Here is a 57671-nt window from a genome sequence, read left to right as displayed (position 1 = left end):
GTGGTGGTGTCGTGCGGCACGTGTTACGACCAGCTCGCCGGTTACGAATTCGAGAAGATCTTCCCGGGCTGCCGGATCATCGACATCCACGAGTTTCTGCTCGAGAAAGGCATCAAGCTCGAAGGCGTGAACGGCGTGCGCTATATGTACCACGACCCGTGCCACTCCCCGATCAAGACGATGGACCCGGTCAAGCTCGTCAATCAGCTGATGGGGTCGGAGAACGACGGCTACAAGATCGAGAAGAACGATCGCTGCTGTGGCGAATCCGGCACACTCGCCGTGACGCGTCCGGATATTTCGACGCAGGTCCGCTTCCGCAAGGAAGAGGAAATGCGCAAAGGCGCCGCGAAGCTGCGTGGCATTCCCCTCGTAGCCGAAGCGGGCGCGAATGGGATCAATACAGCCAATGCATCGGCCGGCGCGGCGGGTGCGCCGAACGGCTCCGTGCTCAAGGCCGGCGACGGCCCGCAACCGAACGGCGCCACCGACGTGAAGATCCTGACGAGCTGCCCGTCCTGCTTGCAAGGCCTGTCGCGCTATAACGAAGACGCGGGCACCGAGGCGGACTACATCGTCGTCGAAATGGCGCGTCACGTGCTGGGCGAAGACTGGATGGCGGATTACGTCCAGCGGGCGAACAATGGCGGAATCGAGCGCGTGCTGGTTTAATGGCACGACTGACGATTTTTGCCTGAGGACGACGATGGAATGCGTTTTTTGCCGTGAAGATGGCGGCGATGTGCTGTGGCAGGACGACACCCTGCGTGTCGTCCTCGCCGACGAACACGACTACCCGGGCTTTTGCCGGGTGATCTGGAACAGGCATGTCGCTGAATTTTCCGATCTCGCCGAGAGCGACCGCGATCGCGTGATGCAGGCCGTGTACGCGGTCGAACGTGCGATCCGGCGCATTCTCCAGCCGGTGAAGGTCAACCTGGCGAGCCTCGGCAACCAGGTGCCGCACGTGCATTGGCATGTGATTCCGCGTTTTTCGAACGACGCTCATTTCCCGCTGCCGATCTGGGCGCCGCGCCAGCGCACGGTGTCCGAAGCCATGCTGTCGTCGCGCCGCGCGCAAGCTACCCTGCTGCGCGAAGCGGTGCGGCAGGAAATCGAGCAGGCGTTTGGCTGAGCACCCCGAACCTGTCGCCTGGTGCCAAGCCTTCCGAGGGCATGTGAAAACCGGGAAAAGCCCGGCGTGACGATGAATGCCCCCGAACCTGTCGCTGCGCACCAGACCCCGAAGGGGGCGAAAACCTGGAGCGGCCCGGCGTTTTCTTTGTGAGGTCAATATGAGTGGACTGACTCGCGATACCCCGGTGCCGACCGGCGTGGTCTTGCATTCCAAATCGCGCGTGCTCGAATTGGAGTACGCAAATGGCGAAACGTATCGCCTGCCGTTCGAACTGCTGCGCGTGTATTCGCCGTCGGCAGAGGTGATGGGCCATGGGCCCGGCCAGGAGACGCTGCAATCCGGCAAGCGCGACGTCACGATCACGATGATCGAAGGCGTCGGCAACTATGCGCTGCAGCCGACTTTCTCCGACGGGCACGCCACCGGCATCTATTCGTGGGACCTGCTGCACGATATGGCCATCCGTCAGGATGAACTCTGGCGCGACTATCTCGCCAAACTGGCAGCGGCCGGCGTCGACCGTGATGCCCCAATGGCGCCAGCCGGGGCTGCGCACGGGCACTGTCACTGATACGATTCGCCCTGATCGCCGCACTGATGCGGCGCAACATATTTCAGAATACGCGAAAGGACGAGCGCGATGAGCAAAACCCACTTCGGCTTTCAATCGGTCGACGAACAGGAAAAAGCGCAGAAGGTGGCGGGCGTATTCCACTCGGTCGCCTCCAACTACGACTTGATGAACGACCTGATGTCAGGCGGGTTGCACCGGGCGTGGAAGATGTTCACGATCGCCCAGGCCAACGTCCGGCCGGGTTTCAAGGTACTCGATATCGCGGGCGGCACGGGTGATCTGTCGAAGGCGTTCGCCAGACAGGCGGGCGAAACCGGCGAAGTCTGGCACACCGACATCAACGAATCGATGCTGCGCGTGGGCCGCGACCGCCTGCTGGATAAGGGCGTGATCACGCCGGCGCTGCTTTGCGACGCCGAAAAGATCCCCTTTCCGGACAATTACTTCGACGTGGTAACCGTGGCATTCGGCTTGCGCAACATGACGCACAAAGATGTCGCGTTGGCCGAGATGCGCCGCGTGTTGAAGCCGGCAGGCCGTCTGCTGGTGCTGGAATTTTCGAAAGTGTGGGATCCGCTTAAAAAGGTCTACGACGTCTATTCGTTCAAGGTGCTGCCGTGGCTCGGCGACCGGTTTGCGAAGGACGCCGAGAGCTACCGCTACCTGGCGGAATCGATCCGGATGCATCCGGATCAGGAAACTTTAAAAACAATGATGGAACAAGCGGGCCTGGACGGCGTCAAATATTACAATTTGTCAGCTGGCGTGGTAGCTTTACATGTGGGGACCAAATACTAGGGTTCCTAACCCATCGTTTTTTAAAGGAAAGTACGAAAATGTCCGATTCAGGTGTGTTATCTCCCCGTAAGGTTAAGCGGTCGTTGGTGAGAAGAATCGGACTGATCGCGGTGGTCGGTCTGATCATGGCCGGCTCTCTCGCCTCGCTCGATGCGGAAGCCCGCCGCATGGGCGGCGGCCGTAGCATTGGCCGTCAGTCGAACACGGTTCAGCAACAGTCCGCTCCGTCGCAACCTTCCCAAAGCAACCAGGCCATGCAGCAGCGCGCGCAGCCGGCACCGGCGCCCGCGCCGACACCCGCCGCAGCGCCTAACCGCTCGCGCTGGCTTGGGCCGATCGCCGGTCTCGCGGCGGGCCTCGGCATCGCCGCGCTGTTGTCGCACTTCGGCCTGGGCGGCGCGTTTGCCGGTGCGATGGCCAACATCATCGTGATCGCGGTCATCGCGATGATCGGCATCTGGCTGATCCGTCGCTTCATGGGCCGCAAACGCGATACGGCGCAACCGGCGTACGCCGGCGGCTCGCCGTCGTTGAATGCGGGTGGGACCGGCTACACGCAGGAGCCGCGTTACACCGCTCCGCCCACTGGCTCGTACCTCGAACCGCAAGGCAACCCGCTGACCACGCCGTCCATCAACGCTGCTCCGGCCGTGCCGGCCGGCTTCGATTCGGAAGCGTTCCTGCGCAACGCCAAGGTGTACTTCGTACGCCTGCAAGCTGCGTGGGACGTCGGTAACACGGAAGACATCCGTGAATTCACCACGCCGGAAATGTTCGCGGAAGTGAAGGTCGATCTGTCGTCGCGCGGTGCCGAGTCCAATCAGACTGACGTGGTGCAGCTGAACGCGGAGTTGCTGGGCGTTGAAGAGCGCGCCACCGAATACTTCGCCAGCGTGCGCTTCTCCGGCCTGATCCGCGAATCCGCGGGTGCGGCGGCGGAGCCCTTCGTCGAGGTCTGGAACCTGACGAAGTCGAACCGCCCCGGCGAAGGCTGGTTGCTGGCCGGCATCCAGCAGGTGGCACAGCACTGAGGGAGCAACGGGGCTGGGCGGAAGCAGTCCTGCTCACGCTGACTTTGCACAAACCATTGGCCGTTCGGCATAGCAGGCCGCGAAGCGAACGGACGTTACAATAGGAACCCGCGCGGGCACCTCGCCCACGCGGGTTTTTTCTTGCCACTTTCAATGACCCTCGCCGCCAAGCCCTTCGCTGCTGCTGTCAATCATCTGCTCGCCCGCGAATCGTGGGCTCGCGAGCGCCTCGCTCCGTACGCGGGCAAGACCGCCAGACTCGCCTGTCCGCCCGTCGTGCTGATGCTGCTGGTACAACCGGATGGCTATCTGAGCGCGGTTGAGGAAGCCGAGGCGCAACAGTTCGACGTGACCATTTCGGTGCCGTCCGATGCTTTGCCGGCCTTCGTGCAAGGCGGCCAGGCCGCCGTGATGAAGCACGTGAAGATCGAAGGCGACGCCGAGTTCGCGACGGTGATCGCCAAGCTTGCCGAGCATCTGCGCTGGGAGCCGGAAGAGGATCTGGCGAAGCTGATCGGCGACGGTCCGGCGTGGCGGGTGGCGTCGGTCGTGCGCACGGTCGGTGAACATGCGCGGCGTACCGGGCGCAATCTGCTCGACACCGCCGCCGAATATCTGCTCGACGAAAACCCGCAACTGGTGCGGCGTGCCGCGCTGGAAGACTTCAATGTCGAACTGGCCCGCGCCCGCGATGCTTTGGCGCGCGTGGAAAAGCGTATCGAGCGTCTTGAACAGAAGGTCGAAGCCCGCGGCGCCAATGCGCCGGGCGGCGCCGCCACGTTGCGCGGCACGCGCTAGTCACCGGGCATAACTATGCGTTTTCTGCGTTTCCTCAAGATTTTCTTTACGGTCATCCGCTTCGGTCTCGATGAGATGATGCTTAGCCGCGTCAACGACCGGCGCGTGCGTCTGCTGCTGCGTATCACCACCATTGGCCGCAAGTTCGACGCGCCGCCGGGCGTGCGCCTGCGGCTCGCGCTCGAAAGCCTCGGGCCGATCTTCGTCAAGTTCGGCCAGGTGCTGTCCACGCGGCGCGATCTGCTGCCGGTGGATATCGCCAACGAACTGGCCAAGCTGCAGGACCAGGTACCTCCGTTCGATTCGGCGGTGGCGATCGGGTTGGTCGAGAAATCGCTCGGCGCGCCGGTCGACGTGCTGTTCGACGATTTCGAGCGGGTGCCGGTGGCGAGCGCGTCGATCGCGCAGGTTCACTTCGCGAAGGTGAAAGCCGGACAGCATGCGGGCAAGGCGGTCGCCGTGAAGGTGCTGCGGCCGAACATGTTGCCGGTGATCGACTCTGACCTGGCCTTGCTGCGTGACATCGCCGTGTGGGCCGAGCGCCTGTGGGCCGACGGCAAGCGCCTGAAACCGCGCGAGGTGGTCGCCGAATTCGACAAGTATCTGCACGACGAACTCGATCTGATGCGCGAAGCGGCCAACGGCAGTCAGCTGCGCCGCAACTTCGCCGGGCTCGATCTGTTGCTCGTGCCGGAGATGTATTGGGAGTTCTGCACGCCCACCGTGCTGGTGATGGAGCGCATGGTCGGCGTGCCGATCAGCCAGGTTGAGACGCTGCGCGCGGCGGGCGTCGATATTCCGAAGCTGGCGCGCGAAGGCGTCGAGATTTTCTTCACTCAGGTGTTCCGCGATGGCTTTTTCCACGCCGATATGCACCCGGGCAACATTCAGGTGAGCCTCGATCCAGCGCACTTCGGCCGCTATATCGCGCTCGACTTCGGCATCATCGGCGCGCTGTCGGACTTCGACAAGAACTACCTCGCGCAGAACTTCCTCGCTTTCTTCAAGCGCGATTACCACCGCGTCGCCACGCTGCATCTGGAGTCCGGCTGGGTACCGCCTGCGACTCGGGTCGAAGAACTGGAAAGCGCGATCCGCGCGGTTTGCGAGCCTTATTTCGACCGTGCGTTGAAGGATATTTCGCTCGGCCAGGTGCTGATGCGCCTGTTCTCGACCTCGCGCCGCTTCAATGTGGAAATCCAGCCACAACTGGTGCTGCTGCAAAAAACCATGCTGAACGTGGAAGGGCTCGGTCGCTCGCTCGATCCAGAACTGGATTTGTGGAAGACGGCCAAGCCTTATCTCGAACGCTGGATGAACGAGCAGATTGGTTTGCGTGGCTGGTACGAGCGGCTGAAGATCGAAGCGCCGCAGTGGAGCAAGACGCTGCCGCAGTTGCCACGTCTGATCCATCACGTGCTGGCTGCGCGTCACGACAATACGCGCGGCGCGAACGACGACATGATTCGCCAGATTCTGCTCGAACAGAAGCGCACCAACCGGCTGTTGCAAGGGCTGCTGTTGTTCGGCGTGGCGGTCGGTGTAGGCGCGGTGCTGGCGCGGGCGTTTCTGGCGTTCGCCTACGGCGGTTGATTCCGCTTTCCGCTGATCCCTACGAGGCTTCCCATGAGCGACCCGACCCAGCCATCCGTGCCCGATTTCACGACCCGCGATCCCAACTCGCCTGAGTTTTGGGACGAGCGCTTCGAACGCCATTTCATGCCATGGGATCAGGCGGGCGTGCCGGCGGCGTTTCAGTCGTTCACCAGCCGGCACAGCGGCGCCGCCGTGCTGATTCCCGGCTGCGGGAGTGCCTACGAGGCGCTCTGGCTGGCGCGGCAGGGCAATCCGGTCCGGGCGATCGATTTTTCACCGGCCGCCGTGGCGGCTGCGCGCGAGCAATTGGGCGAACAGCACGCGCAACTGGTCGAGCAGGCTGACTTCTTCACTTACGAACCGCCATTCACGCCGGCCTGGATCTACGAGCGCGCGTTCCTTTGCGCGCTGCCGTTGGCGCGCCGTGCAGATTATGCGCAACGAATGGCCGAGTTGTTGCCTGAGGGCGCACTGCTGGCGGGTTTCTATTTCATCGGTGCGACGCCGAAAGGACCGCCGTTCGGCATCGAGCGCGCTGAACTCGACGCGTTGCTCACGCCGTACTTCGATCTGATTGAAGACGAAGCCGTGAACGACTCGATTGCCGTCTTTGCCGGCCGCGAGCGCTGGATGACCTGGCGCCGTCGTGGCTGAGCGTGTCATGACCGGGTCCGTTGGTGGCCGCGATGTTTGCCAGCGGATCGGATTCGAGGAGCAAGCTGCGACGAGGAGGAATGAGCGTCAGCGTCCAGTCAGGGTGGCGCAGCCCGCACTTGATTCGATAGCGGTCGACCCAATTTAGGAAGACGGCGGCTGCGCCTGGCGTTTGTCCCCGAAATTCGCGGGTGACTAGCCATATACGGCTATAATTCAAGGCTTTGCAAGCGTTACAAGATTTCAGTAGGGAAAAGATTATGCCGATCTACGCTTATCGTTGCGAGTCATGCGGCTTCGGGAAGGACGTGCTTCAGAAGATGAGCGACCCCCAGTTGACGCAGTGTCCCGAGTGCGGGAAAGACACCTTTCGCAAGCAGGTGACTGCAGCCGGTTTCCAGTTGAAGGGTTCCGGCTGGTATGTAACCGATTTTCGCGGCGGCAACGGCGGCGCGAGCCCGCCGGCCAAGCCTGACGCGAATGGCGGCTCGAATGCGAATTCGGGCGAAAACGCCGCAGCCGGGAATAACGGCGCAGCGCAATCCGACACGGCTTCGGCCAACGGTACGGCCGCCGCTTCGTCGGGCGCAGCCGCAACGCCCGCTGCGCCTGCTGCCGCACCCGCCGCATCGGCGAGTTCGAGCGGCGCCGGCAGCGCCTAGTGGGACTGCCGCCCTCCGGGGCGGCGCACATGCCGCGTGCCGGATATCGGCTCGCGCGGCTTTCTGGCGGTACACATGACGACGAAAAAAACGACGCTCAAATCGGTGTTCCTGACTGGCCTGCTGGTGCTGGTGCCTCTGGCTATCACACTGTGGGTGCTCGGCCTGATCATCGGCACGATGGACCAGACGCTGTTGCTGCTGCCGGCCTCATGGCAGCCGGAGCGCGCGCTCGGCTTCCGTTTGCCGGGCCTCGGCGCGGTGCTGACGCTGGCGTTCATCTTTGTCGTCGGGCTGTTGACGCAAAACTTCATCGGGCAGAAGCTCGTGAAGTGGTGGGAAGTCGTGGTGGCGCATATTCCGGTGGTCGGCCCGATCTACACCAGCGTCAAGCAGGTGTCGGACACCTTGTTGTCGAGCAGCGGCAATGCGTTCCGCAAGGCGCTCCTGATCGAGTACCCGCGCCGCGGTTCCTATACGATTGCGTTTCTGACCGGCATTCCGGGCGGCGACGTGATCAATCACCTGAAAGAAGATCATGTCAGCGTGTATGTGCCGACTACGCCGAACCCAACGTCCGGTTTCTTCCTGATGGTGCCCAGGAGCGAAGTGATCGAACTCGACATGACGGTCGACGCCGCGCTCAAGTACATCGTCTCGATGGGCGTCGTGGCGCCGTCCGCGCCGCCGGCGCCGGTGCGCCGCACGACAGTCGAGCCTCCGCTGTAATGCCGGCGCGCAGCGTTTATCGCCGCGCGCCGTCCAATCAATGCAAAACGAAAGACAAACATCATGTCGATGAGATCTGAATACTGCGGTCTGGTGACCGAAGAACTGCTGGGCCAATCCGTCTCGCTGTGCGGTTGGGTAAGCCGCCGTCGTGACCATGGCGGCGTCATCTTCATCGACCTGCGCGACCGCGAAGGCCTCGTTCAGGTCGTCTGCGATCCGGATCGCGCGGATATGTTCAAGACGGCCGAAGGCGTGCGCAACGAGTTTTGCCTGCAGATCAAGGGTGTGGTTCGCGCCCGGCCGGAAGGCACGACGAACGCCTCGCTGAAGAGCGGCAAGATCGAAGTGCTGTGCCACGAGCTGATCGTGCTGAACCCGTCGATCACGCCGCCGTTCCAGCTCGACGACGACAACCTGTCGGAAACCACGCGCCTCACGCATCGCGTGCTCGACCTGCGCCGTCCGCAGATGCAGCACAACCTGCGTCTGCGTTACCGCGTCGCGATCGAAGTGCGCAAGTATCTGGACTCGCTGGGCTTCATCGACATCGAAACGCCGATGCTCACCAAGAGCACGCCCGAAGGCGCGCGCGACTACCTCGTGCCGTCGCGTACCAACCCGGGCCAGTTCTTCGCGCTGCCGCAATCGCCGCAGCTGTTCAAGCAGTTGCTGATGGTCGCCAACTTCGATCGCTACTACCAGATCGTCAAGTGCTTCCGCGACGAAGACCTGCGCGCCGACCGTCAGCCGGAATTCACGCAGATCGACTGTGAAACCTCGTTCCTGTCGGAACAGGAAATCCGCGATCTGTTCGAAGCGATGATCCGTCACGTGTTCAAGGAAACGATCGGCGTCGAACTGGCTGAGAAATTCCCGGTCATGGAGTATTCGGAAGCCATGCGCCGCTTCGGTTCGGACAAGCCGGACCTGCGCGTGAAGCTCGAATTCACCGACCTCACGGATGCGGTTAAAGACGTCGACTTCAAGGTGTTCAGCGCGCCGGCCAACACGAAAGACGGCCGCGTCGCGGCAATCCGCGTGCCGAAGGGCGGCGAGCTCTCGCGTGGCGACATCGACAGCTACACGGAATTCGTGCGCATCTACGGGGCGAAGGGTCTCGCGTGGATCAAGGTCAACGAAGTGGCGAAGGGCCGTGACGGTCTGCAAAGCCCGATCGTCAAGAACCTGCACGACGAAGCGGTCAAGGCGATCATCGAGCGCACCGGCGCGCAAGACGGCGACATCATTTTCTTCGCGGCGGATCGCGCGAAGGTGGTGAACGACAGCCTGGGCGCGCTGCGTCTGAAGATCGGTCATTCGGAATTCGGCAAGGCCAACGGCCTGGTCGAATCCGGCTGGAAGCCGCTGTGGGTGATCGACTTCCCGATGTTCGAATACGACGAGGAAGACAACCGCTACGTCGCCGCGCATCACCCGTTCACGAGCCCGAAGGACGAGCATCTCGAGTATCTGGAAACGGATCCGGCGCGCTGCCTCGCCAAGGCCTACGACATGGTGCTGAACGGCTGGGAAATCGGCGGCGGTTCGGTGCGTATCCACCGTGAAGAAGTGCAGAGCAAGGTGTTCCGCGCGCTGAAGATCGGCGCGGAAGAAGCGCAAGCCAAGTTCGGCTTCCTGCTCGACGCGCTGCAATACGGCGCGCCGCCGCACGGTGGTATCGCATTCGGTCTGGACCGCATCATCACGATGATGGCCGGCGCCGATTCGATCCGCGACGTAATCGCGTTCCCGAAGACGCAACGTGCGCAGTGTCTGCTCACGCAGGCGCCGAGCGAAGTGGACGAGCGCCAGTTGCGCGAGTTGCACATCCGTCTGCGTCAACCGGAACCGAAGGTCTAAGCTGAGCCGGGCGCTGGCTGCCTGGAAACCGGCAACCAGCGTTGAGCAAAAAAGCGAACGAAGAAGCGAACGACGAAGCAAGCGAAAAAGGCGCATGATGCGCCTTTTTCGTTTTTTGCGTTACAGTCGCAGCAACCGGTCTCGACCGCTTATTGGACCACTCGCCGACATGTACCGCGCCAGCGTTGCGCCCAGTTTCCACGCCATGCCGAAACCGCCGAAGATCCCGCAATCCGTACTCGTCGTCATCCATACGCCCGCGCTCGATGTGCTGTTGATCCGGCGTGCCGATCACGCAGATTTCTGGCAATCGGTGACCGGCTCGAAAGACCAGTTCGACGAACCGCTCGCCGACACCGCAGCGCGGGAAGTGGCTGAAGAAACCGGCATCATGGTCGGCAGTACGCTGGTGCCGCAGAGCGCGCTATTCGATTGGCGCTACGAGATCGAATACGAGATCTACCCCCAGTTCCGGCATCGCTATGCCGAGGGCGTGATCCATAACACCGAGCATTGGTTCAGCCTGGAAGTGCCCGAGCAGCTCGAAGTGACGCTCGCGCCGCGCGAGCACACCGCGTTTCTGTGGCTGCCGTATGAAGAGGCGGCTTCGCGCTGCTTTTCGTCGTCGAATGCCGACGCGATCCTGCAATTGCCGAAGCGGCTCGCTGGGCGCCTGAATGGCCAGCCCGAGGAGCGTGCCCGGTGAGCGTCGGCGGCGCGCGCCGTTTCGCGCGACTCCGGCAATCGCTGCTTGGCCGCCGCTATTGGCAGCGCTACCGCTTCACCAGCGGCAACGACGTCAAGCTGCTGCGCTCAGGCGACGAGTTCTTCGCCGCGCTGATCGAACGCATCGACGCAGCGCAGAGTGACGTGGTTCTCGAAACCTATATCTTCTGTAACGACAGCGCGGGTCAGGCCGTCAGCGCGGCGTTGCTGCGCGCAGCCGCGCGCGGCGTGAAGGTGCGGGTGATTACGGACGGCATCGGCACCGCGCGCTTGCCGATGTTCAACGAATGGCCGCTCGCCGGCGTCGACCATCGCATCTACAACCCGCATCTGTTCGGCCGCTTCGGCTTCTCGCGTACACACCGCAAGATCGCCGTGGTGGACGATCAGTTCGGCTACTGCGGCGGCATCAACATCGTCGACGATTACGAGAACAACGGTGAGAAGCTGCCTTACCGGCGCTGGGATTTTGCGGTGGAATTGCGCGGGCCGGTGGTCGCCGATATCCGCCAGGCGTTCGAGGTGCAATGGCGGCGGATTCGCCTTGGGCATCGGCCTCTGGAGTCACTCGAGCCTGACTTCAGTCCGACGACCATGGGGTCGCTCGGCACGCTGCGCCGCCGGCGCCGTAATCGCAACGAGGCGCTCTGGGCCGGCGGACTGCCCTGCGTGGCCTTTGTCGCACGTGACAACCTGATCAACCGCCGCGCCATCGAAAAGGCATATCTGACCGCGATTGGCCAGGCGCGCAGCGAAGTGCTGCTGGCGAATCCGTACTTCATGCCAGGCCGCAAGCTGCGGCGCGCGCTGGTATTCGCGGCGCGGCGCGGCGTCGACGTGAAGCTCATCATCGGGCGCAAGGAATTCAAGGCGCTCGATTATGCGGTGCCGTTCCTGTATCGCGCGCTGCTCAAGGCCGGCGTGCAGATCGCCGAGTACGAGAAAACCCTGCTGCACGGCAAGGTCGCGGTGGTGGATTCGAACTGGGGGACGGTCGGCTCGTCGAATCTCGACGCATTGAGCCTGATGCTCAACAACGAAGCCAACGTGGTGCTGGTGAACGATCCGTCGATCGGCGCATTGCGCGACGCGATCCTCGCCGCATTCAAGGATTCGCGCCGGATCGACGAGGCGCGCTATGATGCCCGTCCAGCGGGCGAGCGCTTGCTCAACTGGCTGGCCTACACGACCTATCGGGCCGTGATGAAGCTACTAACGGTGGGTGGCTATGACTAGCTCATCGGCACCTCGCACATAACCGCAAGGGCGCAGCGTCAATGAAAGGGACAAAAAGAAGGCAAACGCCTCTAAAAAATCTCCTTCCTCTGATTGACGGATGCCGCAGAATTGAAACTAGGTTAGAAACCGGTTTCTAATAAAGTCCTTGTTTCGCGGACGGCAGCACTCAATAATAGTACGGCCGTTCGATTTTCTTTCGGTCACATTAGAACGGTAAAAAGCTATGCGAAAAGGCGAACAAACACGAGTCGCGATTCTCGAAGCAGCACTTGATCTGGCAAGCCGCGACGGACTGGAAGGTCTGACGATTGGGTTGCTGGCCGAGCGCATGCAGATGAGCAAAAGCGGTGTGTTCGCGCATTTCGGGTCGCGCGAGGATTTGCAGGTCGAAGTCGTGCGCGAATATCACCGTCGTTTTGAAGACGAGGTGTTTTTCCCGAGCTTGCGCGAGCCTCGTGGATTGCCGCGCTTGCGCGCGATGATTTCCCGCTGGATCGAGAAACGCATTCAGGAAGTCACCACGGGGTGCATCTACATCAGCGGCGCCGTCGAGTACGACGACCGCGGAGATAACCCGGTGCGCGAGCAACTGGTGTCGAGTGTGACGATCTGGCGTGCGGCGCTCACACGCGCAATTTCGCAGGCGATGGAAGAAGGGCATCTGCGCGCCGATACCGATCCGCAGCTGATGCTGTTCGAACTGTACAGCTTCACGCTCGGCCTGCATCACGACGCGCGTTTCCTGCATTTGCCGGACGCAGTGCGTTTGACGTGGGCCGCGCTGGAAAAATTGATTGTTTCGTATCAGAGCGAAAGCCGTTAGCAGCGCCGCCGAACTTCAAGCAGATTCAGCGGCGCTGAAAGATCCGATCCACGGACTCAGCTAACAGCCAGGCTCCTTGTCAAACTTGGGAGAGGAGAGAGTCATGGGACAGTACGCCGCGCCGCTGCGCGACATGCAATTCGTGTTGCACGAGCTGCTTAACGTCGAAGCCGAGATCAAGCAGATGCCGAAGCATGCGGATCTCGATGCGGACACGATCAACGCCGTGCTCGAAGAAGCCGGCAAGTTCTGCTCCGAAGTGCTGTTCCCGCTCAATCACAGCGGCGACCAGGAAGGCTGCACGTACGTCGGCGACGGCGTCGTGACCACGCCGAAGGGCTTCAAGGAAGCCTACAAACAATATGTGGAAGCCGGTTGGCCGGCGCTCGGCTGCGATCCGGAATACGGCGGCCAGGGCCTGCCCGCATTCGTCAACAACGCGCTGTATGAAATGCTGAACTCGGCGAATCAGGCGTGGACGATGTACCCGGGTCTGTCGCATGGTGCGTACGAATGTCTGCATGCGCACGGCACGCCGGAACTGCAGCAACGTTATCTGCCGAAGCTGGTTGCGGGCATCTGGACCGGCACGATGTGTCTGACCGAGCCGCATTGCGGCACCGACCTCGGCATCCTGCGCACCAAGGCCGAACCGAACAGCGACGGCTCGTACGCAATCAGCGGCACGAAGATTTTCATCTCCAGCGGCGAACACGATCTGGCGGAGAACATCGTTCACCTGGTGCTCGCGCGTCTGCCGGGCGCACCGAATGGCACCAAGGGTATTTCGCTCTTCATCGTGCCGAAGTTCATCCCGAACGAAGCGGGTGAACCGGGCGAGCGCAACGGCGTGAAGTGCGGCTCCATCGAACACAAGATGGGCATTCACGGCAACGCAACCTGCGTGATCAATCTCGACAACGCGAAGGGCTGGCTGGTCGGCGAACCGAACAAGGGCTTGAACGCCATGTTCGTGATGATGAACGCCGCGCGTCTGGGCGTCGGCATGCAGAGCCTGGGCCTGACCGAAATCGGCTATCAGAACTCGCTGGTGTACGCGAAAGAGCGTCTGCAAATGCGCTCGCTGACCGGCCCGAAGGCGCCGGAAAAAGCCGCTGATCCGATCATCGTGCATCCGGACGTGCGCCGCATGCTGCTCACGCAGAAGGCCTACGCCGAAGGCGCACGCGCGTTCTCCTACTGGTCCGCGCTGCACATCGACAAGGAACTGTCGCACGCCGACGAATCGGTGCGTAAAGAAGCGGCCGACCTCGTCGCGCTGCTCACGCCGATCCTGAAGGCATTCCTGTCGGACAACGCGTTCGAAAGCACCAACCACGCCATGCAGATCTACGGCGGCCACGGTTTCATCGCCGAATGGGGCATGGAGCAATACGTGCGCGACGCGCGGATCAACATGATCTACGAAGGCACCAACGCGATTCAGGCGCTCGACCTGCTGGGCCGCAAGATTCTTGGCGACATGGGCGCGAAGATGAAGAAGTTCGGCAAGCTGGTGTCGGACTTTGTTGAAGCCGAAGGCGTGAAGCCGGAAATGCAGGAGTTCATCAACCCGCTCGCCGACATCGGTGACAAGGTGCAGAAGCTGACCATGGAAATCGGCATGAAGGCGATGCAGAATCCGGACGAAGTCGGCGCCGCCGCCGTGCCGTATCTGCGCACCGTCGGCCACCTCGTGTTCTCGTACTTCTGGGCGCGCATGGCACGTATCGCGCTGGATAACGAAGCATCGGGCGATCCGTTCTACAAGGCGAAGCTCGCGACCGCACGCTTCTACTTCGCGAAGCTGCTGCCGGAAACGGCCATGACGATTCGCCAGGCACGCGCCGGTTCGAAGTCGATGATGGACGTCGAAGAGTCGCTGTTCTAAGGCACATTTCTTACGGCAAGCGCCACGTCTTCAAGAGGCGTGGCGCCTTCCACCGCCACAAGCCATACATCGCGAAACCTAAGAGACCCCTTCGCGATACCGCATAACTCCCCGGAGGAACGACGTGAGCAATCTGATCATTCGCAAGGTAGCCGTGCTCGGCGCCGGCGTGATGGGCGCGCAGATCGCAGCGCACCTGATCAACGCCAAGGTGCCCGTGCTGCTGTTCGACCTGCCCGCAAAAGAAGGCCCGAAGAACGCGATTGCCCTGAAGGCGATCGAAAATCTGAAGAAGCTGTCGCCCGCGCCGTTCGGCGTGAAGGACGACGCGCAATACATCCAGCCCGCGAATTACGACGACGACATCGGGAAACTCGCCGAATGCGACCTCGTGATTGAAGCGATCGCCGAGCGCATGGACTGGAAGCACGACCTGTACAAGAAAGTGTCGCCGCACATCGCGCCGAATGCGATCTTCGCGACCAACACGTCGGGCCTGTCGATCACCGAACTGTCGAACGGTTTCTCGGATGAACTGAAGGCGCGCTTCTGCGGCGTGCACTTCTTCAATCCGCCGCGCTATATGCACTTGGTCGAACTGATTCCGACTGCGACCACGCGGCCGGAAATCCTCGATCAACTCGAATCGTTCCTGACGAGCGTGGTTGGCAAGGGTGTCGTGCGTGCGAAAGACACGCCGAACTTCATCGCCAATCGCGTCGGTATTTTCTCGATCCTCGCCGTCATCACCGAAGCCGCGAAGTTCGGTCTGCGTTTCGACGAAGTGGACGATCTGACGGGCTCGCGTCTCGGCCGTGCGAAGTCGGCAACGTTCCGCACGGCGGACGTGGTCGGTCTCGACACCATGGCGCACGTCATCAAGACGATGCAGGACACGCTGAAGGACGATCCGTTCTTCCCGGTCTACGAAACGCCGCCTGTACTGGCTGAACTCGTGAAGAAGGGCGCGCTCGGTCAGAAGACCGGCGGCGGCTTCTACAAGAAGGAAGGCAAGGCGATCAAGGTGCTCGACCCGAAGACCGGCGACTATGTCGACGGCGGCGCGAAAGCCGACGAACTGGTGGGCCGCATTCTGAAGCGCCCGCCGGCAGAACGTCTGAAACTCCTGCGCGAATCGGAGCATCCGCAAGCGCAATTCCTGTGGTCGATTTTCCGCGACGTGTATCACTACATCGGCGTGCATCTGGAATCGATCGCGGACAACGCGCGTGACGTCGATCTGGCGATTCGCTGGGGCTTCGGCTGGAACGAAGGTCCGTTCGAAGGCTGGCAGACGGCCGGCTGGAAGCAGGTCGCCGAATGGGTGCAGGAAGACATCGCGGCAGGCAAGGCGCTGTCGAACGTGCCGCTGCCGTCGTGGGTGCTGGAAGGCCCGGTTGCCGAGAAGGGCGGCGTGCATACGAACGAAGGTTCGTGGTCGCCGGCTTCGAAGACGTTCGTGCCGCGTTCCTCGCTGTCGGTCTACGACAAGCAGGTGTTCCGCGCACCGCTGGTTGGCGAAACGTCGGCTGATCCGAAGACTTACGGCAAGACGCTGTTCGAAACCGACGCCGTGCGTGCCTGGGTCGACGACCGTGCGGGCGAGAACGACGTCCTGATCGTGTCGTTCAAGAGCAAGATGAACACGATCGGACCGTCGGTGATCGACGGTCTGACGCAAGCGATCGAACTGGCCGAAAAGGACTGCAAGGGGCTGGTCGTGTGGCAGCCCACGTCGCTGAAACTCGGCACGCCGGGCGGCCCGTTCTCCGCCGGTGCGAACCTCGAAGAAGCCATGCCCGCGTTCATGATGGGCGGCGCGAAGGGCATCGAGCCGTTCGTGAAGAAATTCCAGCAAGGCATGCTGCGCGTGAAGTACGCGAGCGTGCCGGTGATCTCGGCCGTGTCGGGCATTGCGCTCGGCGGCGGCTGCGAGCTGGCGCTGCATAGCGCGAAGCGTGTCGCGCATATCGAGAGCTACATCGGTCTGGTGGAAGTCGGTGTGGGTCTCGTGCCGGCCGGCGGCGGTCTGAAGGAAGCGGCACTGCGCGCGGCGGAAGCCGCAACCGCAGCCGGCGCGACCAACGACCTGCTGAAGTTCGTGCAGAAGTCGTTCGAGAACGCGGCGATGGCGAAGGTTTCGGCCTCGGCACTCGACGCCCGCGCAATGGGCTACCTGAAGCCGTCCGACACGATTGTGTTCAACGTGTTCGAACTGCTCGATATCGCGAAGAAGGAAGCGCGCGCGCTGTCCGCCGCGGGTTACCGTCCGCCGCTGCGTGTCACGCAGGTGCCGGTGGCGGGCCGCTCGGCGATTGCGACCATCAAGGCATCGCTCGTCAACATGCGCGACGGCCGTTTCATCAGCGAGCACGATTTCCTGATCGCCAGCCGTATCGCGGAAGCGGTGTGCGGCGGTGACGTGGAAGCGGGCAGCCTCGTCGACGAAGAATGGCTGCTCAAACTCGAGCGTCAGGCATTTGTTGATCTGCTTGGCACGCAAAAGACGCAGGAACGGATCATGGGCATGCTGCAAACCGGCAAGCCGGTGCGCAACTGAGCGACGACAGAGGAGCTTTAAATGACAAAGCAATTGCAAGACGCATACATCGTCGCCGCGAGCCGCACGCCGATCGGCAAGGCGCCGCGCGGGATGTTCAAGAACACGCGCCCGGACGAACTGCTGGTGCACGCGATCAAATCGGCTGTGGCGCAAGTGCCTGGCCTCGACACCAAGGTGATCGAAGACGCCATCATCGGCTGTGCGATTCCGGAGGCCGAGCAAGGTCTGAACGTCGCGCGGATGGGCGCACTGCTGGCGGGCCTGCCGAATACGGTGGGCGGCGTCACGGTGAACCGCTTCTGCGCGTCGGGCCTGACCGCGCTGGCTATGGCGGCTGATCGCATCCGCGTCGGCGAATCGGACGCGATGATCGCGGGCGGCTGCGAATCGATGAGCATGGTGCCGATGATGGGCAACAAGCCGTCGATGTCGCCGCACATCTTCGATCGTAACGAAGACATCGGTATCGCCTACGGCATGGGCCTGACCGCGGAAAAGGTCGCCGAGCGCTGGAAGATCAGCCGCGAAGCGCAAGACGCGTTCTCGGTCGAATCGCATCGCCGCGCCATCGCCGCGCAGCAAGCCGGCGAGTTCAACGACGAAATCGCCGCGTACACGATCACCGAGCGTTTCCCCGACCTCGCCACCGGCGAAGTGCGGGTGAAGACCCGTGAAGTCGCGCTCGACGAAGGCCCGCGTGCGGAAACGTCGCTGGAAGGTCTGGCGAAACTGCGCGCGGTGTTCGCGAACAAGGGTTCGGTGACGGCGGGCAACAGCTCGCAGACGTCGGACGGCGCGGGCGCATTGATCGTCGTGTCGGAAAAGATGCTGAAGGAATTCAACCTGACGCCGCTCGCCCGTTTCGTCAGCTTCGCCGTGCGCGGCGTGCCGCCGGAAATCATGGGTATCGGTCCGAAGGAAGCGATCCCGGCCGCACTGAAGGCCGCCGGCCTGAAGATCGACGACATGGACTGGATCGAGCTGAACGAAGCGTTCGCCGCGCAATCGCTGGCGGTGATCCAGGACCTCGGCCTCGATCCGTCGAAGATCAACCCGCTCGGCGGCGCGATCGCACTCGGCCATCCGCTCGGCGCGACGGGCGCGATTCGTGCATCGACGGTTGTACACGGCCTGCGCCGCCGCAACTTCAAGTACGGCATGGTGACGATGTGCGTCGGCACCGGCATGGGCGCGGCGGGCATCATCGAACGTCTGTAATCATGTTTGCCATGGTCCCCGCGGTGGTCCCCACAGCGATGTTGGCGGGGACCCCGGCAATGATCGCCGCGGAGATTCCTGCGGTGATCCGCCAGGGACCGCAGAAACGGTTCGCAGGCCAGCTGGCTTGCGAACCGTTTTTCCATTCAGCAGCAACCAGGAGTACGAGGAGATGACAATGGATATTCTGGTCGAGCGCGCCAACGGCGTGCTGACGATTGCCTTCAACCGGCCCGACAGGAAAAATGCGATCACGGCCGCGATGTATCAGACGATGGCCGACGCTTTGGTTGAAGCGCAGGGCGATGCATCGATCCGGGCGATTCTGATTCGCGGCAGCGCCGGCATTTTCAGCGCCGGCAACGATCTCGAAGACTTCATGAAACGGCCGCCTGGCGGCGAAGACTCTCCGGTATTCCAGTTCCTGCGTGCGATCTGTTCGGCGGAAAAGCCGCTGGTGGCCTCCGTGGCGGGGCCGGCAATCGGCGTCGGCACGACGCTCCTGCTGCACTGCGATCTGGTCTATGCCGCGGATACGGCGAGTTTTTCGCTGCCGTTCACGCAACTCGGGTTGTGTCCGGAAGCGGCTTCGAGCCTGCTGTTGCAGCGCGTGGCCGGTTATCAGTCCGCAGCGGAAAAGCTGCTGCTCGGCGAGGCATTCGACGCTGCCGAAGCGCACCGCATGGGCTTCGTGAATCGCGTGCTGCCCGCGGCTGAAGTCGAAGCATTCGCCGCTGCGCAAGCGGCCAAGCTGGCGTCGCTGCCCGCGTCGTCGTTGCGGGTGACCAAGAGTCTGATGAAGCGCGCCAGCTACCAGGAACTGCAAACGCAGATGACCGAGGAAGTGGTGCACTTCGGCAAGATGCTGCTCGCGCCGGAAGCGCGTGAGGCGTTCAAGGCGTTCTTCGAGAAGCGCAAGCCAGACTTCCGGCAGTTCGACTGACCGGCTGAGTTCAGGCGCCTGACGGTGCCTGAAAATGTTTCGCGCGTTAGAAGAGGCGGCGGCTGTTCAAGCTTGCGTCGGCTGCAAGGTGTCGTAGTCGACGTAGCTGGTTTCCCGGCAGAAGCTGACAAGCCGTACGCCCGCTTTGCGGGCAATCGCAATCGCCAGCGAAGAAGGCGCTGAAATCGTCGCGACCATCGGTATGTCGACACGCGCAGCCTTGCGCACCAGCTCGTAGCTGGCGCGGCTCGACAGAAACACAAAACCTTCCTTGGTATCCACGCGGTCGAGCACCAGCTGGCCGATCAGCTTGTCGAGCGCGTTGTGGCGCCCGACGTCTTCGAACGCGTAGCGGATCGCGCCTGCCGCATCGCACCATGCCGCGGCATGCAGGCCGCCGGTCAGACGCGTCAGCGCCTGGTGTTCCGGCAATTCGCGCGCGGCACGAGCGATCGCATCCGGCGCGAGGCGTTGCAGAAAGCCAGTGTCCGGCACGCGCTCCGGATTCAGGTCCAGCAGATCGATGCTTTCGATCCCGCATACGCCGCAACCGGTGCGCCCGGCGAGCGCGCGGCGCTTTTCCTTCAGCGCGACGAAAGCCTGCTGCACCACTTTCAATTGCACTTCGGCATGCGGCAATTCGTCGTCGTCGTGCAGTTCGACCTCGATGTCCTGAATGTCGCTGCCGCGTTCCACGATCCCTTCCGAAATCGCAAAACCGACCGCGAACGCTTCCAGATCGCGCGGCGTGCACATCATTACCGCGTGCGAGATGCCGTTGAAGACGAGCGCCACCGGCCATTCCTGACCAACGTGATCGGTGACGGTTTCGACCGCCGCGCCGCGATGCCGATGCACCTGGCGCTCCACCGCGCCCGGCTGCCCGGCTGTTTCCAGTTCGTTCAAGCGACCTCACTCCTTTCGTGTTGCGCGCGTTTGCGTGGCTTGCAGCCTTGCGCGGCGGCGCGAAGCAGCGCCAGACCACGCCGCTATCGCGCGAATAAGGTTCTAAAATACCTCAAGCTGGGCTTGCGCGTTGCCCGCCACCAAAGGGGAATACTGTCATGGGACTCAACGAAGCACCGCTTCTGTTCAACTTCGAAGTCGCGTCCTCGGAGAATTTCACCTTCATCCCGATGTCGGTGCGCTTCAATCTCGATCGCTTCGGGTTGCGCATCACGCTCGCGCAGTGGCAACTGCTGCCGCTCGAAGACCGCAAGCTGCTGGCACGTTTTCCGGTCGAAGAAGACGCGGAAATTGAGCCGAATTTCGATCACGCACTGTTTGAGATGCTGCGCACCCACGCGAATATCGAGCCGGAGTGGTTCACGCCCGAGGAAGCGCCCGTCTGGCGCCGCACGGATGCCGTACCGGATGGCGTGGTTCATCAGGCGGGACTGGCCGGCCTGCCCACACCCGGCGTCGCGCAGTGGGCCGAACTCGAGCCGTTCAAGCGCTACGTGCTCTCCAAATTGTCGCGCAAGCCGGAAAGCAACCACGACTTCGTTCCCGCGATGAAGGAATTTGGTGCGGCCGGCTAGGTGCGGCCGGCTAGGTGCGACCGGCTAGATCTACCCGCCTGAAACTACGAACCCGCCGCCGCACTCAGCCCCGAAGCGGCCACCGCGCACGCGCGCGTTGAAGCCGCGCCCCCCGCCCCGCGAAATTTTTCTCCCGGGCACCCTCAATCTGTTCCGAACCCTGCCGTTATCCATGGGTTGGCGCGTAAAAAGACTCGATGTGACCCGACGCACCGAAAGCGGTCCCGCGCTCCCGCCCTCAGAACGATCGACGTTCGGAACCCATGACTCCTTTTTTATCGAAGCGGCTGCTGATCAATCTGGCGGTCGTCGCCGCAGCGGTCGGCGCGAACGCGTTCGTCGCCTACACGCAGATTTGCGGCCAGCGCGACGCCGACGCGCGCATGCTGCGTTCGACGAACGTGCGTCAGAATCTCGACGCCTACCATACGGCGCTTGACGGCGGCCTGGCCGCGCTCGGCCGTTTCGAGGCGTCGGGTGAGGCCGCGCCTGTCAACGAGGCCGCCGCGATGGCGGCGTCGCTGGCCGGTCTGGAGCGCGAGCTGCGCAAGGAGCTCGCCGGCGAACCGGACATGCTCGGCACGCTTGCCAGGCTGAGCGCGGACAGTCATGCGCTGCAACACGACATCGACGATGCGCTGTTGAAGAGCGCCAGCGCCACGCCGAACGAGTCGCGCGCGTGGGCTGCGTCGACCTATACGCATCTGGGGCTGGGCCTCGGCCGCGTGGAAGAGGGCCTGGCGGCGTTGCGCAAGCAGGAGAATGGGGCGTTGCAGGCGTCGCTCGCGACCTCAGCGAACGAAACACAGCGCGCGATGTTTCTGCTGATCGTGACGATGCTGGCCGGCAGCGCGCTCCTGATCTTCACCTTCGGCGCCCGCGAAAGCCGCGCGCGCGAGAAACTGCGCTCCGTCCGCGCGCTGGGCCGCAATGACGAGCGCTTCCGTGGCCTGTTCGATGAACATCCGGTGCCGATGTACATTTTTGATCGCGAGACGCTGCGCTTTCTCGCCGTCAACGCGGCCGCGATCCAGCAATATGGCTACACCGAAAGCGAATTTCTCGGTATGACGATCCGCGCGATCCGGCCGAATTCCGAAATCTCGCGCCTCGAATCGCACCTGCAGCGCAGCGATGTCCTGCACCACGGCCGCACGATGGCGGGTGTCTGGCATCACCGGCGCAAGGACGGCTCGACGATCAGCGCCGACATTTCATATCACGCGCTCAGCTTCATGGGCCGCGCCGCGTTCTTCGTGCTGGCCGACGACGTCACCGAACAGATCAACGCCGAAGCCGAAGCGCAGCGTTCGAACCAGATGCTCGAAACGGTGATCGACAACATTCCGCAGCGCATTTTCTGGAAGGATCAGGCGTCGCACTATCTCGGCTGCAATATGGCGTTCGCGCGCGACGCGGGGCTCTCGTACCCCGAGCAGGTGGTGGGCAAGAGCGATAGCGATATGCCGTGGCGCGCCTTCGCCGACCTGCTGAACGAGCACGATAAAGAGGTGGTGAGCACAGGCGTGCCGAAGATGAATTTCGAGGTCGATATCATCATCGACGGCGTGCACCGCACCACGGTCACCAGCAAGCTGCCGTTCACCGACGGCGATGGCCGCGTGATCGGCGTGCTCGGTTCCTACACGGATATCACCGAACGCAAGCGCGCCGATCTGGCCTTGCGTCTGCAAAGCCGCGCGCTCGATGCCAGCGTCAACGCGATTCTGATTACCGCGCCGTCGCCGTCGGGCAATCTGATCGAATACGTGAACCCCGCGTTCATGCGTATCACCGGCTACGATCCCGCCGAAGTGATCGGTCACGACTGCCGTGTGCTGCAGCGCGACGATCGTGACCAGGAAGGCGTCGCGTTGATTCGCCAGGCGCTTGCCGCGAACCGCGAGGTGAGCGCCGTCGTGCGTAACTACCGCAAGGACGGCGCGCTGTTCTGGAATCAACTGTTCATCGCACCGGTGCCGAACGCGGAAGGCGTGATTACGCATCACATTGGCGTGATCAATGATGTGACGGATCTGATGCGCTATCAGGAACAGCTCGAATATCAGGCCAACTACGACAGCCTCACGCGGCTGCCGAATCGCAACCTGCTGCGCGATCGCCTGCAGCATGCCTTGATCGTTGCACAGCGCCATCACAAGGGCGTCGCGGTCGTGTTCATGGACCTGGACGGCTTCAAGAACGTCAACGACAGCCTCGGCCATAGCGTTGGCGATCGCTTGCTGAGCGTGGTGGCCGAGCGGCTCGCACGTTGCACGCGAACCAGCGACACGGTCGCGCGGCATGGCGGCGACGAGTTCGTGATCGTGATGACCGATACCGTCGACGAACAATCGCTGATCGCGTGGATGGAGCGGGTGCGCGCATCGATTTCAGAGCCGGTGTGGCTCGACGGTACCGAGTTGTATGTCGGCTGCAGCATGGGCGCGAGCCTCTTCCCGCAGGATGGCGAAGACGCGGAAACGCTGATGAAAAAGGCCGACCTCGCGATGTATCGCGCGAAGGACATGGGCCGCAATACGTTCCAGTTCTATCAGCCGGAGATGAACGCGAGCGCGGGCGCGCGCCTGAATCTCGAACGGCGTTTGCGCCGTGCGTTGCGCGACAACGAATTCCTGCTGCACTACCAGCCGCAGGTGGATATCGTGAGCGGGCAGATCGTCGGCACCGAGGCGCTGGTGCGCTGGCACGATCCGGAGGTCGGCCTGGTGCTGCCGTCGCTGTTCATTCCGGTCGCCGAAGAGAGCGGCCTGATCGGGCCGCTGTCGGAGTGGGTATTGCGCGAGGCGTGCCGCCAGAACAAGGCGTGGCAGGACGAAGGCTTGCCGCCGGCGCGGGTGTCGGTGAATCTGTCGGCGCGCGTTTTTCAGCAGCGGGACATTGCGAAACTCGTCATGCAGGTGCTGGCCGAGACTGGGCTCGAACCGCAGTATCTCGAACTCGAACTCACCGAAAGCACCATCATGCGCAATGCCGAAGAGGCGGTATTGATGCTCAACGAGTTGCACGCGCTTGGCATTGGCCTCGCCATCGACGACTTCGGCACGGGTTATTCGAGTCTCAGTTATCTGAAGCGTTTTCCGGTGGACCGCTTGAAGATCGACCGCTCGTTCGTGTCGGATATTGGCGTGTCGGGCGACGATGAAACGATCACATCGGCGATCATCGCGCTCGCGCATTCGCTGAAATTGCAGGTGATCGCGGAAGGCGTGGAGACGTCGGCGCAACTCGACTTTCTGAAGGAACGTGCGTGCGACGAGATGCAGGGTTTCTACTTCGCGAAGCCGTTGTCGACCGACGCGATCTCCGAGTTGTTCCAGGGCGGGGTGGGGCGGGAAGCTGAGACGGTGTAGTTCCGCTTCCCGTTTCACGTTTTCCGCTAGGCGTACCTCAGACAGCAGGCGTGTCGAGGAACACCGGTAGCTGTTCGGCGACCTCGGAAAACGCCTGCAAGCGTGGATGCGCCGCCTTGGCGACGATCTCCGACAGGAACATCTGCGTGAAATTCCACGCGACGGCCACCGTCACGTCCACCGCGCCAAAATGGTTCGGTTCGACCGGCAACGGGGCCGACGCGAGTTCCTCTTCGAGTTCGCGGTAAGCGGCGAGCAATTGCTCGGTCACGCGATTGACCCACGGCTCATGCTGTTTCTCCGCCGGCCGCAGATTGCGTTCGTAGACGATTTGCACGGTCTTTTCGCAAGCGGCCAGCGCCAGGCCCGTGAGGCGTGCGGCGCGCAGGCAGTATGCCGGCTGTGACGGGAAGATCCGCTGATCCGGCGCGGCGAGCGTGGCGAGGTACTGCAGGATCACGGTTGAGTCCATCACGCTCTGACCGTTGTCGAGAATCAATGTCGGCGCTTTCACAACCGGGTTGATCTTCGCGAACGCCTCATACGTGCTGAACACGGAAATCGACTGGTGCTCGAAGTCGAGCTTCAGCAACTTCATGCAGATAGCGACGCGGCGTACGTACGGCGAATCCAGCATTCCGATCAGTTTCATCTCATTTCCGTTAGAAGATTTATAGGGCTGGCCTGAGCGGGTGAGTAGGTGGCTGTTCGCTTGCCAGACGGTGCTTCTGATGCATTAGACCAATAGATTAAAGCGCCCGGCAAGGCAAAAAAGCGACATTAATCGACGGTTTACGTCGGAATTTCTTACATGAAGCCGATCTTGCCCCTCACTGCCCGGTGCTGAACGCCAGTATCGTCTCGCGCCGTTCGGGCGGCACTCCGGCAGCACTCGCGGGGCACTTAGGTGGCGTTTCACCGCGCAAAGCGGTTTCCGGGCGCGTGGCAGTCGTATATATTCGGGATTCCCATCACAGAGTTCGCTGGGAACCACGAAGCATCGATTCAGGTGGCGTTGCGCCCGCTTTTCGCTGCTCGTACTCGGTCATGGGCGTTTCGCCGTCGAATATCTGCCAATCCGACTGGAGAGAAAAATGACTTCTTCACCTGCAAAAAAATGGGCTGTGCTGCTGGCATCGGTTGTACTGAGTGTGGCTTCCGCTGCACCGGCGTTCGCGCAAAGCGGCGGCGGTGGGGGCGGACCGGCCGGCGCGGACTCCGATGCCGCCAAGCCGGTGGCCGCCTCCAAGGCAACCACGACCAAGGCCGAGCGCAAGGCCGCCCGCAAGCAGGCGCGGGCTAAGAAGAATGCCGAGTTGAAGCAGTTGGAGAGCAACGGGTACAACCCGTCGCGCAATGATCCGAACTATCCGACGGATCTGCAGAACGCGCAGAAGAAGGCGGCGGCCGCCGCGGCAGCGAGCCAGTAAGGGCCGCGAGCCGGATGGCGTTCGCCGGCTTCAAGGTGGCTGGTGCGTGCGCCGGAAGATTCATGGCCGGCGCAGGCTTGCAAACGCAACCCGGCAAACGCGGTTTGCAAACGCAACCCGGCATACACGACGTGTGAAACTAAACGAGGCGCCCAAGCGCCTCGTTTTCGTTCAGTGACCGCCTCTCAGTCCAGCACGGGCAGCGCGCGCGGACGCCGGTCGCTGTCGGTTGCGACGTAGGTCAGGGTCGCCTCGGTGACCTTCACGAGGTCTTCGGTCAGGCTCATGCGCTGCGCGTAGACCTCAACTTCCACCGTGACCGAGGTGTTGCCCGTCTTGATGATATCCGCGTAGAAGCTGAGCAGATCGCCGACGAACACCGGCTGCTTGAAGACGAACGAATTGACCGCGATGGTCGCCACCCGCCCGTTGGCACGGCGGCTTGCCGGAATCGAACCGGCAATATCCACTTGCGCCATGATCCAGCCGCCGAACACGTCGCCATGGACATTCGCGTCCGACGGTTGCGGCACGACGCGCAGCGCGCAATGCTTTTGCGGAAGTTGAAGGAGATTGGTCATCGGGACACCCTTGAAATTCGTAATGGCTCGGTCGGTTCGACCAGCAGGCGCGGGGATTTCACGACAACTGCATCACACAGCGGCACGGCCCACGTGCAACCGGCGGCCGGACGGCCCATGAAAAGCGGCGCCAGCCAGCTTCTGCGACAATATAAAGATCAGGAATTGTACGGGAAAGCGCCCAGCCGGGTCGCGCGACATGGAGCAAGGTGCCGGGTTGGCACGCTGCCGGTCGGCGCGCCGCTGCGAACTCCGTCGCTTCCATACTCTCCCCAGCCGATCCCATGCGCCGTACGCCCTCGCCCGAACCTTCCCCGATCTCCACCCAGCCCCGCAACGACTGGCAAACGATCCTGTCGCTGCTGCCCTACCTTGCCACCTATAAATGGCGCGTCGGCTTTGCGCTGAGCTGCCTGATCGGCGCGAAGGTCGCCAATCTCGGCGTGCCGATCGTGATGAAACGGATCGTCGACAGCCTCGCGTCGGTGCAACATCTCACCGCGCTTGGCCGCGCGCACGATTCGCCGGCGATCGTTCTGCTGGGCGGCGTCGGTTTGCTGGTGGTCGCCTATGCGGTGGTCCGGCTGTCCACTTCGCTGTTCACCGAGCTGCGCGAAATCCTGTTTGCGAAGGTGACCGAAAGCGCGGTGCGCCAGCTTGCACTGAAGGTGTTCCGCCATTTGCATGCGCTGTCCTTGCGGTTCCATCTCGATCGGCAGACCGGCGGCATGTCGCGCGATATCGAACGCGGCACACGCGGCATCACGCAACTGATTTCGTATTCGCTGTACAGCATCCTGCCGACGCTGGTCGAAGTCGGTCTCGTGCTGGGATTTTTCGTCGTCAAATACGAGGCGTATTACGCGATCGTCACGTTCATTGCGCTCGCCGTGTACATCACGTTCACCGTGAAAGTCACCGAGTGGCGCACGCATTTTCGGCGCACCATGAACGATCTCGATTCAAAGGCGAATTCGCGCGCAATCGATTCGCTGCTCAACTACGAGACCGTGAAGTACTTCGGCAATGAAGAGTGGGAAGCCCACCGTTACGACGAAAACCTCAAACGCTATCGCACGGCCGCGATCAAATCGCAGCGTTCCTTGTCGGCGCTGAACTTCGGGCAACAGGCGATCATCGGCACCGGGCTCGTGTTCATTCTGTGGCGCGCGACCCAAGGTGTGATGGCCGGGCGCCTCACGCTCGGCGATCTGGTGCTGATCAACACCTTCATGTTGCAACTCTACATTCCGCTAAATTTTCTCGGCGTCGTGTATCGCGAACTGAAGCAAAGCCTGACCGATATGGATCGTATGTTCACGCTGCTCGGCGCGGCCCAGGAAGTGCCCGATGTGCCGGACGCGCCCGAGTTGCGGGTGAGCGGTGCACAGGTGCGCTTTGAGCGGGTGAACTTCGCGTATGAGCCGGCGCGGCAGATTCTGCACGACGTGAGCTTTACGATTCCGGCCGGCGGCACCACGGCGGTGGTCGGCCATAGCGGTTCGGGCAAGTCGACGCTCGCGCGGCTGATGTTCCGCTTCTACGATCTGGACCGCGCGACGGGTGGCGCGATCACCATCGACGGTCAGGATATTCGCGACGTCACGCAGGATTCGCTGCGTGCTTCGATCGGCATCGTGCCGCAGGACACGGTGCTGTTCAACGATTCGATCTACTACAACATCGCTTACGGCCGGCCGTCGGCCACGCGCGAGGAAGTGATCGCGGCGGCGCGTGCGGCGCATATTCACGACTTCATCGAAGGGTTGCCGAAGGGATACGAAACAGCGGTCGGCGAGCGTGGCCTGAAATTGTCCGGCGGAGAAAAGCAGCGCGTCGCGATTGCGCGGACCATCCTCAAGAATCCGCCGATCCTGCTGTTCGACGAGGCGACCTCAGCGCTCGATTCGCGTTCCGAGCGCGCGATCCAGCACGAACTCGATCAGATCGCCCGCGATCGTACGACGCTGATCATCGCGCACCGGCTTTCAACGGTGGTGCACGCGCAGCAGATCATCGTGATGGATAAAGGGCGGATCGTCGAGCGCGGGACGCACGCCGAGTTGTTGCGCGCGAACGGGTTGTTCGCGCAGATGTGGGCGTTGCAGCAGCAACGTGCCGCACAGGCGCCGGAGTCGGCGGAAACGGTGGGCGCGGGGGATAGCGGGCGGTGAGCGCTCAGCGTGCGCTCAAGCGCTGATCCAACGCCTGCAGTTGCGCGGGCGTGCCGACGTTTTCCCACAAGCCCTCATACAACTCCCCGCTCGCGAGACCGCGGGCAATCGTTTCGCGATAGTAAGGCGTGAGCGCGCGCCGCGTGCCGCGCGGCAGATCGCGAAACATGCGCGTGTCGTAGAGCCCGATATTGCCGAACGTGAAGCGCGGTTGCGCGTCGAGAGACAGCACGCCGTCGACCAGAGCAAAGTCGCCGCCCGGATGAAACGCAGGGTTCGGCACCATCACCAGATGCATGCCGGGCTCGTGCCCTGCCGCCAGCGTCTCAGCGCGAGCACTCAGCGCGGCGTAGTCGAAATCCGCGTACACGTCGCCGCTTACTGCGACGAATACTTCGCTCTTGCCATCGTCTTCGAGCAACGGCAGCGCCTGCACGATCCCGCCCGCCGTCTCCAGTGCTTCATGCTCGGCGGAATAGCGCAGTTGTACGCCCCAGCGCGAACCGTCGGCGAGCGCGGCTTCGATCCGCTCGCCGAGCCACGCGTGATTGATCACAATGGTTTGAAAGCCGGCACGCGCGAGGCGTTCGATCTGCCAGACGATCAACGGCTTGCCGCCCACTTCGAGCAAAGGCTTCGGGCACGTGTCGGTCAACGGACGCATGCGCTCGCCGCGCCCGGCGGCGAAAATCATCGCTTTCTTCAAAGACATCGTCATCGGTCAGAACGTGTAGCCGACTTCATTCGCGCGGCCTTCGAGCTCGTCGAGCAGTTTCGCGAACGGGCGCAGCGGCGCGTAGCGCTCCGCGACCTTGCGGGCATAGCCGATGAAACGCGGCAGATCTTTCATGTAATGCGGTTTGCCGTCGCGGTAATTGATCCGGCAGAACAGCCCCAGCACCTTGATGTGCCGCTGCAGCCCCATCCATTCGAGCTGGCGGTAGAACTCGCCGAAATCCGGATCGACCGGCAGGCCCGCTTTTTTCGCGCGCTCCCAGTAGTACACGAAGCAATCCAGCTCGAACTCTTCGTCCCAGCTGAGGAACGCATCGCGCAGCAACGAGGCGACGTCGTACGTGATCGGGCCGTATACCGCGTCCTGGAAGTCCAGCACGCCGGGATTCACGGGGTTCGGCAGGGCTGCAACCATCAGATTGCGCGGCATGAAATCGCGCAGCATGAACACCTGCGGTTGCGCCCGGGCGCTGGCGATCAGCAGCGCGAAGGTGCGATCGAGCAGCGCACGGGTCTTCTCGTCGACCTCGCGGCCCAGATGGCGGCCAATGAACCACTCCGGCAGCAACTCCATCTCGCGGCGCAGGAAGGCTTCGTCGAACGGGGGCAGCACGTCTTCACGCGACGTGAGCTGCCAGCGGATCAGCGCGTCGAGCGCGTCGCGCATCAGCGTGCGGGCCCGGCGCGGGTCATCGCCGCGTTGCGCCTCGGTCAGCGCGCCGAGGTACGAATCGGTGCCCAGGTCGGTGACGAGCATGAAGCCGGCGTCGAAATCGACCTCCAGCACGCGCGGCACATGTACGTTGGCGGCGCCGAGCAACTGCGCGACCTGCACAAATTCGCGGCACTTTTCGGGCGGCGGGGCATCGACGGCGATCAGGGTGCCGACGCTTTCGCCTTCCGCCGCCTTACCGGCGAGCCGGAAATAGCGGCGAAAACTGGCGTCGGACGAAGCCGGGAGAAGCGTGTCGAGATCGAGCGCATAGCGCGCTGCGTGGGCGTTCAGCCAGGCCTTGAGCAATTCGAGGCGGCTGTCGGTGGAATTCTGGGGAGCGTTTTTAGCAGGGGGCAGCGTCATGAAAACCGGCGGCAAATTCAGGGGGACAACGTCTTGCCATATAATACCCCACGACTTTTTTGACGCGACTCACGCCAGCTTTTGCGTGTTCCGCTTTACCGCCCGCCTCATCGTTCGACAGATTGTAAATATTGATGTACAGCCGACTGTCACGGTCGGGGTGTGCAGGCGGTGGATCGTGACTACAGAAGCTGATGGACGGGCCGATTCGCCAAACGATACATGCCGCCTAGACAGCTTTCCCAAACGACTCCCTCTTGTGCCGTAGTGCCGCGCAAAAGGCGGCTCGTCGCGGCGTTGATCGCCGTTCCGGGCCTGATGCCCGCGCTTGCGCACGCCCAGTTGGTGGGGGAGGCCGCGCAGCCGCAGCCTATCGACGCGCCGTGGGGCATGCAACTCGCCCCGCAGCTCGAAGAGCATCCGTTGCAGGCGGGCCAGAAGCCGGCCACCTTCATACTCGGCGACACGACGAGCGGCACCACCGACCAGGACATGGCCGCCAAAGGCTCGGCCGAGGTGCGGCGTAACACGTTCGTGCTCAAGGCCGACGCGCTGCACTACGATCAGGACACGGACATGGCCGACGCTTACGGCCAGGTTCACCTGAACAACAACGGCGCCACGTTCGCCGGCCCGGAAGCGCACATGCGGGTGGATTCGAGCGAAGGCTTCATGTCCGCGCCGAAGTACCACTTCAACGTGACGGGCGGCTCGGGCAGCGCGGAGCGCGTCGACCTGCTCGACAACGAGCGTTCGGTATTCACGAAGGGCACCTACACGGCGTGCTCGTGCACGGACAATCCCGCCTGGTATATCAAGGGCAGCGAGTTCGATTTCGACACCGGTGCGGACGAAGGCGTCGCGTACAACAGCGTGCTGTTCTTCCAGGGCCTGCCGGTGTTCGCTTCGCCGTGGCTGTCGTTCCCGCTGTCGGGCGAACGGCGCAGCGGCGTCCTGCCGCCCACGTTCTCGCTCAGTTCGTCGAATGGCTTCGAACTGTCGGTGCCGTACTACTTCAACATCGCGCCGAATCGCGACCTGACCGTGACGCCACGGCTGATCTCGAAGCGCGGCGTGCAGTTGCAGTCGACCTTCCGTTATCTGTCGCCTACGTATTCTGGCTCGATCACCGGCGAGTTCCTGCCAGACGATCACCTGACCCATACCAACCGCTACGCGCTGTATATCCAGCACAACCAGAACTTCGGCAACGGGTTCGGCGGTTATATCTACTACAACAAGGTCTCGGACAACACGTATCCGGAAGATCTGTCGTCGTCGGTCAGTCAGTTCATGAACGGCACCCAGCTCCTGTATCAACAGGAAGCCGGGTTAACCTATAACAACGGGCCGTGGTCCGTGCTCGCCCGCGAGCAACACTGGCAGACGCTGACGCCTTCGGTGGCGCCGTACGGCCGCGAGCCGCAGTTGAACGTGAAGTACGCGAAGTACAACGTCGGCGGCTTCGACTACGGCGCGGAAGCCGACTACACGAATTTCCGCATCACCACCGCGGACATGACGCAAGGTCAGCGGGTGATGTTCAACCCGTACCTCTCGTATTCGGTCGTCGGGCCAGGTTACTTCGTGACGCCGAAGGTGCAGTGGCACTTTGCGTCGTACAACCTGAACAATATCGCTACACCCGGTACGCCGAAGAATTTCACCGAGTCGATCCCGACGCTCTCCTTCGACACCGGGCTGATTTTCGACCGTTCGGTGCGGATCTTCGGCGAGGATTACATCCAGACGCTGGAGCCGCGGCTCTACTACGTCTACACGCCGTACCGCAACCAGGAAAACGCGCCGCTGTTCGATACGGCCGACTCCGACTTCGGGCTGGCGGAAATCTTCACGCCGAACACCTTCGTCGGTAATGACCGGATCGCCGACGCGAACCGTCTGACCGCGGCGATCACCACGCGCTTCATCAACCCGGCCACGGGCGACGAACGCGCGCGCTTCGTGATCGCGCAGCAGTATTACTTCCAGGATCAGCGCGTCACGCTGCTGCCTACGCAGACCAGCACACAGGCCACGCATTCGGACCTGATCGCAGGTGCGTCACTCAAGCTCGGCGCCGGTTTCGCGTCGGAAACGGCGTTCCAATATAATGCCGACAACAACCAGTTGACGAAGACGAGCATCGGCTTCGGGTTCAGTCCGGCGAGCGGCAAGGTGATCAACGTCGCGTATCGCTACACGCGCGCGAACACCACGCTGGACAACCAGCCGATCAACCAGATGCTGATTTCGGGGCAATGGCCGCTGACGCACCGTGTGTACGGCGTAGGCCGGTTCAATTACGACCTGGGCGGGCATCGGATCGTCGACGGTCTGGTCGGCCTGCAATACGACGCCGACTGCTGGACGCTCGGCGCCGGGATTCAGCGCTATGCGAACGGTCTGAATACGTCGGGGCAGAATCAGTCGAGCACGCGGTTTCTCGCGCAGTTGACGTTCAAGGGCTTGTCGAGCGTCGACAACGGGCTGATTTCCGCGTTCCGCTCCAGCGTGGCGGGCTATACGCCGTTGCCCCCGCCGCCGCCGCCGGAAGCGCGTTTCACCAATTACGAATGACGCTCGCCCGATCATTTATAGCATGCGAAAAGACGGGCCAGGCGCGCCCGACATCATTGGAGTATCTGTGGCAATCATGAAAAAGCTTCGCTTGGCAACGCTTGCGGCCGGTCTTGCCGCCGCGGCGTCTTTCCTGTCGGTTGCGCCGGTTCAGGCGCAGGCGCTGTCCCGCAATAGCGGCCAGACGGTCGACACCATTGCCGCAGTGGTCAACAACGGTGTCATCACGCGGCGCGAGCTCGACGAGCGCATCGGCCTGATCACCCACCGGCTGAACCAGCAGAACGCACCGGTCCCGCCGATGGACCAGTTGCGCCAGCAGGTGCTCAACCAGATGGTGCTGGAACGCATCCAGCTGCAGAAGGCGAAAGAAGATGGCATCAACATCGACGACGCCACGGTGCAAAAAACGCTCGAGCGGCTCGCCCAGGCGAACAACCTGACACTGGACACGTACCGCGCACGTATCGAGGCGCAAGGCGTGCCCTGGACCACCTTCACGAGCGACGCGCGCACCGAGCTCACGCTCTCGCGTCTGCGTGAGAAGGAAGTGGACAGCAAGGTGACGGTGTCGGACGCCGAGGTCGCCAACTACATCGCCAGCCAGCGCGGACCGAACTCCGGCCTGACGAGCGATCTGCACCTTCAGCACATTTTCGTGAAGGCGCCGCTGAACGCCTCGGAAACCGACATCGAAGCTGCGCAGAAAAAGGCTCAGGCCCTGCTCACCGAAGCCAAGGGTGGCGGCAACTTCGAAAAACTGGCGAAGTCGAATTCGCAGGCGCCGGATGCGTCGAAAGGCGGCGATGCAGGTTTCCTGCCGCCGTCCAAGCTGCCGCCCGAGTTCGTCAAGGCCGCTTCGACGCTGCGACCGGGCGACGTCAGTCCGGATCTGATCCGCACCAACGACGGCTTCGAAATCGTGCGCCTCGTCGATCGCCGTGCGGGCCAGGGCACCAGCTCCGATGCACCGAAGCTCGTGCAGACGCACGTTCGCCACATTCTGCTGCGCGTCGGCGACGGTATGTCTGAGCCGCAGGCGCGTCAGAAGCTGCTCGAAATCAAGAACCAGATTGCCGCGGGCGGCGACTTCGCGAAGTTCGCCCACACCTACTCGCAAGACGGTTCGTCGTCGCAAGGCGGCGACCTCGGCTGGATCAGCCCGGGCGAAACGGTGCCGGAATTCGAGCGCGCCATGAACAGTCTGCAGGACGGTCAGATCAGCGATCCGGTCCGCAGCGAATACGGCTATCACCTGATTCAGGTGCTGGGCCGCCGCGAATCGGAAGGCTCGGTTTCGCAACAGATGGATCTGGCGCGTCAGGCGATCGGTCAGCGCAAGGCGGAACAGGCCTACGCCGACTGGCTGCGCGAATTGCGCGACACCGCCTACGTGGAAGTGAAGCCGATTCTCACGAGCGCGCAATAACCGCCATGACAACCGCCGCGCAGTCCACCAGCCTTCCGTTGCAGATCGCGATCACGACCGGCGAGCCTGCCGGTGTCGGTCCCGAGTTGACCGCGCAGGCACTGGCGGGCGCGGTGGCGCATTGGCCCGGTGCACAGTTCACCGTGCTGGGCGATGCGGATTTGCTGGCTGAGCGGGCGCGTGCGGTCGGCGTCGATTGGGCTGCGCTGGTGGGGGACGGCAAGCGCGTGCGGGTGCTGCATCGGCCGCTCGGCGCGCCCTCGCTGGCCGGCAAGCTGGACGCCGCCAACGGCCGCTACGTGCTCGATCTGCTCGACAGCGCGATCGACGGCGCCGTGGCCGGCACGTTCGACGCCATCGTGACGGCGCCGCTGCAAAAAAGCACCATCAACGATGCCGGTGTGCCGTTCACCGGCCACACGGAATATCTCGCCGAGCGCACGCACACTCCGCGCGTGGTGATGATGCTGGCGGGCGCCGGCAAGCGTCCGTTGCGTGTCGCACTTGCTACCACGCATCTGCCGCTCAAGGACGTCTCCGCCGCGCTCACGATTGAAGGTATCGTCGAGACGCTGCGCATCATTGATCACGATCTGCGCCATCACTTTGGTTTGCCCGCGCCGCGTATCCTCGTGACGGGTTTGAACCCGCATGCAGGCGAAAACGGTTATCTGGGGCGCGAGGAAATCGAGGTGATTTCTCCGGCGCTGAAGCTCGCGAACGAACAAGGCATTGACGCGCCTGGTCCCTATCCGGCGGACACCTTGTTCCAGCCGCGTTATCTGGAACAGGCCGATTGCGTGCTGGCGATGTTCCACGACCAGGGCCTGCCGGTGTTGAAGTACGCAACGTTCGGCGAAGGTATCAACATCACGCTTGGCTTGCCGATCATTCGCACCTCGGTCGATCACGGCACGGCGCTCGATCTGGCCGGCACCGGCCGCGCCGACTCCGGCAGTCTGATCGCCGCGATCGATACGGCGGTTTCGATGGCGCAACACCGCCGCGCGGGCTGATCCAGCTATCGCGGCGCGGGTCCGCCCAGCGACGTGACCGACCGGCTTCCTCGATGCGGCCGTTTCGTCCGCGTTTCGCGGTTTTTTTAGCGCTTGCCGTTGTGCGTTTGTGTGTTTGTTGCACGGTCGTTGCGCGCGTTACCCGGTTTTTTGCCGGGTTGTTCCCGATTTGTTCCTATCCTTAAGCAGTTCTCTTTTTAGCGTTTCTTCGATGTCCACCAGCAGACAGCAACCGGGCCGGCACCAAGGCCATATCGCGCGCAAGCGTTTCGGACAGAACTTTCTGGTCGATATGGGCGTGATCGATTCGATCGTCGACGTGATCCGGCCGCAGCGCGGCGAGCGCATGGTCGAGATCGGGCCGGGGCTCGGCGCGCTCACTGAACCGCTGATCGAGCGTCTGGCGACGCCCGAAGCGCCGTTGCACGCTGTCGAGCTGGATCGCGATCTGATCGGCCGCCTCAAGACAAAATTCGGCGACCTGCTCGAACTGCACGCGGGCGACGCGCTCGCGTTCGACTTCGGCACGCTGGCCGCCCCGGGCGAGAAGGCGTCGCTGCGCATTGTCGGCAATTTGCCGTACAACATTTCGAGCCCGCTACTGTTCCATCTGACCGCGTTCGCGGATCGCGTGATCGATCAGCATTTCATGCTGCAGAACGAAGTTGTCGAGCGCATGGTGGCGGAGCCGGGCACCAAGGCGTTCAGCCGCCTCTCGGTCATGCTGCAATACCGCTACGTGATCGACAAGCAACTCGACGTGCCGCCGGAAGCATTTAACCCGCCGCCGAAGGTCGATTCGGCAATCGTGCGGATGATTCCGTACGAACTGCATGAGCTGCCGGCGGTGGACGAACGCGTGCTCGGCGAGGTGGTGACGGCTGCCTTCTCGCAGCGGCGCAAGATGTTGCGCAACACCCTGGCCGCCTTTCGTGACGCGGTGGATTTCGAGGCCTTGGGCTTCGATCTGCAACGTCGCGCCGAAGATGTGCCCGTAGCCGAATATGTGCGCGTGGCGCAGATCGTGGCGGCTTCGCCGTCGCGCTCGCAATCCTCACTCTCCTAAGCAGCCTGCCGCCTGGCCGGGGCGTTGACCAGCGCGATGCCGGTCAGCACCAGCGCCGCGGCCATCAAAAAGCGCAGGCTGAACGACTCGCCGAGCAACAGCACGCCGAAGGTCACGCCGAACAACGGTGTCAGGAACGAGAACACCGACAGGCGCGACGCGGTGTAACGCGTCAACAGCCAGAACCACACCAGATAGCTGACGAACGCCACGACCACCGCCTGATACGCGAGGCTCATCACCGCCAGCGGGGTGACGGTGGCCACGCGTGCCTGACCGAGCCCTAGCGCGAGCGCGAGCAGTACCACCGCCGACACCGTCAATTGATAGAACAGCGTCTTGCTGGCGCTCGATTGAGCGAGGCGTGTGGCGCGCACCACCACGGTGGTAGCGGCCCACGCGACGCCGGCCAGCACGCCGAGCGCGTCGCCGGCGACGCCCGCCAGCGTCGAGCCCTGCGCCGCATGGCCGTGCAGGAAACCGTCGGCGAACGCCAGCGCCATACCCGCAAACGCCACCAGGATGCCGAGCCACTGAATGCGCCGCATCCGCTCGCCGTCGACGAACCAGTGCAGTCCAAGCGCGGTGAAGCACGGTGCGGTGTACAGAAAGACCGCCATGCGCGAGGCGCTGGTGAGCGTCAGGCCGAGAAAAATGCAGATGAATTCCCCCGCGAACAGCACGCCCGCGAACAAGCCCGCGCCCAGCGTGCCGTCGTCGCGGAAAAGGGGCGTGCCGCGCGAGCGCGCCCAGCCCCATACCAGCACGGCTGCGATTGCCGAGCGCAGGCCCGCCTGGAATACCGGCGGCAGCGCCGCGTTGGTGCTCTTGATCGCAACTTGCTGAAGCCCCCAGATCGCGCACAGCCCGATCATCAGCAGGATGGCAAAGCTATCCGGGGCGCGGCGCGTGGAGAGGACAGTGGTGCTCATGGGCTGGCGGCGTGGCGAAAATGAAGGGTGGCGTGAAGGGGCGGTGGCCAGTATGCGGCCGCGGCGCGGATCGCGGTAGCTGGCCGGATGGCTAGCCAGGCGAGAATAGGTCATACGATATCAAAGCCGTCTGTCCCGCAATGCGATGACCCCACTGCCTACGCGTGCTTCTTACAGGCTGCAAGCACTTCGATGACATAACAACACTTACGTCAGTCTATTTTCTTACAGACCCTGTTTCGCGCTAAGGTTCATCCACACGCATTTTGTCAGCTTATTCAAACAGCCTTGATGGGCTGTTGTGCAGGGCTCCGGGCCGGACTCTGCACCGTTGCTGTCGATTTGCGCGGCCTCAAATGAACAGCGTGCCGGTACTTTGCATCAGGCGTGGCGGTGTCGAAATATCCGTGAAAAGCGGGAATCTGTAAGAGGAGACGAAATGAAGCGCGTAAGCAGGTGGGCGATGGCAGTGGTGCCGGCAGCGCTGGCGTGTCAGATGGCGCACGCCCAATCGAGCGTGACGCTCTACGGCGTGATCGACGAAAGTGTGCGGTATCTGACCCATGCAAATCAGGCCGGCGATTCGTCGATCGGACTCGGCAACGGTGGCATGACGGAAAGCCGCTGGGGGGTGAGGGGTGTCGAAGATCTGGGCGGCGGCTGGTCTACGTTCTTCAAGCTCGAAAACCGTTTCTACATGAATGGCGGTCAAAGCGACCCTACCTTGCCGTTCTTCAATGAAGCGCAAGTGGGCGTGCGTTCGGATTCCTATGGCCAGGTGATCTTCGGCCGTCAGTACAACGTGATGATCGAGGGGATTACCATCGGCGGCTACGGCAGCAATATCTGGATTCCGTACGATTTCAGCTTTCAGCCGGAAGTGACGATGACTGGCGGTATCTGGACCAGCAATCAGGTGCAGTACCAGGCGAAGTATGACGGTTTTCATATTGCCGCCGGCTATGCATTCGGTGGCAATGCGGGCAATTCGTATGGCAGTCAGATCGGCGTGGCAGCCGCTTATGCACCGGGCGGACCGTTCACCTTCGGCGGCGCGTATCAGGAGTCGAAAGATTCGGTCAATGGCGCAGCCGCGAAAGCGTGGACCTTCGGTGGCTCGTACACGTGGAACCTGACCCGCTTCTCCGTCGGCTATATCGTCGACCAGAATGACGCCGGCTTTTCGAATTTCGCCAACGGGCCGTTCACCGCGCCCGCGCTGGCCGCGCTCAAGTACACCGACTTTTCGCGGCGTCGCATGATCATGGGCGGCATCATGCAGCAGGTCGGCAACACCTGGCACTTCGCCGCGAACGTCTGGCGCACGCTGCAGGACGGCAAAACCGCTGCGCAGGACGGTTCGGCGTGGCAGTACCAACTGGTCGCCGACTACAACCTGTCGAGGCGCACCGATGTCTATCTCGAAGGCGACTACTCGCTATACCGGGGCGACCTGATCGGCGCGCAGTTGCAGGGTGTCAACGGTGTCGGGCTCGCGCAGAAAGGTAGCCAGATCGGGCTGATGGCCGGCATACGGCATCAGTTCTGAGCGCTTACCAACTCCAGCGCGCGCCCAGATTGCCTTCCACCGTGCTGCGGTGTTCGCCGTTCACGTTCATGACGTAACTCGCGGTGGCGAACACGCTGCCGCGCGCGCTCAAATGCGCGACCACGCCGATGCCGAACTGCGCGGCCGTGGCGGCGACATCGGTGGGAATCACGGTTGTGCCGGCGAAGGTCGCGCTGTCGGTCCCGTTGAAGTAGCGCCAAAGATTCGCGCGCAGATACGGTTGCCACTGCGCGCCCGCGCCTTCGAAGCTGCCTTGCAGGCGCAGGCCGAGCCGGCCCACCAGGCCGTTCGCCGCGTGAAACGATACGCTCGAAATGCCGTCGTCAAGATCGCTGATCGATGTGTGCTGCCAGATCAGTTGCGCCTGCGGTTCGAGACTGAGATTGGCGCGCAGTGGAATCGGCAAGCCGGCTTCCAGCGAGGTCGTCACGGCATGTCCATGCGTGCTTGCGCCAATGCCCTGATTCGACATCGGGTCCAGCGTGAGCGAACTGCCCATCACCACCGCATCGGTGTACCAGCCGCCGGGGCCGATGTGCGTCCAGTACAGGCCTGCGCTGTATGCATTGATCGACAGCCGCCCCACCGACAGATCGGGGAAGCCGAGTGCGAATCCATTCACGTCGCCTTGCGCGCGGGCAAAGCCGATGAAGAAGCCATAGTGATTGCGATGGCCGCTCGCGCTGCGATCCGCGTAGATATCCTGACCCACTTGCACGCCTGCCATCGTGCCGCTGAATTCGGGGTTGGCGGCACCACCATTGCTCTGTGAGGTGTGTTCGCCCCAGACGCGCGACCATGTGGCGGCGAGCGGACCGCTTTCGTTCAACAGCACCTGCTCGCCCTGACGGTCATGGAAGGTGCCGATCTGCGCGATACCGAGCTCACGCGTGAGAACCGGCGCCTCGGCATAAACGGGCACCTCCATCCGGTAGAGCGATGTCGCGGCGGCGCCTGCAGAGGGCGGCGCAGGCAGGGACGGCGTACCGGGCGCCGCGACCGGCGTGCCCGCGGCGCCTGGCGTCGGCGTTGGAGCCGGCGTGGGGGTAGGTGTGGGCGCGGGAGTTGGAGTTGGCGTCGGCGTCGCAGCCACACTCGAACGCAAATACCAGTTGTCTGCCGTGCCTGCGCTCACACCGCCTTTAAACAGGTAGTACGTGTAAGCGCCCACGGACAGTGGTCTCGGCAGCGTGAAGGCGGTCGCCGTGGTCGTCGCGCCGTTGCTTGCCTGCACCACGAGAATGCCATCCGTGAGCGTGGCGGCGCCCGTTCCGCCGACGTTGGTGACACCGAGCGAAGTATTGCCCGAGCCGACACCTTGCGCGATCACCAGCTTGTCGCTCGGCGAGCCGTCTCCACCCAACACCGTCTGTAGCAGCAAGCGGCCGTTGATCCCGGTGTAGTTGCCGTTGATCACCAGCGTATTGCGCGTTGCCGTCGCGCCGTTGGTCAGATCGAAGGTACCCGCATTGTTGACGTTCACGAGTTGACCCGCGACCGCCGGCGCTATCGTCGCCGTGCCGCCAAAACCGCCTGCAAACACCGTGCTGCCTGAATCGACATTCAGCGTGCCGGTCAAGGTGCCGCTGTCGCCGAGCAGGAGGCCGTTGGCGTCGAGCGTCAACTGGCTGCCGTTGATGACGTTGACGGTCTCCCAGTTGATGAAACGGCCGAGGCCGCTTGCCGAGGTGCGATCGAACGTGAGCACGTCGTTGCCGGTGCCGCCGTCGAAGCTCGGCACGCCAGCGAGATTAGTGTCGGTGAGGCCGGTGAGGTTGGCGATGTCGTTGCCCGCATCGAGACGCACGAAGCCGGTGACAGTGCCGGCACTCCAGTTGAACGTGTCGTTGCCGCTATCGGTCCAGATCGCACGGCCGTTGCCGCCCGCGATGGTGCCGGTGTTGTTGATGACGGTGTCGAACGTGCCGATCACACTGATCGCCTGGCTGCCGGCCGCGGTGATCGAGCCACTGTTGGTGATGATCGCCGCATTGCCAGTAAGGGCGATCGAGTTGATCGCCCCTGAAATGGTGCCCGCGTTGTTGAACGTGCCGCCGCCGTTTGCCACGATCGCGTTGGCTTGCTGGCTGACGATACTCGCGCCCGCCAGATTGTTCAACGTGACATTGCCGGAGAATTGCGCGCCGAGACCGTTTGCGCCGCGCGCGGTGATCGAGCCCGTGTTCGTCACGACGCCGGGCGCCGTATCGAACGACACCAGGCCATGGCTATTTGCGCCATAGAGGTCGATCGTGCCGTGGTTTGTCAGCACATTGCCGCCGGGGCCGCTAACAGCATTGCCGTTGGCCACCATGCCGTACGAACCCGTGCCCGTCGTGGTGATCGAGCCGTTGTTGACGAGCGTGTCATTGTTCGTCAACGCGGCCATGCCGGGCGAACTATCGCCACTCGTCGACAGCGTGCCATTGTTGGTTAGCGTGCCGCCGCCTGCGCTCTGGAAGTCGTGCATGGCCGCCGATTCATTGCCGGTGGTGCGAATAACGCCGGCAGTGTCGTTCAGCATCGTTACCGCCGCAGCGTTGTTGAACATGCCTTCCGACTCGACTCCGCTGGTCGTAATGAGGCCGCGGTTGATCAGCACATTCTGGCCCGCTCCGCCGCTCGAGCCGTGCGCCGAGATGGCGTCGAAGGTATCGCCGGCGCCGTTCAGCGTGCCAAGGTTGGTGACGGTGCTGCCGTCGTGTACGAGGATGACGTTGTTGCCGGTGACGTCGAGTTCGGCTCCCGCTTGCACGTTCACCGTGACATTAGTGCTTCCGGCGGCTGCGGCGACCGGCGTATTGGATGGATTAGGGGTACTACTGCTGCAGGTAACGGTTTGGCCACTGACCGGCGCAGTGTTGTCGCAGGCGGCGAACGCAGGCTCGCATGGCAGAAGGATCGCGATGCCGAGCGCGGAAGACAGGGCTTCGAGCAGACGCAAACGAACAGGCCCATGCCGGGAGCACGCACGACGCATACGGTTGTCCTCCAGTAGAACAGGTCTGGTCAGTTCCTGCTGGGTTTGTTCTGTGCTGCGCCGTCTCTTGGGATACCGTGGCTGGACGATGTGCAAAAGAATGTACCGTCAGACGAATTTAGTCAACGGCTCGAATGATGCGGCGCGGGAACGGGAATTTGCGCAATGACCACGCTTAAGCTATGCAAAAGCGTGGCCTCGCGTCTCACGCAGGCGTGCTCTCCATGCGCCGCTTCGACCGTTGTGGGTCGATCAATGCAAACCCTGCCGTACCCACGATCAGCAGCAACACGCCGGTTACCATGAAGCCGATCTCATAGCCACGCGCGTCGCCTGCCGCGCCGAGCAGCTTGCCCATCGCGACGGGGCCGATCAGCCCGGCGGTGGTGACGATCGAGTTGGTCACCGCGAGCAGGGCTCCGCGGCGTGCCGCCGGTGCGACTTCGGCGACCAGCATCGGACCGAAGGTGAACGTCTGGATCGCCAACGCGCTGGCGAGTCCCATCAAGGCAACTTTGATAAACGGCGGCGCACCGAACAGCAACGAGCAGTACGCAAGCCCGCTCACCACACACGCCGCGCTGATCAGTTTGCCGCGCGCCACCTTCGACGGCACGCCGCGCTTGAGCATGCGATGTGAAGCCATCGCGAGTGCAATGCCTAGCGGGATCTGCGCCGCGACTTGCAGCGCAAACAACCAGCCGGCCTGGGTCGCAGCAAAGCCGAGGCCGAGCCGGAAATACGCGGGCACCCAGGTGAAGCCGATCGCGATCACCGCATATCCGACAAAGCATTGCAGCATCACGCCGATGACTGTGCCGTCGCTCAACATGCGCCTGAAGCGCAACGACGCAGCGCGCGGGCTGCCTGCCGTGGCGACAAACGCGGGTGATGGGTTGTGCTGACGATTACCTGTCTTGCCGAGGCACAGCCACAAGAAGGTCCAGCCAATACCGACCACGCCGAGCGTGAGGAACGTCGCGTGCCAGTGCCACCGCTGCGAGATATAGGTAAGCAACGGTCCCGCGATGATGACGCCCGCAGTAGCCCCTTGTTGAACAATGGCGGTGGGGAGATTGCGCTCGTGGTCGTCGAACCACGTGTAGACCACATGCAGCGCGAGTGGCGAGGCCGGTCCTTCGCCCGCCCCCAGCAGAACGCGGCACAACAGCAACACGGCAAAGCTGGTCGGCCACGCGAGGGGCAACTGCGCCACCGCCCAGATCAGCGCAAGTGCGGCGAGCAGCCATTTCATGTTGACGCGGTCGGCGATCAGACCGACCGCGATGCCCGAGATCGAGAACAACACAAAAAACGCGCTGCCGACGAGGCCGAACTGACCGTGCGTCAACTGCATGTCATGCATCAGCGGGATCGCGACCAGACCGAGCACGGCCTTGTCGGCGAAGTTGATCAGCATGAACAGGAACAGCGAGGCGACGATCACCCAGCGGCGGCCTTGCGCGGTTTCATGCGCCTGGGTGGGATGAGCCGACGCCGTGTCGGCGGCAAGCGCCGTGAAGCGCTTCGTGCTGCTGAGGAAAGTGGGCAAAACGTGTCTCCATTTCTGGCGCGGGGCGCTGGGTTTTCGCCCATTTGAGGTGGTATAACTGAATTGTTCAAGTGCATTCTCGTTATCGGGAGCTTGCAAACTATGCATGAGGTCAATTCCCGCCGCCTTACCCATCTGATCGCGCTCGCCGAGGAAGGCAGCTTTGCGCGCGCGGCGGAGCGGGTGCATCTGAGTCAGCCGGCGCTGAGCCGCAGCATTCAGGCGCTCGAAGAGGAAGTCGACATGAAATTGTTCGACCGTGCCGCCCGCGGCGTCGCGATGACGGCGGCCGGGCGAATGCTGGTCGAGCGCGCCCGGCGCGTGCTGTTCGAAACACGCTGTCTGTTCCGCGACGTCGAACTGCTGAAGGCGCACGAGCTCGGCGAGGTGCGCATCGGCCTCGGGCCCTACGCGTCGGTGGTGCTGCTGCCGGACCTGCTGGTGGAGTTCGCGCGGCGTTTTCCGAAGATCAAGGTGTCGATTGAACTCGGCGAAGGCGATGGGCTGCTGGCCAAGCTGCGCGCCGAGCAGATCGACTTTCTGGTCACCGACCGCCGGGTGCCGCCCGTGACGCCCGACGTCACGTTGCAGAGACTGCCGCGTCACGAGGGCGGCTGGTTCGCGCGCCCGGACCATCCTTTGTTCGCGCGCGGCACGGTGCAGCTCGCGGCATTGCGCGAGTTCCCGCTCGTGTCGGTGACCTTGCCCGCGTTCATGAAGGATGCGTTGCATCGCCTGCTCAAGTATCGTGCGCACGAGCAGATTCCCTTGCAGATCGAATGCAACGACGTGGCGGTGCTGAAGGACGTCGTTGCGCAGACCGACGCCGTGCTGTTCGCCACGGCGTCCGCGGTGCGGCGCGATCTGGAGACGCGGCGGCTGGCGCGCATTCCGCTCGCCAATCCGCCGCGTCTCGCGCTGGAATTCGCGCTGGTGTACCTGGCCGAGCGTACGCCTTCGCCTGCTGCGCATTCCGCGCTGGGACTCGCCGAACAGGTGATGGAGGACGCCAACTGCGCCGCGCAGGGCTTGCTGCATCCCGGCTCATTGGCGACATGAATGGACCGCTGAACGGCTGGCCGGAGGATCGCATCACAGGTCTCCGTGATTACCCTGGATGCGGTTGACACAGCGATCCCAATCGCGGACGATTCGGAATCCAGATTCCGGTTTTCCGCGAATTTTCATTTTCTCCGAGCAGTGAATCAAGGCTGAATACCGCATGACGACGACCTCACCGCGCGGCCGCGAAGCGCAGTCCGGCACCATCGCGGCGCCGCGTCAGACGCGCAGCCAGCAGGGTCTCGTTCGCATGCTGCAAGCCGGGCGCGAGTTGATCGAAGCGAGCGGCAATCTCGACGATCTGTCGATCAACGACATCGTCGAACGTGCGGGAACGTCGATCGGCGCGTTCTATCGTCGCTTCGACAACAAGGACAGCTTCTTCGAAGTCGTCCAGGACGCGGCAATGGAAGAGGCGCTCGAGCACGTGCGCGAGACGGTCGAGCGTGATCCGGCCTGGCGTTCGAACGACGCGGGCACGCTGGCCGACGCGGTCATTTCGTTTTACGTCATGACGTTCCGGCGCAATCGCGGGCTGTATCACGCGTCGTTGCTGCGGGCGTCGCAGCGCAAAGCCAGTTGGGACGCCGTGAAATCGACCAATCACGAGGTCCTGGCGATGATCGTGCCGCGGCTCGTCAGCGCGCTGGCGCAGTCGCGCGGCATCAAGGCCGGCGACAACGCGTCCCAGTCGCTCGAATTCGAGGTGCGCGCCACCCTGCAGATGATCCTCGGCATGCTGGTCAACAGCGTGCTGAACGACCCCGGGCCGTTGTCGCTCTCCAGCCGGCAACTGCGTTCGTGGCTGCAGATCCGGCTGCGGCGCTGCCTGGGTTTGCCGGACGGCTGATTTTTTTGTCTAAAAATCGGAATCAGAATTCCGGTTCCATTAATCGAAGACCGATTCTCAGGTGCAGCGCGATTTCCACGACGCGCAGCCGAATAGTCAAGGAGACACCGCATGAGTTCATGTTGCCCCGAACAGGTCCGTAATCCCGCTTTTGACGCGCCGCATATCGGCGAACCACTCGATGTCGTGTTCGACGCCGGCGTGAACCTCGCGTTCGCCATTGCCGCGCCGACTGTGCCGCCGCGCCTGACCGAACACTCGCGGCGCATGGCGCAGCGTATCTATCGCGTAGCCGAACGCGTGTACTGCGCGGTCGGCTACGCGATTGCGAACATCATTTTCGTGGTCGGCGACGACGGCATCGTGGTGATCGACGCGACTGAGGCGGTCTCCGCCGCGAAGCGCATCTATCAGGACTTCTGCGCGATCGATCCGCGGCACGCCGCGCTGCCGGTCAAAGCCGTGGTCTATACGCACAACCATGCGGACCATACTGGCGGCGTGCGCGCCTTCGTCGACGAGGCTGCACTCGAGGCGGGCAGTGTCGAAATCATCGCGCACCGTTCGTTGATGGATACCGTGATCAACAACGCGAACCTCGTGGCGCCGATTCTCGCCACGCGTTCGGCCTATAGCTTCGGCACGCTGCTGCCGGCCGGCGCGACCGGTAAGGTCAACGCGGGCATCGGGCCGGTGCTGATCGCCGAGCCGGCGAGCTTCTTCGCGCCGACCCGCGTGTTCGACGACAAGCTCGACATCGTGCTGGCCGGCGTGCGCTTCGAGTTCCGCTACGCGCCCTCCGAAGCCGATGACGAAATCGTCATGTGGCTGCCCGAACTCGACGTGCTGCTGTCGGCGGAAGTGATCCAGGGCGAATGTCTCGCGAACGTGCATACGCTGCGCGGCACGCGTTATCGCGATCCGGTGCGCTGGTATCAGACCATCGACATGATGCGCGGCTTCGACGCGGCGCATATGGTGCCGGCGCACGGCCGTCCGGTATCCGGCGCGCGGTATGTCGCCGAGGTGCTGTGCGTGTATCGCGACGCCATCCAGTTCATTCACGATCAGACCATTCGCCACATGAACTTCGGCCTGAGCCCGGACGAGCTTGCCGAGGCGATTCCCGCGCTGCCGCCGCATCTCGCGGAGCATGCGTGGCTCGGCGAGTACTACGGCACGGTCAAGCATTCGGTACGGCAGGTCTATAGCGGTCAGCTCGGCTGGTTCGATGGCGATCCGGCGTCGCTCGATCCGCTGCCGCGTGCCGAACGTTCGCAGCGCATGGTGAAGATGATGGGCGGCGTGGAGGCGGTGCGCGCCGCTGCGCGTGCCGCTCTGGCTGACGGCGACTGGCGCTGGGCCGTGGAACTGGCCACGCTGCTGGTGCGCCTCGATACCACCGACGCCGACGCCCGCAGCCTCAAGGCGAACGCGTTGCGCGAGTTGGGCTACCGCACGGTGAACACCAACTGGCGCAACTGGTATCTGAGCGCGGCGCGCGAACTCGAACATGCCTACGACGAACTGCCGTTTGGGGGCAGCGCGAGTCTCGCCTCGACAGACGTGCTGCGTGCCCAGCCGTTGCGCAATGTGTTCCAGCGCTTTAGCGTGAACGTCGATCCGGAACGTTGCGCCGACGTGCAGATGACCCTCGCTTTCCGCATGACAGATCGCAATGAAACATATGCGCTCGAACTACGGCGTGGCGTCTTGCAGGTTCACGAGCGCACACCATCGGGCATCGACGTTCAACTCGCGCTGGAAACCCGCACGCTGTACGGCATGTTGCGCGACATGGCGACGCAGTTGCCGAAGTGCGTCGAGGACGGCACAGTGGTGCTGGAGTACGGCACGGCCGAACAGTTGCGCAGATTCTTCGATTGCTTCGACCGGCCCGCGCGGCGTATGCCCGCGCTTACTACACGATAGAACCCGCGCGGCTCGCATTGACGTGCCGGCGCAGTGGCACATCGTGCATTGGCGCATCGCGATGCGAAATCCCAAGGAGGAGACATGGAAAAAATCTGGTTGAAGTCCTACCCACCAGGCGTGCCGGCCGAGATCGACACAACGCAGTTCAGCTCTGTCGGCGACTTGCTGGAGCGGAGTTTCCAGGCGCACGCGGCAGAGCGCGCATTCGTCTGTATGGGCCGCGAGCTGACCTACGGTGAGCTCGATACGAAGTCGCGCCATCTTGCGGCGTGGTTTCAATACTTAGGTCTTGCACGTGGCGCGCGCATCGCCGTGATGCTGCCGAACGTGTTGCAGTATCCGGTGGCCATGGCGGCGATCCTGCGTGCAGGCTACGCGGTGGTGAACGTCAATCCGTTGTACACGCCGCGTGAACTGGAGCATCAGTTGAACGACAGCGGCGCGGAAGCGATCGTGTTGTTCGACACGTTCGCGAAGACACTCGATGCGGTGCAGGCGCATACGTCGGTCAGGCATGTCGTGCTGACCTCGATCGGCGAGATGCTCGGTGCCGGGAGTCCCGAGATTGCGGACAATGTGCCGCCCACTTCGTGCATTGCGCTGAACGATGCGATCGCGCGTGGTGCGGATTCGGGTTTCACACCCGTTACGCTCACGCAAGGCGATGTGGCGGTGCTGCAATACACCGGCGGCACCACCGGCGTCTCGAAGGGCGCGACTTTGCTGCACGGCAATCTGATCGCCAACGTGCTGCAATCGGAGTTGTGGCGCGAACCGGTGTATCGCGGGCGCAGCGACATCAAGCAGTACATCACGGTCGTCGCGCTGCCGCTGTATCACATCTTCGGGCTGACGGTCTGCGGTTTGCTGACAATGCGTTGCGGCGGCATGGGTATCCTGATTCCCAATCCGCGCGATCTGCCGGGGCTGATCAACGCGTTGCGAGGCTACGCGATCAATTCGTTCCCCGGCGTGAACACCATGTATAACGCGCTGCTGAACGAACCGGACTTCAAGACGCTCGACTTCTCGAAGCTGCTGCAATCGAACGGCGGTGGCATGGCGGTGCAGCAGGCCGTTGCACAACGCTGGCAGGCACTGACCGGTGTGCCGATCGTCGAAGGTTACGGGCTCTCGGAAACCTCGCCGTGCGCCACCACCAATCTGCCGACATCCACCGCGTTTACCGGGACAGTGGGTTTGCCGCTGCCGTCCACGGATATTGTGATTCGCGACGACGCCGGCAATGATGTGCCGCTCGGCGAGCGCGGCGAAATCTGCATTCGCGGGCCGCAGGTGATGGCCGGCTACTGGAACCGTCCCGACGAAACCGCGAAGGTGATGACGCCGGACGGCTTCTTCAAATCCGGCGACATCGGCGTGATGACGGAAGAGGGCTTCGTGAAGATCGTCGATCGTAAGAAAGACATGATTCTGGTGTCGGGCTTCAACGTCTATCCGAACGAAATCGAAGACGTGGTGGCGAAGCATCCGGGTGTGTTCGAAGTCGTGGCGGTCGGCGTGCCGGACGCGGAAGCGGGCGAAGTGGTGAAGCTTTATGTCGTGAAAAAAGATCCGGCGCTCACCGACGCGGATATTTTCGCGTTCTGCAAGGAGCAACTGACGGGTTACAAGCGTCCCAAGATCATCGAATTCCGCAGCGAACTGCCGAAGACCAACGTCGGCAAGATTCTGCGGCGCGCATTGCGCGACGAGCTGAAAAGCGCGGGCTGAAAACGGGTGCGCCGCGCGTTTCGCAGCGTGTGGCGCACTCTGCAGCGCAGCGTGATTCCGGGTACATTGTCGTTCTCGACATCACGCACCAAGGAGTACACGATGCGCCTGCTTCACACCATGCTCCGGGTCGGCGACCTGGACCGTTCGATTGCCTTCTACACCGAAATACTCGGTATGAAATTGCTGCGCCGCGATGACTATCCGGAGGGCAAGTTCACACTTGCATTTGTCGGCTACGAAGACGAACGCAACGGCACCGTTCTCGAACTCACGCACAATTGGGACACGCCGTCGTATGAACTCGGCACCGGCTTCGGGCACCTCGCCGTCGAAGTCGACGACGCCTACGCGACCTGCGACAAAATCAAGGCACAAGGCGGTAAGGTTGTGCGCGAAGCCGGCCCGATGAAGCACGGCACCACCGTGATCGCTTTCGTCGAAGACCCGGACGGCTACAAGATCGAATTTATTCAGAAGAAAAAGTGACGTTAGCGGCCGGGGCAAGGACTGGTAATGAATAACAGCAATCCCTACTTCAAAGAACTTGGCGACATCCACGTCGAAATCCAGGCTTTGTTCGACGGCTCCGCGGATCCCGGCGCGCTGGACCGCATCATGGCGCGCTTCGCTCCGCAATTCACGCTGGTCATGCCGTCCGGTCTCGCGCTGGACAACGCAGGCCTGCGTGAGATTTTTGCGAAGCTGAACGGTGCGCGTCCCGGCTCGCAGATCACCATTCGCGATATGGAAATCGTGTCCGAGTATCCGTCGGGTGCGGTGGTGAAATATCGCGAGTATCAACGCGACGACACGGGCAATGCGAACGTGCGGCGCTCGACAGCGGTGATGGATCTCGACGCGCATGGCAAGGTGACGTGGCGTCACTTGCAGGAAACCTTCTGCTCGGAGTGAACCGCGGGTTTCAGTGCGGGTTTCGGAAGGCCGGCGCTTCAGGCTGAGGCGCCGGTTTCATGGCTCAAGGCTTTAAGACTTCAAGGCCGAAGTCTTAAAGCAGGGCCGGCGACGACCCAAAGGCTTTAAAGCGTCGGCAGCAATTCCGGCGGATGCGACTTCAACGTCTGCCGCGCTTCGCGGAATTCCGGAAAAATCGATTCAACCGTCTCCCAGAAGCGCGGACTATGATTCATCTCGCGCAGATGCGCGAGTTCGTGCGCGACGACGTAATCGATGATCGACAGCGGGAAGTGAATCAGCCGCCAGTTGAGGCGGATTTTGCCATCGCTCGAACAACTGCCCCAACGTGTGGCGGCCGAAGAGAGCGCGTACGCGCGATAGTTGACCCCCAGTTTCTCCGCGTAGATCGCGAGGCGCTCGCCGAACAGGCGCTTTGCTTCGCCCTGCAGCCACCCTTGCACCCGATCCTTGATCTGCTGCGGGTCCGCTTGCAACGGCAGCGGCACTTGCAGTGCGGCTTCATCCGCATTGAACGCAAGCGTGCCTTGCGGCGCACCGAGCTTCACGCGCACCGGCTGGCCGAGATACGGCACTTCCGCACCATCTTTCCAGTCGACCTTGGGCAGCGCGCGCTGTTCGACGCGCGTTTGCCATTCGATCAGCTTCGTAAAAATCCAGCGTTGCTTTTCGGTGATCGCGGTTTCGATATCGGCGAGCGTGACCCAGCGTGGTGCGGTAATCATCAGGCCGGTGCTGTCGATCGCAAAGCCGATCGAGCGGCGTGCCGAGCGCTTGAGGACATAGTGAAGCGTGCGCGAACCGATGGTGAGGCTGCGCAGCTTGGTGCCGTCCGGCGCGAGCGGCACGGCCGGCTGCTGCCCGCTCTGCGTGTCTGCTGAAGGTGCGGAGGGTGTTGGGGACGACGACGTCGACCCCGGCTCGGCGAAGAGCGGGAGATCGAGCTGCCGGTTATCGAGCGCCGCAGCGGGCTGCGACGTAGGAGACTTCTGCATCGGATTCGGCTTCGCGCAAATGCGCCTTCGAGGGCGCGGGCGCGTCAGATTGGTGCGGCGGCGGAGGTGCTTTCCGCCGCGCGGTACGCAGTAGGATCGATGCGACGCATTTCAGCTTCGATCCACTGTTCGACGCGCGTGTTCACTTCATCGGGCGTGAGCCCCGTCGTGTCAATCGGCTTGCCGATCGACACTGTGACTATACCCGCATATTTGAGAAACGAGTTGCGCGGCCACACACGTCCGGCGTTGTGCGCGATCGGCACGACCGGCGCGCCGGTGGCCACCGCGAAACGCGCGCCACCGGTTTTGTACTTGCCTTGCTTGCCGGTCGGCGTACGCGTGCCTTCCGGAAACATGATCACCCAGGCGCCTTCGGCCATGCGCTGCTTGCCTTGCTTGATGACCGATTCGAACGCGTATTTACCTTCCTTGCGGTCGATGTGGACCATCTTCAGCAAGCCGAGCGCCCAGCCGAAAAACGGCACATACAGCAGCTCGCGCTTGAACACGTAGCACAACGGCCGCGGCATCAGCGCCGGAAACGCCAGCGTTTCCCAGGCTGATTGATGTTTCGACAGCAGCACGGCCGGACCGTTGGGAAGGTTCTCAAAACCCTCGATCTCGTAGCGGATGCCGTTCAGCCTGCGCACTGTCTGGAGCGTGGCGCGGCACCAGCCGGCCGCCATCCAGTAGCGATTGTCGGCGCGCATGAACGGAAACGCGATGAAGCACGCGGTCGCGTACGGCACCGTGAAGAGCACGAAGTAGATCAGCAGCAGCAACGAACGAATGAAGCGCATCGGCGTGGTCGGTGAGGGTTGGGGACGCGCGCGGCGCGCATCACTCTTGAGCGTCGGAAAGGAAGTCGAGTGCGAACGCGCGCAGGTCGTCGTGCACGCGTGTGCCTTCCGGCAGGCCGCCGGCGGCGAGCGTCTTACGGCCCTTGCCGGTCAGCACCAGATGCGTCGGATGGCCGAGCGACGCTCCCGCCTGCAGGTCGCGCATTGCGTCGCCGACCACCGGCGTATTGTGCGGATCGACTTCGAAACGTTCGGCGATCATCTTCAGCATGCCGGGCTTCGGCTTGCGGCATTCGCAGTGATCTTGTGCCGTATGCGGGCAGAAGAACACCGCGTCGATGCGCCCGCCGACTGCCGCCGCCACGCGATGCATTTTCAGATGCATCGCATTGAGCGCGTTCATGTCGAAGAGACCGCGGCCGATGCCCGACTGGTTGGTGGCGATCGCCACGCGATAACCCGCCTGGTTCAGCCGCGCGATTGCTTCGAGCGAACCGGGCAGGGCGACCCATTCGTCCGGCGACTTGATGAACGCGTCGGAATCGACGTTGATCACGCCGTCGCGGTCGAGGATCACCACTTTTTTTGTCGGCATGGCGCGGGGCTCAGGCGGCGAGTCGGGAAATGTCGGCGACGCAATTCATCTGCTGATGCAGTGCGCCGAGCAAAGCCAGACGGTTGGCGCGCAACGCCGGATCTTCGGCGTTGACCATCACGTCGTTGAAGAACGTGTCGACCGGTTCGCGCAACGCGGCAAGCGCGGTGAGTGCGCCCGTGTAGTCGCGCACGGCGAGTTGCGATTGCACACGTGGTGCGACCTGTTCAAGCTGCGCATGCAAGGTTTTTTCGGCTGCTTCAACGAGCAACGTGACTTGAACGCCGCCGGTCGTGGCGCTTTCCGATTTCTTCAGGATGTTCGAAATGCGCTTGTTGGCAGCCGCGAGCGATGCCGCTTCCGGCAGCGCCGCGAATTCGCGCACCGCGTCCAGACGCGCGACGATGTCGTCGAGGCGCGTGGGGTTCAGTGCCAGCACCGCATCGATTTCACCCGGCGCGTAGCCACGTTCACGCAGCAGACCGCGCAGGCGGTCCATGCTGAATTCGTAGATTGCCTGCGTCGAATCGGCGACGCCCGGTACGGCAGCGAATTGAGCATAAGCGGTGCGCAGCAGTTCGACCAGATCGACCGGCAACTGCTTCTCGACCAGAATCCGCAGCACGCCGAGCGCATGACGGCGCAGCGCGAACGGGTCCTTCTCGCCGGTGGGTTGCAGGCCGATGCCCCAGATGCCGACCAGCGTTTCGAGCTTGTCGGCAAGCGCGACGACGGTGCCGGTTGCCGTAGTCGGCAAGGCGTCGCCGGAGAAACGCGGCTGATAATGTTCCGAGCATGCCAGCGCGACTTCTTCGGGCTCGCCGTCGTGGCGCGCGTAGTACGTGCCCATCGTGCCTTGCAACTCGGGGAATTCGCCGACCATGTCGGTGATCAGATCGGCCTTGGCGAGACGCGCGGCGCGCTTTGCGAGCGCGACATCCGCGCCGGTCAGCGAGGCGATTGCACCCGCCAGCGCCTCGACGCGTTCGACGCGTTGCAGCGCCGAACCCAGCTTGTTGTGATAGACGACGTTCGCGAGCAGCGGCACGCGCTCGGCGAGCGGCTTCTTCTTGTCCTGCTCGAAAAAGAACTTCGCATCGGCCAGACGCGGACGCACCACGCGCTCGTTGCCTTCGACGATATCGCCCGGCGTCTTCGTTTCGATGTTCGACACGATCAGGAAGCGCGAGCGCAGCTTGCCGTTCGCATCCGTCAACGCGAAGTATTTCTGGTTCGTCTGCATGGTCAGGATCAGGCATTCCTGCGGCACTTGCAGGAATTCGTCCTCGAAACGGCAGGCGTAGACCACCGGCCATTCGACCAGCGCGTTCACTTCGTCCAGCAGCGATTCCGGCATCACGACCTGGTCGCCGTCGGCTTGCGCGAGCAGATGCGTGCGGATCGTTTCCTTGCGGTCGGCGAAATTCGCAACCACGCGGCCCTTGTGCAACAGCGTGTCGGCGTACGCATCCGCGTGCTGGATCTGCACGAGTCCTTCGGACAGGAAGCGGTGGCCAAGCGTGGTGTCGTCGGCGTCGACGCCCAGTGCCGTGACCGGCACGACCTGTTCACCGTGCAAGGTGGTCAGACGATGTGCGGGGCGCACGAACTGCACACTGGTGCCGTCCGGGCGCTGATACGTCATCGGCTTCGGGATCGGCAGTTTGGCGATCGTTTCGTCGAGCGCGGCTTGCAGGCCTTCAGTGAGCGTGGCGCCCGGCGCGGCGTAGCGCAGGAAGAAGGCTTCGGCCTTGCCGTCCTGCGCGCGCTCCAGGTCGTTCACCGAAAAATCGGGGAAGCCGAGCGCGGCCAGTTTCTTGGCGAGCGGCGCGGTGGGCTGGCCGTCTTTATCCAGCGCGACGGAAACCGGCAGCACTTTTTCGCGCACGTGTTTTTCCGGCGCGACCGAACGCACGTTCCTGACCGTGACGGCGAGACGGCGCGGCGTGGCGTAACGTTCGAACGACAGTTCGCCTTCGATCAGGTCGCGCGCCGCGAGGCGCTGCGCAATGCCTTCGGCGAACGCATCGCCGAGACGCGCGAGCGCTTTCGGCGGCAGTTCTTCGGTCAGCAGTTCGACGAGCAGGGTAGCTTGATGGGGTTGAGTCATTTCTTGATGTTCTCGTCAGTCCGGATCGATCTTGCGTTCGATTTTCAGCGGCGGCGCCCATGCGGGCATCGCGGCATCCTGTGCGTCGGTCGTCAGACCGGGCACGCCGTGCACCGGGTTGCCGAGCATCGGGAAACCGAGCTTTTCGCGCGAGTCGTAGTAAGCCTGTGCAACCAGACGCGACAGCGCGCGAATCCGGCCGATATACGCCGCACGTTCTGTGACGGAGATCGCGCCGCGGGCGTCCAGCAGGTTGAATGTGTGGCCGGCCTTGAGGACCAGTTCATACGCGGGCAGCGCGATCTGCGCTTCGATCATGCGCTTGGCCTCCGCTTCGTAGCTGTTGAAGAACGTGAACAGCAGATCGACGTTCGCGTGCTCGAAGTTGTAGGTCGACTGTTCGACTTCGTTCTGGTGGTACACGTCGCCGTAAGTCAGGCGGCGCAGTTCCGGGCCGTTCGGACCGTGCTCTTCCCATTCGGTCCAGACCAGGTCGTAAACGTTCTCGACCTTCTGCAGATACATCGCGAGGCGTTCGAGACCGTAAGTGATTTCGCCCAGCACCGGCTTGCAATCCAGGCCGCCGACCTGCTGGAAGTAGGTGAACTGGGTCACTTCCATGCCGTTCAGCCACACTTCCCAGCCCAGACCCCAGGCGCCGAGCGTGGGATTTTCCCAGTCGTCTTCGACGAAGCGCACGTCGTTCTGCTTCAGGTCGAAGCCGAGTGCTTCGAGCGAGCCGAGGTACAGGTCGAGGATATTTTCCGGCGCCGGTTTCAGCACGACCTGGTACTGGTAGTAATGCTGCAGGCGGTTCGGGTTCTCGCCGTAGCGGCCGTCTTTCGGGCGGCGCGACGGCTGTACATAGGCGGCGCGCCACGGTTCCGGGCCGATTGCGCGCAGGAAAGTATGAACGTGGGACGTGCCCGCGCCGACTTCCATGTCGATCGGCTGGAGCAACGCGCAACCCTGCTTATCCCAGTAGGACTGCAGTGTCAGGATGATTTGCTGAAACGTGAGCATGAAGTGCCTTTCGGGCATAGGGCCGCGCCGCAAACGCCGAAGCGTGCGAGGTGGCCGTGGAGCGAAGTGCTAAACCGTAGATTTTAACGGAAAGGGAGGGGGGTGTCCGTTTTGCGGGGGTGAGCGGACCTCGATGCGCCCTTCAAATGACAAAAGGCCGCTTCAGGCGGCCGATGTTCGTTCGTTTTGCGGGCGGTGTGAGGGTGTCCCGTCCGCTAACTGCTCAAGCTCATCAACGCATGCGTCGCGCAATCCGCGTCCGTCACCTCGGCAAACCCCTCGATCTCGATCTCCAGTTCTCCGGGCAGCGCGAGCATATTGCACGACAGCAGGCTGCCGTAGATATTCTCCACGCGCCCAAAGAAATTCCCCGGATTGAATAAGGGCGGCAAATGCCACCACAGCCTGTATTCCTTCGACCACAACCATTCGATCAACGCCTGTGACTGATCGAGCCGGTCGTTCTCTACGTAAATCACCGGCCGCGAGCGGGCGATGGTTTCCTCCGCGCCTAGCAGCGCGTTCAGCTCGAACCCTTGCACGTCGAGTTTCAGCAACCCAACGGTATGCGAACGCAGTACGTCGTCCAGCCGCACGCACGGAACCGGGATCGTGTTCGCGGCGGCCTTTGTTTGCATCGCCACGCCGCCGAAGTTGCCTGGCGCCTCATAATCGGGCTGCGCAAAATGCAGGGTCCCTGCACTTGCCCCACATGCATACGGCCACACGAGCGCGTTACGCACGCCATTGGCCGCGAGATTCGCGCAGAGGTTCTGGAAGATCACCGGCTGCGGCTCGAACGCGACGATCACCCGGCGGCGCGCCTGCGCCTCACGCGCCAACGGAATGGTATGCACGCCGATATTCGCGCCGACTTCCACGACGATACCCGGCCGCACCAGCAACTGCCGCAACACAGCGGACTCGAGTTCGCTGCATTCACCGTATTCGATGAGGGCGCGGCCGAGATAGAAGTCGTTTGGATTGGCGAGCATCCAGCCGTGGCGGGTCTGGACGAGTTGCGTATGCTCGCCGAGCGGCAGCGAAACGGAAGAGGGGGTAACCATGAACATTGCGCGGGGAAAAGACCACGCAAATGTACGGTTCGCCACTGGACTTGTATATAAGACAAGCTCTTAAGGATTCTTATTTTTGCTGCAAGAACTTGCCGTCACCATCCAGGACTCCGAGACGACCGGCCCACTGACCGATCGCCGTCACAATCCGATTACGTCGCGGCCAGTTCCACTTTCGGCGCAAACGAATCGATTTGCGCCATAGGCCAATACTTCTCGTACAGCGTGTAGCGATAGTTGCCGTTCAGCAGATCGTTCGGATCGAGATACTTCAGCAACTCGGACATCAACTGCACCTCATGCGACGACACGCGCCGCACGATGTGATGCGCGCGCAATTCCGCCGGATGCTTGAGCCCTGCGGCCTGAATGATTTCCTTCAGCGCATGCAGCGTGTTGTGATGGAAGTTGAACACGCGATCGGCCTTGTCCGGCACGACCAAAGCACGCTGACGCACCGGATCCTGCGTCGCGACGCCGGTCGGGCAGCGGCCGGTGTGGCAGGTCTGCGCCTGAATACAACCCACCGCGAACATGAAGCCACGCGCCGCGTTGACCCAGTCCGCGCCGATCGCCAGCGTCTTGGTGATGTCGAATGCGGTAATCATCTTGCCGCTCGCGCCGATGCGAATGCGCTGACGCAAGCCGATCCCGACCAGCGTGTTGTGCACCAGCAGCAGGCCTTCCTGCAACGGCACGCCGACGTGATCGGTGAATTCCAATGGCGCGGCGCCCGTACCGCCCTCCGCACCGTCGACCACGATGAAGTCCGGCAGAATGCCCGTCTCAAGCATGGCTTTCGCAATGCCGAAGAATTCCCACGGATGCCCGATGCACAGTTTGAACCCGGTCGGCTTGCCGCCGGACAGCGTGCGCAAACGGTCGACGAATTCGAGCAGGCCGCGCGGCGACGAGAATTCGGAGTGGGTGGCGGGCGAAATGCAATCGCGGCCCATCGGCACGCCGCGCGTTTCCGCAATCTCCGGCGTGATCTTCGCGGCCGGCAGCACGCCGCCGTGACCGGGCTTCGCGCCTTGCGAGAGCTTCACTTCGATCATCTTCACTTGCGGCTCGGCGGCCTGCTTCGCGAACTTTTCCGCGCTGAAGGTGCCGTCGTCGTTGCGGCAGCCGAAGTAGCCCGAAGCGATTTCCCAGATGATGTCGCCGCCATGCTCGCGGTGGTATTTCGACATCGAGCCTTCGCCCGTGTCGTGCGCGAAGTTGCCTTTCTTCGCGCCGAGGTTCAGCGCCATGATCGCATTCGCCGA

Annotated in this window: 48 protein-coding genes (2 of these 48 only partly in view); 33 read left to right on the top strand and 15 right to left on the bottom strand. The window is 62.8% G+C overall.

Going from position 1 to position 57671, the window contains the following annotated elements; genetic code table 11:
• From PQQ95_RS04100 to PQQ95_RS04015, 18 genes are all read left to right on the top strand, one after another.
• Positions 1–672, top strand: partial view of a DUF3683 domain-containing protein gene (locus tag PQQ95_RS04100; protein ID WP_408435130.1) — the 3' portion only. The gene continues 3423 nt to the left of window position 1, outside the view; the window shows 672 of its 4095 coding nt (coding positions 3424–4095); its start codon lies beyond the left edge, outside the window; its stop codon occupies positions 670–672.
• Between the two features lie 34 nt (positions 673–706).
• The gene (locus tag PQQ95_RS04095; protein ID WP_408435128.1) at positions 707–1135 is read left to right on the top strand and encodes an HIT family protein; all 429 of its coding nucleotides are present in this window, start codon (positions 707–709) and stop codon (positions 1133–1135) included.
• 160 nt (positions 1136–1295) lie between these two features.
• A complete protein-coding gene (locus PQQ95_RS04090; protein ID WP_408435126.1) occupies positions 1296–1709 on the top strand; it encodes a gamma-butyrobetaine hydroxylase family protein in 414 nt (137 codons plus the stop codon).
• 69 nt (positions 1710–1778) lie between these two features.
• Entirely contained in the window at positions 1779–2510 is a 732-nt protein-coding gene (gene ubiE / locus PQQ95_RS04085) for a bifunctional demethylmenaquinone methyltransferase/2-methoxy-6-polyprenyl-1,4-benzoquinol methylase UbiE (RefSeq protein WP_120347537.1), read from the top strand.
• A 38-nt stretch (positions 2511–2548) separates the two neighbouring features.
• Positions 2549–3541 carry a Tim44 domain-containing protein gene (locus tag PQQ95_RS04080; protein ID WP_408435124.1) on the top strand — a complete coding sequence of 331 codons (993 nt, stop codon included), beginning with the start codon at positions 2549–2551 and terminating at the stop codon, positions 3539–3541.
• Between the two features lie 153 nt (positions 3542–3694).
• Positions 3695–4339, top strand: a complete 645-nt coding sequence (locus PQQ95_RS04075) for a ubiquinone biosynthesis accessory factor UbiJ (RefSeq protein ID WP_408435123.1) — start codon at positions 3695–3697, stop codon at positions 4337–4339.
• A gap of 15 nt (positions 4340–4354) precedes the next feature.
• Positions 4355–5932, top strand: coding sequence for a ubiquinone biosynthesis regulatory protein kinase UbiB (gene ubiB, locus PQQ95_RS04070; RefSeq protein WP_408435121.1), 1578 nt, complete (start codon positions 4355–4357; stop codon positions 5930–5932).
• Positions 5933–5965: 33 nt separating this feature from the next.
• Positions 5966–6589 carry a methyltransferase domain-containing protein gene (locus PQQ95_RS04065; protein WP_408435119.1) on the top strand — a complete coding sequence of 208 codons (624 nt, stop codon included), beginning with the start codon at positions 5966–5968 and terminating at the stop codon, positions 6587–6589.
• 260 nt (positions 6590–6849) lie between these two features.
• Positions 6850–7251, top strand: coding sequence for an FmdB family zinc ribbon protein (locus PQQ95_RS04060; protein WP_408435117.1), 402 nt, complete (start codon positions 6850–6852; stop codon positions 7249–7251).
• A 75-nt stretch (positions 7252–7326) separates the two neighbouring features.
• Positions 7327–7980 (top strand): DUF502 domain-containing protein, encoded by a 654-nt coding sequence (locus tag PQQ95_RS04055; RefSeq protein WP_408435115.1) that lies wholly within the window; start codon positions 7327–7329, stop codon positions 7978–7980.
• Positions 7981–8043: 63 nt separating this feature from the next.
• Positions 8044–9843 (top strand): aspartate--tRNA ligase, encoded by a 1800-nt coding sequence (aspS, locus tag PQQ95_RS04050; protein ID WP_408435113.1) that lies wholly within the window; start codon positions 8044–8046, stop codon positions 9841–9843.
• 205 nt (positions 9844–10048) lie between these two features.
• Entirely contained in the window at positions 10049–10549 is a 501-nt protein-coding gene (gene nudB / locus PQQ95_RS04045; RefSeq protein WP_408435338.1) for a dihydroneopterin triphosphate diphosphatase, read from the top strand.
• Entirely contained in the window at positions 10546–11805 is a 1260-nt protein-coding gene (clsB, locus tag PQQ95_RS04040; RefSeq protein ID WP_408435111.1) for a cardiolipin synthase ClsB, read from the top strand. Before nudB ends, clsB begins: the two co-directional genes overlap by 4 nt.
• A gap of 226 nt (positions 11806–12031) precedes the next feature.
• Positions 12032–12631: a TetR/AcrR family transcriptional regulator gene (locus tag PQQ95_RS04035; protein ID WP_046566835.1), complete on the top strand. Its 600-nt coding sequence runs from the start codon at positions 12032–12034 to the stop codon at positions 12629–12631.
• Positions 12632–12734: 103 nt separating this feature from the next.
• Positions 12735–14522 carry an acyl-CoA dehydrogenase C-terminal domain-containing protein gene (locus tag PQQ95_RS04030; protein ID WP_408435109.1) on the top strand — a complete coding sequence of 596 codons (1788 nt, stop codon included), beginning with the start codon at positions 12735–12737 and terminating at the stop codon, positions 14520–14522.
• A 124-nt stretch (positions 14523–14646) separates the two neighbouring features.
• Entirely contained in the window at positions 14647–17082 is a 2436-nt protein-coding gene (locus PQQ95_RS04025) for a 3-hydroxyacyl-CoA dehydrogenase/enoyl-CoA hydratase family protein (RefSeq protein ID WP_408435107.1), read from the top strand.
• 21 nt (positions 17083–17103) lie between these two features.
• On the top strand, positions 17104–18303 hold the full coding sequence (locus tag PQQ95_RS04020; RefSeq protein ID WP_408435105.1) for an acetyl-CoA C-acyltransferase: 1200 nt from the start codon (positions 17104–17106) through the stop codon (positions 18301–18303).
• A gap of 172 nt (positions 18304–18475) precedes the next feature.
• Positions 18476–19246, top strand: a complete 771-nt coding sequence (locus PQQ95_RS04015; RefSeq protein ID WP_408435103.1) for an enoyl-CoA hydratase — start codon at positions 18476–18478, stop codon at positions 19244–19246.
• Between the two features lie 66 nt (positions 19247–19312).
• Here the strand turns inward: PQQ95_RS04015 and fdhD are convergent, their stop codons facing one another.
• On the bottom strand, positions 19313–20152 hold the full coding sequence (gene fdhD, locus PQQ95_RS04010; RefSeq protein WP_408435101.1) for a formate dehydrogenase accessory sulfurtransferase FdhD: 840 nt from the start codon (positions 20150–20152) through the stop codon (positions 19313–19315).
• Between the two features lie 158 nt (positions 20153–20310).
• On the opposite strand from fdhD, the gene PQQ95_RS04005 reads away from it, so the two are divergent.
• Both PQQ95_RS04005 and PQQ95_RS04000 read left to right on the top strand, forming a co-directional pair.
• The gene (locus PQQ95_RS04005; RefSeq protein WP_408435099.1) at positions 20311–20787 is read left to right on the top strand and encodes a nitrate reductase associated protein; all 477 of its coding nucleotides are present in this window, start codon (positions 20311–20313) and stop codon (positions 20785–20787) included.
• A gap of 263 nt (positions 20788–21050) precedes the next feature.
• Positions 21051–24161, top strand: a complete 3111-nt coding sequence (locus tag PQQ95_RS04000) for a sensor domain-containing protein (protein ID WP_408435097.1) — start codon at positions 21051–21053, stop codon at positions 24159–24161.
• A 37-nt stretch (positions 24162–24198) separates the two neighbouring features.
• Here the strand turns inward: PQQ95_RS04000 and PQQ95_RS03995 are convergent, their stop codons facing one another.
• A complete protein-coding gene (locus tag PQQ95_RS03995) occupies positions 24199–24813 on the bottom strand; it encodes a glutathione S-transferase (protein WP_408435095.1) in 615 nt (204 codons plus the stop codon).
• A 442-nt stretch (positions 24814–25255) separates the two neighbouring features.
• On the opposite strand from PQQ95_RS03995, the gene PQQ95_RS03990 reads away from it, so the two are divergent.
• Positions 25256–25591 (top strand): DUF4148 domain-containing protein, encoded by a 336-nt coding sequence (locus tag PQQ95_RS03990; protein WP_408435093.1) that lies wholly within the window; start codon positions 25256–25258, stop codon positions 25589–25591.
• Positions 25592–25776: 185 nt separating this feature from the next.
• On the opposite strand, the gene PQQ95_RS03985 is transcribed toward PQQ95_RS03990, so the two are convergent.
• Entirely contained in the window at positions 25777–26172 is a 396-nt protein-coding gene (locus PQQ95_RS03985) for an acyl-CoA thioesterase (RefSeq protein WP_408435092.1), read from the bottom strand.
• Between the two features lie 284 nt (positions 26173–26456).
• Here PQQ95_RS03985 and PQQ95_RS03980 point away from each other — a divergent pair, with 284 nt between their 5' ends.
• Entirely contained in the window at positions 26457–28346 is a 1890-nt protein-coding gene (locus PQQ95_RS03980) for an ABCB family ABC transporter ATP-binding protein/permease (RefSeq protein ID WP_408435090.1), read from the top strand.
• A gap of 4 nt (positions 28347–28350) precedes the next feature.
• Here PQQ95_RS03980 and murU read toward each other — a convergent pair whose 3' ends face one another.
• Both murU and PQQ95_RS03970 read right to left on the bottom strand, forming a co-directional pair.
• Complete coding sequence (gene murU / locus PQQ95_RS03975) at positions 28351–29064, bottom strand: N-acetylmuramate alpha-1-phosphate uridylyltransferase MurU (RefSeq protein WP_408435088.1); 714 nt, start codon at positions 29062–29064, stop codon at positions 28351–28353.
• Between the two features lie 3 nt (positions 29065–29067).
• Positions 29068–30159 (bottom strand): aminoglycoside phosphotransferase family protein, encoded by a 1092-nt coding sequence (locus tag PQQ95_RS03970; protein ID WP_408435086.1) that lies wholly within the window; start codon positions 30157–30159, stop codon positions 29068–29070.
• A gap of 222 nt (positions 30160–30381) precedes the next feature.
• On the opposite strand from PQQ95_RS03970, the gene PQQ95_RS03965 reads away from it, so the two are divergent.
• The 4 genes from PQQ95_RS03965 (at position 30382) to rsmA (ending at position 36250) form a co-directional block, all read left to right on the top strand.
• The gene (locus PQQ95_RS03965; RefSeq protein WP_408435084.1) at positions 30382–32739 is read left to right on the top strand and encodes an LPS-assembly protein LptD; all 2358 of its coding nucleotides are present in this window, start codon (positions 30382–30384) and stop codon (positions 32737–32739) included.
• A gap of 67 nt (positions 32740–32806) precedes the next feature.
• Positions 32807–34168 (top strand): peptidylprolyl isomerase, encoded by a 1362-nt coding sequence (locus PQQ95_RS03960; protein WP_408435082.1) that lies wholly within the window; start codon positions 32807–32809, stop codon positions 34166–34168.
• 5 nt (positions 34169–34173) lie between these two features.
• On the top strand, positions 34174–35184 hold the full coding sequence (gene pdxA / locus PQQ95_RS03955) for a 4-hydroxythreonine-4-phosphate dehydrogenase PdxA (protein ID WP_408435080.1): 1011 nt from the start codon (positions 34174–34176) through the stop codon (positions 35182–35184).
• Positions 35185–35395: 211 nt separating this feature from the next.
• Positions 35396–36250, top strand: a complete 855-nt coding sequence (rsmA, locus tag PQQ95_RS03950; protein WP_408435079.1) for a 16S rRNA (adenine(1518)-N(6)/adenine(1519)-N(6))-dimethyltransferase RsmA — start codon at positions 35396–35398, stop codon at positions 36248–36250.
• On the opposite strand, the gene PQQ95_RS03945 is transcribed toward rsmA, so the two are convergent.
• Positions 36247–37182 carry a DMT family transporter gene (locus PQQ95_RS03945; protein ID WP_408435077.1) on the bottom strand — a complete coding sequence of 312 codons (936 nt, stop codon included), beginning with the start codon at positions 37180–37182 and terminating at the stop codon, positions 36247–36249. The two genes, rsmA and PQQ95_RS03945, sit on opposite strands and share 4 nt — an antisense overlap.
• 439 nt (positions 37183–37621) lie before the next feature.
• Between PQQ95_RS03945 and PQQ95_RS03940 the strand changes: the two genes are divergently transcribed.
• On the top strand, positions 37622–38731 hold the full coding sequence (locus PQQ95_RS03940; protein ID WP_408435076.1) for a porin: 1110 nt from the start codon (positions 37622–37624) through the stop codon (positions 38729–38731).
• A 4-nt stretch (positions 38732–38735) separates the two neighbouring features.
• Here the strand turns inward: PQQ95_RS03940 and PQQ95_RS03935 are convergent, their stop codons facing one another.
• The gene (locus PQQ95_RS03935) at positions 38736–41732 is read right to left on the bottom strand and encodes an autotransporter family protein (RefSeq protein WP_408435074.1); all 2997 of its coding nucleotides are present in this window, start codon (positions 41730–41732) and stop codon (positions 38736–38738) included.
• 205 nt (positions 41733–41937) lie between these two features.
• Entirely contained in the window at positions 41938–43284 is a 1347-nt protein-coding gene (locus tag PQQ95_RS03930; protein ID WP_408435072.1) for an MFS transporter, read from the bottom strand.
• A gap of 102 nt (positions 43285–43386) precedes the next feature.
• On the opposite strand from PQQ95_RS03930, the gene PQQ95_RS03925 reads away from it, so the two are divergent.
• The 6 genes from PQQ95_RS03925 (at position 43387) to PQQ95_RS03900 (ending at position 49780) form a co-directional block, all read left to right on the top strand.
• The gene (locus tag PQQ95_RS03925) at positions 43387–44343 is read left to right on the top strand and encodes a LysR family transcriptional regulator (protein WP_408435070.1); all 957 of its coding nucleotides are present in this window, start codon (positions 43387–43389) and stop codon (positions 44341–44343) included.
• 163 nt (positions 44344–44506) lie between these two features.
• A complete protein-coding gene (locus tag PQQ95_RS03920; protein WP_408435069.1) occupies positions 44507–45196 on the top strand; it encodes a TetR/AcrR family transcriptional regulator in 690 nt (229 codons plus the stop codon).
• Positions 45197–45307: 111 nt separating this feature from the next.
• On the top strand, positions 45308–47128 hold the full coding sequence (locus PQQ95_RS03915) for an alkyl sulfatase dimerization domain-containing protein (RefSeq protein WP_408435067.1): 1821 nt from the start codon (positions 45308–45310) through the stop codon (positions 47126–47128).
• 84 nt (positions 47129–47212) lie between these two features.
• Positions 47213–48865: a long-chain-fatty-acid--CoA ligase gene (locus PQQ95_RS03910; RefSeq protein WP_408435065.1), complete on the top strand. Its 1653-nt coding sequence runs from the start codon at positions 47213–47215 to the stop codon at positions 48863–48865.
• 102 nt (positions 48866–48967) lie between these two features.
• Positions 48968–49354: a lactoylglutathione lyase gene (gene gloA / locus PQQ95_RS03905; protein ID WP_408435063.1), complete on the top strand. Its 387-nt coding sequence runs from the start codon at positions 48968–48970 to the stop codon at positions 49352–49354.
• A gap of 27 nt (positions 49355–49381) precedes the next feature.
• Positions 49382–49780 (top strand): hypothetical protein, encoded by a 399-nt coding sequence (locus PQQ95_RS03900; RefSeq protein ID WP_408435062.1) that lies wholly within the window; start codon positions 49382–49384, stop codon positions 49778–49780.
• A 125-nt stretch (positions 49781–49905) separates the two neighbouring features.
• On the opposite strand, the gene PQQ95_RS03895 is transcribed toward PQQ95_RS03900, so the two are convergent.
• The 7 genes from PQQ95_RS03895 to PQQ95_RS03865 form a co-directional block, all read right to left on the bottom strand.
• A complete protein-coding gene (locus PQQ95_RS03895) occupies positions 49906–50796 on the bottom strand; it encodes a M48 family metallopeptidase (protein WP_408435060.1) in 891 nt (296 codons plus the stop codon).
• Between the two features lie 44 nt (positions 50797–50840).
• Positions 50841–51599: a lysophospholipid acyltransferase family protein gene (locus tag PQQ95_RS03890; RefSeq protein ID WP_408435058.1), complete on the bottom strand. Its 759-nt coding sequence runs from the start codon at positions 51597–51599 to the stop codon at positions 50841–50843.
• Between the two features lie 40 nt (positions 51600–51639).
• On the bottom strand, positions 51640–52194 hold the full coding sequence (gene gmhB, locus PQQ95_RS03885; protein ID WP_408435056.1) for a D-glycero-beta-D-manno-heptose 1,7-bisphosphate 7-phosphatase: 555 nt from the start codon (positions 52192–52194) through the stop codon (positions 51640–51642).
• 10 nt (positions 52195–52204) lie between these two features.
• Positions 52205–54304 (bottom strand): glycine--tRNA ligase subunit beta, encoded by a 2100-nt coding sequence (gene glyS / locus PQQ95_RS03880; protein ID WP_408435055.1) that lies wholly within the window; start codon positions 54302–54304, stop codon positions 52205–52207.
• A 15-nt stretch (positions 54305–54319) separates the two neighbouring features.
• Positions 54320–55327, bottom strand: a complete 1008-nt coding sequence (glyQ, locus tag PQQ95_RS03875; RefSeq protein ID WP_408435336.1) for a glycine--tRNA ligase subunit alpha — start codon at positions 55325–55327, stop codon at positions 54320–54322.
• Between the two features lie 215 nt (positions 55328–55542).
• On the bottom strand, positions 55543–56394 hold the full coding sequence (locus PQQ95_RS03870) for an FkbM family methyltransferase (protein WP_408435053.1): 852 nt from the start codon (positions 56392–56394) through the stop codon (positions 55543–55545).
• Positions 56395–56555: 161 nt separating this feature from the next.
• A protein-coding gene (locus tag PQQ95_RS03865) for an FMN-binding glutamate synthase family protein (RefSeq protein ID WP_408435051.1) crosses the window boundary here: on the bottom strand, positions 56556–57671 show its 3' portion. The gene runs 495 nt beyond the window's last position; 1116 of the gene's 1611 nt are visible here — the last part of the coding sequence; its start codon lies off the right edge, out of view; the stop codon is at positions 56556–56558.

The organism is Paraburkholderia caffeinilytica, from assembly GCF_046030355.1.
Lineage (GTDB): Bacteria > Pseudomonadota > Gammaproteobacteria > Burkholderiales > Burkholderiaceae > Paraburkholderia > Paraburkholderia caffeinilytica_B.
The sequence above is the reverse complement of the archived record's forward strand: the minus strand, read 5'-3'. Positions and strand labels throughout refer to the sequence as shown.

Excerpts from the sequence above, each read along its gene's own strand:
- PQQ95_RS03970 (WP_408435086.1), bottom strand. The coding sequence starts at position 30,159 with ATGACGCTGCCCCCTGCTAAAAACGCTCCCCAGAATTCCACCGACAGC.
- PQQ95_RS03990 (WP_408435093.1), top strand. The coding sequence starts at position 25,256 with ATGACTTCTTCACCTGCAAAAAAATGGGCTGTGCTGCTGGCATCGGTT.
- ubiB (WP_408435121.1), top strand. The coding sequence starts at position 4,355 with ATGCGTTTTCTGCGTTTCCTCAAGATTTTCTTTACGGTCATCCGCTTC.
- murU (WP_408435088.1), bottom strand. The coding sequence starts at position 29,064 with ATGACGATGTCTTTGAAGAAAGCGATGATTTTCGCCGCCGGGCGCGGC.
- ubiE (WP_120347537.1), top strand. The coding sequence starts at position 1,779 with ATGAGCAAAACCCACTTCGGCTTTCAATCGGTCGACGAACAGGAAAAA.
- PQQ95_RS03920 (WP_408435069.1), top strand. The coding sequence starts at position 44,507 with ATGACGACGACCTCACCGCGCGGCCGCGAAGCGCAGTCCGGCACCATC.
- PQQ95_RS03940 (WP_408435076.1), top strand. The coding sequence starts at position 37,622 with ATGAAGCGCGTAAGCAGGTGGGCGATGGCAGTGGTGCCGGCAGCGCTG.
- PQQ95_RS04065 (WP_408435119.1), top strand. The coding sequence starts at position 5,966 with ATGAGCGACCCGACCCAGCCATCCGTGCCCGATTTCACGACCCGCGAT.
- PQQ95_RS03925 (WP_408435070.1), top strand. The coding sequence starts at position 43,387 with ATGCATGAGGTCAATTCCCGCCGCCTTACCCATCTGATCGCGCTCGCC.
- PQQ95_RS03965 (WP_408435084.1), top strand. The coding sequence starts at position 30,382 with ATGCCGCCTAGACAGCTTTCCCAAACGACTCCCTCTTGTGCCGTAGTG.
- nudB (WP_408435338.1), top strand. The coding sequence starts at position 10,049 with ATGCCGAAACCGCCGAAGATCCCGCAATCCGTACTCGTCGTCATCCAT.
- PQQ95_RS04020 (WP_408435105.1), top strand. The coding sequence starts at position 17,104 with ATGACAAAGCAATTGCAAGACGCATACATCGTCGCCGCGAGCCGCACG.
- PQQ95_RS03995 (WP_408435095.1), bottom strand. The coding sequence starts at position 24,813 with ATGAAACTGATCGGAATGCTGGATTCGCCGTACGTACGCCGCGTCGCT.
- PQQ95_RS04095 (WP_408435128.1), top strand. The coding sequence starts at position 707 with ATGGAATGCGTTTTTTGCCGTGAAGATGGCGGCGATGTGCTGTGGCAG.
- glyS (WP_408435055.1), bottom strand. The coding sequence starts at position 54,304 with ATGACTCAACCCCATCAAGCTACCCTGCTCGTCGAACTGCTGACCGAA.
- PQQ95_RS04030 (WP_408435109.1), top strand. The coding sequence starts at position 12,735 with ATGGGACAGTACGCCGCGCCGCTGCGCGACATGCAATTCGTGTTGCAC.
- gloA (WP_408435063.1), top strand. The coding sequence starts at position 48,968 with ATGCGCCTGCTTCACACCATGCTCCGGGTCGGCGACCTGGACCGTTCG.
- PQQ95_RS03935 (WP_408435074.1), bottom strand. The coding sequence starts at position 41,732 with ATGCGTCGTGCGTGCTCCCGGCATGGGCCTGTTCGTTTGCGTCTGCTC.
- PQQ95_RS04035 (WP_046566835.1), top strand. The coding sequence starts at position 12,032 with ATGCGAAAAGGCGAACAAACACGAGTCGCGATTCTCGAAGCAGCACTT.
- PQQ95_RS03900 (WP_408435062.1), top strand. The coding sequence starts at position 49,382 with ATGAATAACAGCAATCCCTACTTCAAAGAACTTGGCGACATCCACGTC.
- glyQ (WP_408435336.1), bottom strand. The coding sequence starts at position 55,327 with ATGCTCACGTTTCAGCAAATCATCCTGACACTGCAGTCCTACTGGGAT.
- PQQ95_RS03945 (WP_408435077.1), bottom strand. The coding sequence starts at position 37,182 with ATGAGCACCACTGTCCTCTCCACGCGCCGCGCCCCGGATAGCTTTGCC.
- PQQ95_RS04075 (WP_408435123.1), top strand. The coding sequence starts at position 3,695 with ATGACCCTCGCCGCCAAGCCCTTCGCTGCTGCTGTCAATCATCTGCTC.
- PQQ95_RS04000 (WP_408435097.1), top strand. The coding sequence starts at position 21,051 with ATGACTCCTTTTTTATCGAAGCGGCTGCTGATCAATCTGGCGGTCGTC.
- pdxA (WP_408435080.1), top strand. The coding sequence starts at position 34,174 with ATGACAACCGCCGCGCAGTCCACCAGCCTTCCGTTGCAGATCGCGATC.
- PQQ95_RS04055 (WP_408435115.1), top strand. The coding sequence starts at position 7,327 with ATGACGACGAAAAAAACGACGCTCAAATCGGTGTTCCTGACTGGCCTG.
- PQQ95_RS04090 (WP_408435126.1), top strand. The coding sequence starts at position 1,296 with ATGAGTGGACTGACTCGCGATACCCCGGTGCCGACCGGCGTGGTCTTG.
- gmhB (WP_408435056.1), bottom strand. The coding sequence starts at position 52,194 with ATGCCGACAAAAAAAGTGGTGATCCTCGACCGCGACGGCGTGATCAAC.
- PQQ95_RS03985 (WP_408435092.1), bottom strand. The coding sequence starts at position 26,172 with ATGACCAATCTCCTTCAACTTCCGCAAAAGCATTGCGCGCTGCGCGTC.
- PQQ95_RS03910 (WP_408435065.1), top strand. The coding sequence starts at position 47,213 with ATGGAAAAAATCTGGTTGAAGTCCTACCCACCAGGCGTGCCGGCCGAG.
- PQQ95_RS04080 (WP_408435124.1), top strand. The coding sequence starts at position 2,549 with ATGTCCGATTCAGGTGTGTTATCTCCCCGTAAGGTTAAGCGGTCGTTG.
- PQQ95_RS04060 (WP_408435117.1), top strand. The coding sequence starts at position 6,850 with ATGCCGATCTACGCTTATCGTTGCGAGTCATGCGGCTTCGGGAAGGAC.
- PQQ95_RS04005 (WP_408435099.1), top strand. The coding sequence starts at position 20,311 with ATGGGACTCAACGAAGCACCGCTTCTGTTCAACTTCGAAGTCGCGTCC.
- PQQ95_RS03890 (WP_408435058.1), bottom strand. The coding sequence starts at position 51,599 with ATGCGCTTCATTCGTTCGTTGCTGCTGCTGATCTACTTCGTGCTCTTC.
- PQQ95_RS03980 (WP_408435090.1), top strand. The coding sequence starts at position 26,457 with ATGCGCCGTACGCCCTCGCCCGAACCTTCCCCGATCTCCACCCAGCCC.
- PQQ95_RS04015 (WP_408435103.1), top strand. The coding sequence starts at position 18,476 with ATGACAATGGATATTCTGGTCGAGCGCGCCAACGGCGTGCTGACGATT.
- aspS (WP_408435113.1), top strand. The coding sequence starts at position 8,044 with ATGTCGATGAGATCTGAATACTGCGGTCTGGTGACCGAAGAACTGCTG.
- rsmA (WP_408435079.1), top strand. The coding sequence starts at position 35,396 with ATGTCCACCAGCAGACAGCAACCGGGCCGGCACCAAGGCCATATCGCG.
- PQQ95_RS03895 (WP_408435060.1), bottom strand. The coding sequence starts at position 50,796 with ATGCAGAAGTCTCCTACGTCGCAGCCCGCTGCGGCGCTCGATAACCGG.
- PQQ95_RS03870 (WP_408435053.1), bottom strand. The coding sequence starts at position 56,394 with ATGGTTACCCCCTCTTCCGTTTCGCTGCCGCTCGGCGAGCATACGCAA.
- PQQ95_RS03915 (WP_408435067.1), top strand. The coding sequence starts at position 45,308 with ATGAGTTCATGTTGCCCCGAACAGGTCCGTAATCCCGCTTTTGACGCG.